This is a genomic window from Halosimplex rarum, from assembly GCF_047715405.1.
Lineage (GTDB): Archaea > Halobacteriota > Halobacteria > Halobacteriales > Haloarculaceae > Halosimplex > Halosimplex rarum.
Genome location: NZ_CP180413.1, coordinates 1 through 54535, shown reverse-complemented (window position 1 = coordinate 54535; position 54535 = coordinate 1). Strand labels below are relative to the sequence as shown.

The window sequence follows — 54535 nt, the reverse complement described above, 5'->3', positions numbered from 1 at the left end:
CGCCGCCTGCGGGATGCCTTACTACGTGAAGGGCGAGGTCGACGAACTCGAGGACCTCGTCGCCGTGACGCCGGAGCGGTTCCGCGAGGAGCGCGACGTCGACCTCCGGACCGGCCACGAAGTCGTCGGCGTCGACCCCGAGCGCGAGACGATCACGGTCGAGGGCGACGGCGAGCGGTTCGAGCAGGGCTACGACCACCTCCTCGTGGGGATCGGGGCGAGCGCGATCCTCCCTCCGTTCGACGGCGTCGACCTCGACGGCGTGTTCACCATCCACGACATGGACGAGGCCGGCGAGATCGAATCGTACGTCACCGAACAGTCGCCGGAGCGAGCCGCCATCGTCGGCGGTGGCTACGTCGGCGTCGAGATGGCCGAGGCGCTGTCGGCCCGCGGCGCCGACGTTGCTCTCTACGAGATGCTGCCGCACGTCCTGCAGCCGTTCGGCGGGCAGGTCGCCGAGGTCGTCGAGGACCACCTCCGCGAGCGGGGCGTCGGCCTACACCTCGACACCGCTGTCTCGGGGTTCGACGGTGACGGCCGCGTCGACCGCGTCGTTCTCGAGGACGGTGAATCCGATCCGGCCGACATCGTCGTCGTGGGCGTCGGCGTCAGCCCGAACGTCGCTCTCGCCGAGGACGCCGGGATCGAACTCGGTTCGACCGGTGCCATCGCGACCGACGAGTACGGCCGCACGAACTACGAAAACGTCTACGCGGCGGGCGACTGCGCGGAGGCGCGCCACGTCGTGACCGGCGAACCCGATCACGTGCCGCTGGCGCTGACCGCCAACCGCGCCGGCCGAGCGATCGGTCAGACGGTGACGGGTTCGCCGACGCCGACCGGTGACACCGCGGGCACGGCCATCGTAAAGGCCTTCGACCTCGGCGCCGCGAGGACTGGCGTCATCGACGAAGAACGGGCTCGCGAGGCCGGCTTCGAACCGGTTCGAGTCACCATTACCGACGAGTCACGCGCCGGCTACTACCCGGGCAGCGAGGAGATTCAGATCACGCTCGTCGCGGACCGGGACTCCGGGCGTCTCCTCGGCGGCAGCGTCGTCGGCGCGGAAGGGGCCAAGCGCATCGACTCCGTCGCGATGGCGTTGCACGCCGGCATGACCGTGACGGAGCTACAGAACGCCGACCTAGCGTACGCGCCGCCGTTCAGCCCCGTGTGGGACCCGGTCCTCACGGCCGCGAAGGTCCTCTCGGGGAAGCTCGAATGACCGCGAGCGCTCCCGTCGACGTCTCCGGGCGACGGTCGGAGTTAGTGGAGTTGACGCTCGACTTACTCGCGGTAGACACGTCGAACCCGCTGGGCGACACGCGCGAAATCGTCGACCTGATCGAGGCGTGGCTGGAGCCGCTGGACGTCGAGACCGAACGGTTCGCAGTCGACCCGGCGAAGCCGAATCTCCTCGCGACAGTCCCCGGCGAACGCGACCGGACGTTGCTGTTCGACGGTCACCTGGACACGGTGCCGTTCGACGCAGACCAGTGGTCGCACGACCCGCTGGGCGAGCGCGCCGGCGAGCGAATATACGGGCGCGGCGCGACCGATATGAAAGGCGCCGTCGCGGCGATGCTGGTCGCACTCCGGGCGTACGCCGAGAGCGGGACGACCCCGCCGGCGACCCTCCTGTTCGCCTTCGTCAGTGACGAAGAAGTCGGCGGTGACGCCGGTCTCCCGGCGCTCCTGGACGCCGGACGCCTCGACGCCGACGCGTGCGTCATCGGCGAGCCGACTTGCGAGGAGGGGCGTCACTCGGTGACGGTCGCCGACCGGGGGAGCATCTGGCTGTCGCTGGAAGCGAGCGGTGAGGCCGCGCACGGGTCACGGCCGGTACTCGGCGAGAACGCCCTCGATCGGCTCTATCGAGCCGTCGAAACGATACGCGAGCGCTTCGGGACGCGCGAGCTCCGCGTCGCGTCCGAGATGGCCCCGATCATCGAGGAGTCCATCGAGTACTACACGCCGACCATGGGCGAGGCGACCGCTCGCGACCTCTTTCGGTACCCGTCGATCAATCTCGGCGTCCTGGAGGGCGGTGAGGCGATCAACACCGTCCCGGAGGCCGCCCGTGCGGAGGTCGACGTCCGGCTGACCGCGGGCGTCGACACGTCGGAGGTCCTCGCGGACCTCCGGGACTGCGTCGCGGACTGCGACGGTGTCACGATCGCGGACGTCTCCTGGAGCGTCGGGACCGCGGAACCGATCGACAGTCCACTGGTCGATGCCGTCGTGTCGACCGCCGCAGACGTGACGGGCGAACGCGTGTACCGCCGGAGCGCGACGGGGGGAGGCGACGCGAAGCGCCTCCGCAACGAGGGGATCCCGACGGTCGAGTTCGCGCTCGGGACCGACACAGTGCACGCCGTCGACGAGTACACGACCGTCGACGCGCTCGTCGGCAACGCCGAGGTGTACGCGCTGTTCCCCGTCGCCTGGGCGGACGCGTCCGCCACCGCGTAGGCCGGTCACCGATGTTCGCCGCGAAAGAGTAATACGTCGGGCAGATAATATTGTTTAGTATGGAGTATACTATGCAACAGCAGGTCGACGGGGAGTTCGACGACGTGGTCGAGCGGACGATCGACGCGCTCGGCGAGGAGGGGTTCGGCGTGCTCTGTGACATCGACGTTCGGGCGACCTTCGAAGAGAAGCTCGACGAGGAGTTCCGCCGGTATCGGATCCTCGGCGCGTGTAACCCGTCGCTGGCGTTCGAGGGGCTCGAAGCGGAGATCGAACTCGGCGCGCTCCTGCCGTGTAACGTCGTCGTCTACGAGCGAAGCGAGACGGGTAGCGACTCGGACTCCGCGAGCGGCGATGAACCGCGAGCCGACGACGGGGAGGTCGTCGTGAGCGCTGTCGACCCGGAACAGCTCGTCGGCATCGCCGGAAACGACGAACTCGACTCGATCGCCACGGAGGTCGGCGACCGGTTCGAACGCGTGCTCGGGTCGCTGTGAGCCCGTCGGCTCCCCCTACCAGACGACGTTCCCTGCAGGCGCTGGCTGGAGCGGGGGCGGGCGGACTCGCCGGTGTCATCCTGCGCAGACCAGCCCTGACACGCGTCTGTCTGGCGTACCGGCCGCTCGGCGTCGACACGGGCGGGTCCCGGTGACGATGGACCGCTTCGAGAACACCGGGCAACCGGACTGGGACTGGTGGGGGCGACTGTGGCCGGCGCCCGGGGAGACGCTGCGGGAACTGGGCGTCGAGTCTGGCGACGCGCTCGCGGAGGTCGGCTGCGGGAACGGCTACTTCGCGCTGCCCGCCGCGCGGATCGTCGACCCGGCTCCGGTGTACGCCTGCGACCTCGACGAATCGCTCCTCGCGGAGTGTTCGACCCTCGCCGACCGAACGGGCGTCGAGAACATCGAGACGGTCCACGGAGACGCCCGCCGGCTGTCCGAACACCTGCCGCAGCGGGTCGACCGCGTCCTGCTGGCCAACGCCTTCCACGGCGTCGACGACAGGGGAGCACTCGTCCGGGAAGTCGAGGCGTCGGTCCGCCCGGGCGGTCGGTTCGTCGTCGTCAACTGGCGGGACCGGCCGCGGGAGGAGACGACCGTCGGGGGCGAACCGCGCGGACCGCCGACCGCCCTCCGGATGTCGGCCGAAGCGACCGAGGCGGCTGTTCACTCGGCGGGCGACTTCTCCATCGAGCGACGGGTCGACCTGCCGCCGCATCACTACGGGCTCGTGTTCGAGCGGTAGGGTTCCGACCGACGGGGACACGACTCGTCGGTCGGCGGCAACCCGCCCCGCACCACGTCGAACGTCTATCCCCCAGTGGTTTTTCAGAATCTTGGAATAGCTATGCAATATTAAGACGCTCCGCCGCCGAGGTTCACCCACAAGGATGACTGACACGGACATCGAGTACGACGAGACGGTCGACGCGCGTGGGGCGGCCTGCCCCGGTCCGCTGATGGACCTCATCGGGAAGATGCGGGACGTCGATGCGGGGGCCGTGGTACGGCTGTTGAGCGACAATGACCAGTCGCTGACGGACATCCCCGAGTGGGCCGACGAGGCCGGCAACGACCTGCTCGCGGTCGAAGAGGGCGACGACCACGACGAGTTCTACGTGGAGAAAGCGTGACCAGGCACATCGTCGTCGTCGGCGGCGGGACCGGTGGGACCGTCCTCGCGAACGACCTGGCCGACCGACTGGGCGCCGAGATCGACGCCGGCGACGTCCGGGTCACCCTGATCGACGACGACCCCGACCACGTGTACAAGCCGGTCTGGCTGTACGTGCCCTTCGGACAGCGCGAACCGGCGGACGGTCGCCGGCCGCTCGGCGACCTCGTCGACGACCGGATCGACCTGCGGACCGACCGCGTGACGGGGATCGACACCGACGCGAAGCGGCTCAGCCTCCGGAGGTCATCCGCGTCGGTGGAGTACGACTACCTCACGCTGGCGACCGGGTCGACGCTCGCACCGGAGGATATCCCCGGCCTGGCGGAGGGCGGGCACGACTTTTACAGCGAGGCGGGCGCCACCGCGCTACGGGAGGAACTGCTCTCGTTCACCGAAGGGACGCTCGTGTTGAGCGTCGTCGGGACGCCCCACATGTGCCCGGCTGCGCCCCTGGAGTTCGTGTTCATGGCCGACAGCTGGTTCCGCGAGCGCGGGCTCCGGGACGACGTCGACGTCGTGTACACTTACCCCATTCAGCGAGTCCACGGCAACCCCCACATCGCGGAGTGGGCGCGGCCGCTGATGGACGAGCGGGACATTCAGGTCGAGACGTTCTTCAACGCGGAGTCGGTCGATCCCGAAGAGCAGACGATCACTTCGATGGAGGGGACCGAACTCGACTACGACCTCCTCGTGGACATCCCGCCCCACAGCGGAGTGGACCTGATCGAGGAAGCGGGGCTGGGCGACGGGTGGGTCGACGTCGACAAGCACACCCTGGAAGCCGAGGCCGCGGAGGACGTCTACGCGCTCGGCGACACGGCCGACACGGGCGTCCCCAACGCCGGCAGCGTGGCTCACTATCAAGCGGGCGTCGTCGGGCAGCGACTCGCCAGCGAGGTCCGCGGGCGGCCGGCCACGGCGACCTACGACGGCAAGACGCTGTGTTTCATCGAGACGGGGATGGACGCCGCGTCGTTCGTCGAGTTCGACTACGAGAACCCGCCGTCGCCGGCGCCGCCCTCGGAGAAGCTCCACTGGTCGAAGTTGGCGTACAACGAGTCCTACTGGCTGACCGCGCGGGGGCTGCTCTGAGATGTCCGAGAGAGCCACCATCGCCGACGGTGAGCTGGCGGCGGCCATCGAGGAGAACCCGGAGGCGGTCGCCGCGTTCGTCCGCCGGCTCGACAGCGTCAACGGCCTGCTGGACGTGCTCGCGCTCGGCGAGAGCGCGCTGACCGACGACATGGTCCGGGAGCTGTCGGGCACGACCGCGACGCTCGCCGAGTCCGCCGACGAGATCGCGACCGACGAGACCGTCGGGCTGGCCGGGACCGTCGGCGACAACGGCGCGGAGCTGCAGGACGCCCTCGAATCGCTGGCGGCGCTCCAGCGGACGGGCACCCTCGACGAGCTGATCGAACTCGCCGAGGTGGTGTCGCTGGCCACCGCCGCGCTGGACGACGAGATGGTCCGGTCGCTGGCCGACACCGGCGGCTCGCTGGGTGAACTCGCACAGGCGGCGGCCGACGACGACGCGCGCGACGGGATCGAGACGCTGCTGGAGGGTGTCGGCGAGACCGAGCGCGCACACCCCGAACAGGTCGGCCCCCTCGGGCTCGTCCGTGCGGTCCGGGACCCCGACGTCCAGTACGGACTCGGCTACCTGCTCGCGCTCGCCGCCGCCCTCGGCCGCGCTCGATCAGCCGACACCGACGAACGCAGCGGGCGTCACAGGCAGTAACCGGCCGCACCGAGTAGCATTTCTTTTTCGTCTCAAGACAATCAGAATTCGTGGTGCAGATTTTCGAACCACGAACCACAGTGAGTTGGTAGCGGCCGCGAACTAGATCGACGAGTTCCTCTGCTCGCGCGAGTACGATTCCCGTGGAGGGCGACTCCTACGGGACGGCCTTCGACGATGTTCGACCGCGCGCGACCGGCTCGCCGGCGGGAACGGAGAAGCTCGGTCGGCGTCGGCGGGCGTAGAAGAGAGCGCGGCCGCTGGCGGCTCAGGTCGGCAGGGGGGACGCCTGCCCCGAAAACTACTGGATGTCCACGTTGCCATCCGCGTGGGCGACGACCTCGGACCCCCGGTACTGGAAGCGGATCGCGACCGCGGCGTCGGGGTCGGATCGGTCCAACAGCGCGTCGAGTGCGTCCGGGTCGACGACGTCAGCGAGCGGCGGGGCCAGTTCGCCGGGATCGACGCCCGCTTCCTCGGCGATTGCCGCGACGATTCGGTGGGAGGGGGCGCGGTTCGTCAGTTCCATCAGACGAGCAGTTGGATGTCCGCATCGGCCATGTCCTGGATCGCCGTTGCGGCGCCGACACCGGTGGTGACGCCGTCGTAGAAGTCGTCTTCGTCGTAATCCATCAGCTCGATCGTCATCTGGCAGGCCTGGAACTCGACGCCCATGTCCAGAGAGGTTTCGATGAGCTCCTCGATGGTGGCGGTGTCGTTGTCGTCGATCTTCTTCTCCATCATCGAGGTCGTGACGCGATCCATCCCGGGGAGCGCGCCGACGACGTTCGGGACCGGCATGTTGGGATTACCGACGGAACTCAGCTTGAGGTCCTTCGACCGTTCCTCGTGGAGGATGTCCAGTCCCCAGAACGTGTGGAAGACCGTCACGTCGTACCCGAACGCGGCCGCCGTGCTCGCGAGGATGAGCGGGGGATACGCCATGTCGAGTGTCCCCTTCGTCGCGATGATGGACATCTTCTGCGTGTCGTCCTCGCTGGTGGCGTCCGCGAGCGCGGTCTCCAACTCTTCGACGCGCGCGGCGAGCTCCGCACGCGAGGGGGCGTCGTCGGCCGGCGCGTCGGGTGTGTCCGTACTCATTCTTACTCCGTCTTGCGCACGTAGTGTCTGTACACGTCGTCGGCCTCGACCTGATCTACCAGTTCGACCCCGTCGGTCCCCTCGGCCCAGCCGTCGATGTCGCTCATGCTACCGGAGTCCGTCGCGAGCACTTCGAGGACGTCGCCCTCGTCGAGCTCGTCCACGGCGGACTTCGTCTTGACTACCGGCATGGGACACGATACACCTTTCACGTCGAGCGTCTCCGTGATGTCGAATTCTGCACTCATGGTTGATCTGCTCCGTTGGTCTGTCTTGGAGCTAATGCACAATACCGTTGCCACGGTTAAAAGAATGTTGGTTCTTGTGTTTATCATAAACACCCCGTGTATCAAGACCGGCTGTATTAGTCCCTTCACGCCCTTACCACTCTATTCTAGATTCCCGCCGCCACAACGCCGCATTGGTATTGTGTAATCTATGGATTTCTATGCAAACGCTTTTGTGTCCCAATCCAGTAGGTAGGGGTGTACGACATGAACGCAGAAGACTTCCCGACGCCGGACGTCGAAGTGGAGAGTACCGATCCGGAAACGCTCAAGCGGCGCATCGACGACGGCGAGGACGTCACGCTCCTCGACGCGCGCATGCAATCGGACTACGAGGAGTGGCGCATCGACGGCGAGACCGTCGAATCGATCAACGTCCCGTACTTCGAGTTCCTCGAAGACGAGATCGACGACGCCGTTCTCGAACAGATCCCCGCCGACCGCGAAGTGACTGTCCTCTGTGCCAAGGGCGGCGCCAGCGAGTTCGTCGCCGGCTCGCTGGCCGAGCGCGGCTACGACGTCGACCACCTCGAAGACGGCATGAACGGCTGGGCGAGCATCTACGAGGCCGTCGAGGTCACCGACTACGACGGCGCCGGCACGCTCCTCCAGTACCAGCGGCCCTCGTCGGGCTGTCTGGGCTACCTGCTCTACGACGACGGCGAAGCCGCGATCATCGACCCCCTGCGTGCGTTCACCGACCGCTACCTCGAAGACGCCGACGACCTCGGTGTCGACATCGAGTACGCGCTCGACACGCACATCCACGCAGACCACATCTCGGGCGTCCGCGACCTCGACGAGGAGGGCGTCGAGGGCGTCATCCCCGCGGCGGCGGTCGACCGCGGCGTCACGTACGCCGCGGAACGAAGTTCCACGAGCCCTGCCTCGCAGGCTCGGCAGGACGCCGACGAACTGACCACCGCCGAGGACGGCGATGTCTTCGAGGTCGGCGACGCCACCATCGAGGCCGTCTACACGCCCGGTCACACGACCGGCATGACCTCCTATCTCGTCGACGACAGCCTGCTCGCGACCGGCGACGGGCTGTTCATCGAGTCGGTCGCCCGTCCCGACCTCGAAGAAGGTGACGACGGCGCGCCCGACGCCGCGCGCATGCTGTACGAATCGCTCCAGGAGCGCGTCCTGAATCTCCCCGACGACACGCTCGTCGGCGGCGCGCACTTCAGCGACGCCGCGGTCCCCGACGACGACGGGACCTACACCGCGCCGATCGGCGACCTGGTCGCAGAGATGGACGCCCTGACGATGGACGAAGACGAGTTCGTCGACCTGATCCTCTCGGACATGCCGCCCCGTCCGGCCAACTACGAGGACATCATCGCAACGAACCTCGGACAGCACGCGGTCGACGACGAGGAAGCGTTCACCCTCGAACTCGGCCCGAACAACTGCGCCGCGAGCCAGGAGTCGCTCGCCGGTGACTAACGAGGACCGTCCGTGATCGAACCAGCACCACTCCAGCTTGCCGCCGACCTGTTCCCGAACGGGATCAGTCGCTACGCTGTCGGCGGGTTCCTCGTCGGACTCGGCGCCGTCGTGATCTACCTCGGGACCGGGATCGCCGCCGGTGCGAGCACGTTCCTCGAGTCGACGCTGTCGTACGTCTCGGACCAGTCGCGGTTCCAGCGGTACGTCGCCTCCCGGGACTGGCGCGTCGTGTTCACGCTCGGGATCGTCCTCGGCGGACTCGCGTTCGCGGCGACGGTCCAGTCCGGGCTGGTGTCGAGTTCGCTCTACCAGTCGGGAACCACCGGACAGCTGTACGACGTCGGCGGCGTGACGCTCTGGTCGACGACCGTCCAGCCGTGGCGGCTGTTCGTCGGCGGCATCCTGGTCGGGATCGGAACCAGGCTCGGCAAGGGCTGCACGTCAGGTCACGGCGTCTGTGGCGTCGGATCGGCTTCGAAGACGTCCATCGCCGGCGTGATAACGTTCCTGACGGTGGCAATCGGGACGGCCCAGGTCGTCTCGGCACTGGGGGTGACACCGTAACCGTGAGCGCGAATCGTCATCCCCTGTTCATGCCGCTGATACTCCTCGGCGGCCTGATCTTCGGGTTCGGACTCGGATTCAGCCACATGGCGCGGCCGGAGGTCGTACTGGATTTCCTCCAGTTCGAGGACTTCGGACTGCTGTTCGTCATGTTCGGCGCGGCCATCGTCTCCGGGATCGCCTTCGCACTGGTGCCCCGGATACGCGACAGTGCCCCGCTGACCGGCGATGCCTACGAGCGACGGTTGAAGTCCTTCGACCGGAACGTCCTCGTCGGCGGCGCCATCTTCGGCGTCGGCTGGGGGCTGTCGGGTATCTGCCCGGGCGCCGCCTACGCCAGCCTCGGGACGGGTAACGTCGCGATCCTCTGGGCGCTCGCCGGGATGTTCCTCGGCGCGTACGTCCAGGGGTACTGGCGGAGTCGTCCCGCGGAGACGGACGCCGCCGCGTCGGCGGCAGACTAACCGCTCTCACTTTCTGAACACTGATGAACGTCTCACTCGTCGCGCTGTTCGTACTCGCCGGACTGGCGAGCCTGTTCATGGCGTGGGTCATCGGTGCGGGTTCGAGCGGCGCGACGCCGTTCGCACCCGCCGTCGGCGCCAACGCCATCTCGACGATGCGAGCGGCGTTCGTCGTGGGACTCCTCGGACTCGCCGGCGCCGTCACGCAGGGAGCGAACGTCTCGGAGGCCGTCGGTCGCGGCCTGATCGGTGGCGTAACGCTGCCGGTCACGGGCGTCATCGCCGTCCTGACGATCGGAGCGGGACTCATGGCGGTCGGCATCAAGACGGGCTACCCCATCGCGACGGCGTTCACGGTCACCGGTTCGGTCGTCGGCGTCGGACTCGCGCTCGGCGGCTCACCCGTCTGGCCGAAGTACGTCGAGATCGGCACCGTCTGGGTACTGACGCCGTTCGTCGGCGGCGGCATCGCGTTCGCGATCGCAAGCCTGCTCCCCCGACCCGACGTTCCAGAACGGTACAGCGTCGCCCTCCTGGCCGGGATCGTCGGCGCGGTCCTCGCGAACGTCGAGTTCGGATTCCTCGGCCCGAACGGGACGCCGGGGTCCCTCGCAGCCGTCGCACGACGACTCCTCGGTCTCGACGGCCTCGGCGCGACAGCGGCCATCTCCCTGTTCGTGGCCGTGGCGGTCGCCGGGCTGGTCTCCTGGGACGTCCGCCGCGACGAGGCCGACGGACTCAGGCGAATGTTACTGGCCCTCGGGTCGCTCGTCGCGTTCTCCGCGGGCGGCAGCCAAGTGGGGCTCGCGGTCGGACCGCTGCTCCCGATCCTCGACGACGTGACGCTGGTCTCGTCGTTCGCCCTCCTCGCCGGGGGCGGCCTCGGCATCCTCGTCGGTTCGTGGACAGGCGCGCCGCGGATGATCAAGTCGCTGGCGCAGGACTACTCCTCGCTCGGCCCGCGACGGTCGATCGCCGCGCTCGTCCCGTCGTTCCTGATCGCCCAGCTCGCCGTCCTGCTCGGCGTCCCCGTGTCGTTCAACGAGATCGTCGTCAGCGCGATCATCGGGAGCGGCGCGGCCGTGGGCGGCGGTGACGCGATCAGCGCGAGAAAGATCCTCGTGACCGTCGGTGCGTGGGTCGCGTCGTTCGGCGTCGCGTTCGTCCTCGGCTACGGTGCGATAGCGCTCCTCCCAGTGGCGTCGTAGCACCCTGTGCGGACCCACGGTTGGGTCTGCTGTATCTGCTGCCGATCAGCGCTCTGGTACCAGAAACCGAGACGACGCGAACCGTCGCGCGCGCAGTCCCCCGACTCGACGGGGGACGGGCCGTGTCTTCAGACCGTGCGGGGCGGCGGGACCAGGTAGACGTTCCCCCTGGCCTGGGCGACCACTTCCTCGGAGACGCTCCCGAGCATCAGCCGTCGAAGTCGGCTCCGCCCGCGCGACCCGACCAGCGTCGTGGTGGGCGTGACCGCCGCTTCGACGTCGAGAATTTCTTCGGCCGGGTCTCCCTGTCGGATCTCGATCTCGGTATCGATGTCCCAGCCTTCGAGCGTTTCGGCGAGGTCCGAAAGCGCCGATTCGGGGTCAGTCTCGCTCTGGTCTTTCGGCGATTCCACGTGGACGAGCGTCGCCTCCTGGGTCGCGTGGCGGAGGTACGAGAACGAGTCGAAGGCCCGCTCGGCGTTGTCCGAGAAGTCCGTCGCGAAGAGGACCCGCTGGAAGAGGTGCTCGCGGAGCACCTGGGGGTCGTCGTCGTCGCGTTCGACCCGGTTCACGAGTAACGGGACGACGGTCGTCCGGGCGAGGTTCCGGGCGGTCGAACCGATCACGCGGTTCGCGAGCGGGCTCTGTCCCCGGGAACCGACGATCGTCAGGTCCGCGCGAACCGTCTCCGCGATGCCGTTGATGCGGCGGTACGGCGTCCCGCGGACGACGTGGGTCTCGACGCCAAACCCGGCCGATTCCATCACGTCCCGGTACCGGTCGAGGCCGCGTCGGCGTCGCGCTTCGAGGTCCATCCCCGGCATCCCGGCGTGCACGTTCGCCGGAACGACCGTGACCAAGTGAATCGTCTCGACGCCGATCCGTTCGAGGCACTCCAGGCAGGTCTCGTTCTCGATGGCCGCTTCGCTCGCCGCCGAGAGGTCGGTCGCGTAGATCGCTCTCATACTCGAGAACACGGTCCCGGCGCATAATATTGTTTGGTATTTCCAATACAATGTGTTAGAGACTGGCCCGAGATCCGGATCCGGGGCGAGGACGTGTTCACGAACTGGTTGGGAACTGGAGCCTCGATCGGCCCGACCGTTCGGGAGCAGTATCCGCGCGCGAACGATTTTCTGGTCGCCTTTCGGCCCGTCACGGATCGACTCGAACAGGCCTATATTTCCGTAACGTACGGATGTATTTCGGTGGGTTAGCTGTGCCATCCGTTGCAGTAATATTGTGCGCTAGTTCCAAAACCGTTATGTGGCGCAGTGGATTACCGGGACGTGAGTAGAAATCCATGAATCACGCAATATCCAGCGGGGGGACGACCGATGTTCGGGCTTGAGAGCGCAACCGGCGTCGGTGGCGCGGCCCTCGTCATCGGAGTCGTCCTGCTCGAAGCGATCGTCCTGTACGTCGGATACGGGCTCCTCGAACGCCTGGTCGGACCGGCGCTCGTCGAAGCGCTACGGGGGGATTCGTGATGGAACTGTTCGGCGTCGCAGTGACGTTGCTCGCACTGTTCGCCGGGTTCGGCGTCCTGATCGGCCTCCTGTTCGGCTTCTTCGGGATGGGGGGTTCGTTCCTCGTCACGCCCGCGCTCATGGTGATGGGGTACGACACCAACGTCGCCGTCGCCTCCGGGCTGGCGTTCGTCTTCGCGACGTCCGTGATCGCGACCCTGAAACACCGGGACCTCGGGCAGGTCGACTACAAGCTCGGCGTCCTCATGATCGCAGGCACGACCGCGGGCATCGAGGTCGGGAAGATCGGTCTCCACTGGCTCCAGGAGATCGGACTCGCCGACACAGTGGTGAGTATCATCTACGTCGGTCTCCTCGGCGGGATCGGGGTGTTCATCACCTACACCGCGACGAGAGGAGACGGCGGCGGCGGCATCAGCCACGACGAGGCCGACGGGGAGATCGACGGCGACGACATCCCCGACATCGCGAAGAGGATCCAGTCCTACCGGATCCCCCCGATGATGAATCTCCGCGGCGGGATCTCGGTGTCCCTGTGGATGATCCTCGTGGTCGCGTTCGCCACCGGGCTGCTGTCGGGCTTCCTCGGCGTAGGAGGCGGGTTCATCCGCATGCCCGCCCTGTTCTACCTCGTCGGCGTCCCGGTCCCAGTCGCGGTCGGGACGGACCTCTTCGAGATCGTCTTCTCGGGCGGTATCGGGAGCTTCCTGTACGCGATGGACGGCGCGGTCGACCTCTCTATCGTCGTCCCGCTGCTCGCCGGCAGCGCGCTGGGGGCCCGCCTCGGCGCCGCGGCGACCAGCCTGGTCGACGAAGACGAGATCAAGGTGTACTTCGGCGTGATGCTCCTGCTCGGCGCGCTCGCCGTCGCAATCCGGAAAGTCGGAGAGTTCGCGGATGTGCCCGTGCTCCAGACCGTCTCGCTGGTCATCATCCTCGGTGCGGCGGCGCTGGTGTCCGGAGCCGTCGTCGTCAGTTCCGTTCGAGCACTCCGTACCGAGTCCGCCACCGCGACGAGTACCGCGGACTAGCGGCGCCCGTCGACCCCACGCCCGTCGGCCGTTCGCCGGTGCAGGACCTGCCGTCCGTGCGCCGGTGCCGGGCCGACAGTTCGTTCGCGGACACCGGGCCCACAGTTCGTCCGTCCGGGTTCCGTGGATACAATTGTGCGGACCGTGCACAAGTCTTATAACCGCGTATTCCGTACGCTCTCCTGATACCGATGCCAGATTCGATGTCTGAACAACTCCGGCAGGACATGGTCTGTGAGGGCCTCCTCGAGTGTTTCCACGGGCTGAAGGAACTCGACAAGGAGTGCTTCCGGGCGCTCGTCACCGCCGAAGAGCCGCTCACCGTCGACGAACTGGCCGAGTCCGTCGACCGCGAGCGCTCGACCGCCTATCGAGCCGTCCAGCGGCTCCTCCAGGCTGGATTCATCCAGAAAGAACAGGTGAACTACGACCAGGGCGGGTACTACCACGTGTACAAGCCGACCGACCCCTCAAAGATCGCCGACGACATGCAGCGGATGCTCAACGACTGGTACGCCAAGATGGGCCAGCTCATCCAGGAGTTCGAGGATAAGTACGACCAGGAAGCCGCGACGGCCCAGTCGATCGAAGGGTAGTCGACCGCTCTCTGTCGAACGAGTTTCTTCGCCGCCCCTGTCGAACGAGCGACCGCTCTGGCGATTTGCTTCGAACGAGCGACCCGTCCGTCGATCCATATAGTATTGTGCAATACAGCCAAAACCCTTAATTACTGGTGGGGCGTAGACGGTAGTGATGACAGCAGATACCGCATCCGAAGCGAGTTCGACGACGCCGACCGACCCCGTCCACATCGACGGACAGGACGAACTCGACGAGTTCGTCGCCGACAACGACGTGGTCCTCACGGACTTCTACGCCGACTGGTGTGGCCCGTGCAAGATGCTGGAGCCGGTCGTCGACTCGCTCGCGACCGAGACCGACGCGGCCGTGGCGAAGGTCGACGTCGACGCCAACCAGCCGCTCGCGGGCGCATACGGCGTCCGCGGCGTGCCGACGCTCGTCCTGTTCGCCGACGGCGAGCAGGTCGAGGAAGTGGTCGGCGTGCAGGGCGAAGACCAGCTGCGGTCGCTGATCGAGAGGTACACCGAATAAATGAGTACGGACACACAGGACCTGGTGATCGCTGGATCGGGTGTCTCCGGCCTCTCGGCCGCCGTGTACGCCGCCCGTGCGGATCTCGACCCCCTCGTCCTCGAGGGCGACGAGCCGGGCGGGCAGCTGACGCTCACCACCGACGTCGAGAACTACCTCGGCTTCCCCGAGGGCGTCGGCGGGATGGAACTCGTCCAGCGCGGGAAAGAGCAGGCCAAGCAGTTCGGCGCGGAGTTCCAGCACGGGGGCATCGAAGCGGCCGACCTCGACGGGCATCCCCTGGAACTCTCGCTCTCGACGGGTGAGACGATCCGGACGCGTGCACTCGTCGTCGCGACGGGCGCCAGCGCCCGCTGGGTCGGTGCCGACGGCGAAGACGAGCTGATGGGATACGGACTGTCGACCTGTGCCACCTGCGACGGCGCGTTCCACAGAGGCGACGACGTCCTGGTCGTCGGAGGCGGCGACAGCGCGATGGAGGAGGCGCTCTTCCTCGCGAAGTTCGCCGATTCGGTGACCGTCCTGCATCGCCGCGAGGAACTTCGAGCATCGGAGATCATGGTCGACCGCGTCCGCGAACACGACGATATCGAGTTCGCCTGGAACACTGAACTGCTCGCGATCGACGGGTCGCCGGACGAGGGCGTCACCGGCGCGCGAATTGCCTCGCATCCCGACGGGTACCCGAAAGAGCGGCACGAGGACGGAACGGACGTCGCCGTCGAGGAAGTCGACGTCAGTGGCGTCTTCTACGCCATCGGTCACGAGCCCAACACGGCGTTCCTCCGCGACACTCCCGTCGAACTCGACGACAGCGGTTACGTGCAGACGGCGCGGGCCGACGACGCCTGGGCGACCACGGAGACGGTCGTCGACGGCGTCTTCGCCGCGGGTGACGTGATGGACCCCGACTACCAGCAGGCGGTCACCGCCGCCGGCATGGGTAGTATGGCCGCGCTAGACGCCGAGGAGTGGATCGAGTCGAGCGCGTCCGTCCCGGCGGAGAGCGCCGAACCGATCCCCACGGAGGCCGGTGACTGATGGGAACGACCCGACGACGGAACGTGAACACGACCGACCCGTCGACCGTCGAGGATCAGGCGGACCGAGTCGTCGTCTCGTTCCGGTCACCGGAGACCGACCCCGACGAAGACGACGAGTGGTGGATCGCCGACAGCGAGTGGCTCCAGGAGAACATGACCGAACACACCTATCGACGGTACCTCCGCTGGGCCCACGCCGGCCCGGTCGAGCTCGGTGACGAGTGGGAGGAGTTCGTCAACTGCGGGTGCGCGAATCCGGAAGACGTGATCCTGCGCGTCGAACGGATCGCGGGCGGGTCTGCTATCGGTTCGGAGACGGCGATCGAGGTCGTCCCGCGGAGCTCGCTGGTCGACGCCGGCGACGGATCGGTGGACAGTTCCGAGTGACGATCTGACGTGACTGCGACCGTCGCGTCGATCGCTGAAAACGCGTTTTCAGCACGTCGACACAGCGAATTGCGCCCTCACTGGATCGGAAATCGCAGAGCCGAACGAGAGGCCGGTGTCCGGTCGGCGACAGCGCCGCAACACCGTCGATCGGCTGGAGACGCCCGGGCGGTGCAACGTGGTCCGCGCGGCGATCGTATCGTGGCGTAGCAGTACGAACGGATCTCTCGGCGAACGGAAGCGGGGTGGGCTCCTCACGAGAATCGATAGACCGGTGCCGGGACCGAGGCGGACGAGCCTCACGTGTGCGACGGTCGTGGTAGATCGTATAGCGATCCGAACAACAGGACGAACCCTGGCGCCACGAGGAACCCCTGCACGAGTAGCGTCCCCTCCGCGTCCAGTCCGAACACGACGGCGCCGAGGGCACCCAGCAGCAGTCCGAGTGTGATCGCAGCGAAGCCGTAGCTGAACAGCCGGAGCGAGCGCGACGCTCTCCGATTCGCGGCCCGGTGTGCGTAATACGAGATGATGCTCCCGAAGATGACCGTCGCCGTCGTCACGGTGACGATCACGGTCGACAGTGGAAGGGTTGGTGGCATGGTCACAGTGGCTGTCGGCTGACGCGGTTCGGAGCCCGGACGGATCGACTCGGTTCGGTACTCGCGAGGTCGCCTTCGACGGCTACCTGTACCTACCGGTGCGAACATCTTCAAACGGCGTCGCAGTTCCCAGTCGTCGAGAACGGCTCTCCGTGCCCGAACCGCCGTTCGCGACTCCGACGAGCGGTCCGTCGCGAGCGGTTCGATCCCAGGCGATGGGAATCACGTCACGGCTTATTGCCCCGGTCGGAGAAGCTAGTACCGTACGGATGGCTACCAGAGAACTCGAATCCAAGGTGTTCGGCTGGGACGTGCAGTTCACGTACTCCGAGACGTGGATCGGCTACGCGCTGTTCTCGCTGCGCGTGATCATGGGCTGGACGTTCTTCTACGCCGGGATCACGAAGGTCCTCGACCCGGAGTGGAGCGTCCGCGGCTTCCTGCTGCACGCGATACCCGAGGGCAACCCGTTTACCGGCATGTGGACCGTCATGGCCAACGACTGGGCGTGGCTACTGACGCCGATGAACCAGGTGGGACTGACGCTCATCGGGCTCGCGCTGATACTCGGCGCGTTCGTCCGCTTCAGCGCTTTCTGGGGCGCCGTGATGATGCTGTTCTACTGGGCGGCAGCGCTGCCGCTCGAGAACGGCCTGGTGATCGACGACCACATCGTCTATGCGCTGTTGCTGTTCGGACTCGGCGCGTTCGGATCCGGTCGGATCCTCGGCCTCGACGACCGGCTCGAGGAACTGGATATCGTCGAAGAGAACCCCCGATTGCGCCTGTTTCTCGGCTGACGGCACCGCCCTCTTTTTTCCGGTGGGCTGTCTCGCACCCATTCTATGGCCGCCAGCGACCGGGCGAGCGGACCGTGGTCCGGCACCGGCGGCTGGAACTCCTCCCGGCCGCGAAGCCGCTCTCGGGGCGCGACGCCACGACGCAGATCTGCGGCGCCGGCGTCGTCCCACGGCGGTCGAGATCTCATTTAACTCTTGCCGTGTCCACCGTCAGCGGACAATCCGGGATGGACGTATTCGCTGGGGGACCGAACTGTCGCACATGGACGACGAGACAGGAGTGTCCGGCAGCCTCAGAGAGACGCTCAAACGTCACCGGAGCGGCAGTGACTCGGACGGGACGCTAGTGCTGAGCGACCAGGAGGGGTACGTCGGCGACACGGTCACGCTCAAGGGCCGGAACTTCCCGGCCGACGAGGAGTACGAGGTGGTCTGGAACTCGACCGAGGGCCGGTGGGGCGTGCTCGAAGCCAACGAGATCGTCGGCCCGCAGTATCAGCCCCGCACCGACACGATCGCCACGGTTCGGACGGACGACTCCGGCGAGTTCGACGAGGAATGGACGGTCCCTGAAGACTACGGCGGCGCACACCGGGTCCAGGTGCAAACCGGCGACGGGAACGTCGTCGCGCGCTCGGAGTTCTCGATCACCCCGTGGTTCGAGATCGACCGCACGGAGGCGCCGCTGGGCGAGGCGTTCACGATCACCGGCTACGGTATCGGCCCGAACGTCGTCACGAACAACTATCAGGTCTCGTGGGACAACGGCAACGTCGGGTTCATGACCGGCGTGATGAACCGCGGGACCGCGACCGCGGAGATCCGGGCGGTCGGCCCGCCGGGCGAGCACGTCGTCCAGGTGTGGCGCAACTACAAGGGCGTCCCCTACCTCCAGAACAACACGCAGTCGCCGTACGGCCCGGTCGCCGGGGGGCGGCAGTCGGTCTGGACGGTCGAGGTGACCGAACCCGACGAGTCGCCGCGGACCGCCTGGGTCGACCCGCTGCTGGACGAGCAGCCAATGAGCGTCCACTACCCGGAACTCGACGACGACGACACCGAGGCCCAGCTGGAGATCTCTCCGACCTCCGGGCAGGCGGGGACGACCGCGTTTCTCACCGGCACCGACTTCCCGCCCGACACCGAGGTCGACCTGATCTGGTACCGCCACGAAGGTCACCGCGTCAAGGGGATCCCGATCACGCCGGAACCGAAACCGGACGTGCTCCCGACCGTAACCACCGACGACGACGGGAGCTTCCAGGTCGAGGTTGCCGTCCCCCGCGAAGAGGGGTCGACCCGTCCGATCACCGCCGCCGTAGACGGTCGGGAGGTCGCGGTGACCGGCTTCATGATGCAGCCCTCGATCGAGACGTTCGCGCCCGTCCGGGGACCCGTCGGCACCGAGATCGAGATCGAACTCTCCGGCATCGGCTGGACCATCTACGAGAACGCGCCCTTCTTCGTCTACGACAACACGCCGCTGGGCTACGTCTGCGGGACCGCCGGCGACGACAAGCAGGGCACCGTCCGCGCGAAGCTGCGGGCCGCCGGCGAACCCGGCTACCACTTCATCGACATCTACCCGAGCCTCTTCGATATGCAGGAGGACCAGCCGGAGTTCGACGTCAGGCCCCACCTGTCGTACCTCGACAACCACCCGGTCCGGCCGCTCCCCGCACTGCACATGGCCTTCGAGGTCACCGAGGGGTGAGCCGATGACGCTCGACCTCAGCCTCGCCTGCCACGACTACGCGTGGACCCAGCCCCTGTGGGACGGCCGCGTCGAACCGGAGGGTGTGCGCCTCTCGACGGTCAACTACCCGAACCCCGTGCGGTTCTCGCGGATGGTTCGCAACCGCGAGTTCGACGCCTGCGAGCTATCGATGGGGACCTATCTCGCCACTCGCCGGAACGGCGACCGATTCCCATTCACGGCGATCCCGGTCTTCCCGTTCCGGAAGTTCAGACACGCGTACATGTACACGCGGCGCGGGTCGGGTATCGCGGACGCGGCGGACCTGGCCGGCAAACGCGTCGGGATCGTCAACTGGCAGACGACGACGGGTATCTGGCAGCGCGGGACCCTCAGCGACCGCTACAACCTCGATATCACCGACGTCGAGTGGGTCGCCGGCGGCTCGGAGATCGTCGACGTCGACGTGCCCGACGCGTACGACCTGACCTACCTCGACCATCAGGGCTCGACGATCGGGCTCCTCGAAGACCTGATCGAGCGCGGGGAGATCGACGCGATCTTCCACCCGGTCGACTCAGGCGTGGCGAACGCGGAGCGACTGTTCGACGACGCGAAAGCCGTCGAGCAGACGTACTACCGGGAGACCGGCATCTTCCCGATCATGCACGCGATAGTCCTCAGAGACGAGATTCTCGACGAGCACCCGTGGGTCGTCCAGCCGCTGTACGACGCCTTCGAGCGGGCGAAAGAGATCGGCCTGACCGCGCTAGACCGCCCGCGCGAGTTACCGCTCGTCTGGGCCGACGTCTACGCCGACGAACAGCGAGAGGTGCTGGGCGATGACCCGTGGGAGTACGGGCTCACCGAGGACAACGTCGCGACGGTCGAGACGCTCGCCGAGTACGCCCACGATCAGGGCGTCGCGGCCGAACGCTACGGCGTCGACGAACTGTTCGCGACCGAGTACCTCGACACCGACTACTACGCGTAGTTCGGTTCCCGGCCCTTCGCGTGACTCGGTTTCGACGCTCTCGGTAGCGTCGGTTCTGCCCGGTCTGCCGTCGCGAGAGGTTCGGGAAGCGACCGTGGGAAAGCGACCGCGGAAATACGACCGTGGAAAAGCGCTCTATCCGGTCAGTTGCGCGGTGCTCGCGGTGAACAGTTCGTCGACGTCGTACGCCCGCGGGATCAGACCCTGGTCGTGAGCGTACTCGACGAACGTGGCGAGGCCGCGGCGGTTGCGGTCGGTGAGGCCGTACTCCCAGGCGTCGTCGCCGAGGATCCGCCGCTGTTCGAGGAGGTGCAGGTGCGCCCACGTCAGCGACGCCTTCGCGCTCGGGCTGGTGTTCCGCTCCAGACAGCGGTCCCTGGCCTCGCAGAACGCGTCGAAGACGTTCGCTGCGACCCATGGATGCTCGTCGAGAATCTCGTCCCTGATAGCGATGGCGTGCATCGGCGGGTGGATGCCGGTCGCCTCGAAATACTCGCGCTCCGCCGCGAGCGGGTCGTCGAAGACGAACTCCGCCCGCTCGGACTCTGCCACGTCCCAGAACAGCGACCCCGCCGGGTCCATCGCCGCCGCCAAGTCTCCCTCGAAGAGCATCTCCCGGAGGTCCTTCGGCTGCTCGACGGCGTCGCCGTCCTGTGCGCCGGGCACCGGCCGGATGTCGAACCGGGCGGGGAGATCGACGGGCACGTCGTCCTCTCGGCGGCGATACCACCGGACCCGTTCCAGGTCGAGCCTGTGGTGCTCCGCGGCGATCCCGCGGACCCACACGTTGGCCGTCGTCTGCCAGGACTGGACCCCGACCTTCTTCCCTTCGAGGTCGGCGGGCTCGTCCACGTCGGCGTCGGCGTGTTTGTAGAAGAACGAGTGCCGGAACCGCTTGTTCGGGAAGACCGGGATCGCCGTGAAGGGGTACTCGTCACGGTGCTCGCGCGAAGAGAGGTACGACGCCAGCGACACCTCGCAGACGTCGAACGCCAGCTGCTCGAACATGCGGCGGTGGCGCTTGGGCGGGTACTCCGAGAGCACCGTCGCGTCGATCCCCTCCGGCTCCACGTCGCCGGTCAACAGCGGTTTGTAGATGTCTCTGTCTCCGAGCGCGACGGACAGTTCGACCGTCATATACCGGTATTTCGGCCGCATCGGGGGTATGCCTTCCCCGGATTCCAGCACAGTGGGAGGCCGAGCGTCGCCGACGTGCGGCCCCGTCACATGAGATTAGAGTCGGTGAAGAGGCGTGCCGCTCGCGGCGGATCACCGACGAAAAACGGACAGCTAGTGGCTGTGTTGTGCTGCCCCGTGGCCGTGCTGTGTCATTCCGTGGCCGTGGTGGCCGTCATCCGCGCCGTGGTGGCCGGTCGAATCGTGGTGGCCGCCGGCCGCGTGACCGGCGTGGGTCCCGTGGTGCGGATGGTCCGTCCAGTGGTCGCCCTGACTGTGGTCACCCCAATCGTTTGCGAGCCCCCACTGGTCGCAGACGTGGCCGACCGTCGACACGGGCGACTCGGTCACGTCCGTCACGTGAGCGCCGGCCGTCGCGGTCATCGCCAGCCCGACGACGACGAGCGCGACGACCGAACCGATCGCGATCCGGCGTGTTGTCGACATTTGAATTCCCTCTGTGTTCGAGTACGCGATCTGGCCTGATAACCGCCGAGGGGGCTTCTCAGTCGCTGAGAACGGGACGGCGTCGCCCGGAACGCGCCGCGCCGCGATCGAGGAACTTCCCACCCGGAACGCGACGACACCGTGAGCGGGTCACGTCCCGTCCGACAGCGCGGCGTTCCCGGCCGGACTACCGCTGCCGGGAGCGGCAACCGCGAGTCACGCGAACCCGTCGACGAACAGTTCCTCGACGTCGTACGGTCGCGGGATCAGACCCTGGTCGTGAGCGTACTCGACGAACGTGGCGAGGCCGCGGCGGTTGCGGTCGGTGAGGCCGTACTCCCAGGCGTCGTCGCCGAGGATCCGCTGCTGTTCGAGGAGGTGCAGGTGTGCCCACGTGAGCGAGCCGTTCGCGCTCGGGCTCGCGTTCCGTTCGAGGCACGCGTCGCGCGACTCGCAGAAGGCGTCGAAGAGTTCGGTCGCGATCCAGGGGTGGTCGTCGACGACCTCGTCTCGGACGGCGACGGCGTGCATCGGCGGGTGGATGCCGGTCTCGGCGAAGTACTCTCGTTCGGCCGCCAGCGGGTCGTCGAAGACGAACTCCGCCCGCTCGGACTCCGCCACGTCCCAGAACAGCGACCCCGCCGGGTCCATCGCCGCCGCCAACTCGCCCTCGAACAGCGCCCGCTTGAGGTCCTCGCGTTCGGCGACGGCGTCCCCGCCGTGTTTTCCGGGCACCGGGCGAATGTCGAACCGGTCGGGGACGTCGATCGGCACGTCGTCGCCCTTCCGGCGGTACCACGTCACCGATTCGAGGTCGAGCCCGTAGAAATCCCCGGCGATCCCCCGCATCCAGACGTTGGCCGTCGTCTGCCAGGAGGAGACGCCGACCTTCTTCCCCGCGAGGTCTGCCGGTCCGTCCACGTCGGCGTCGGCGTGCCTGTAGAAAAACGAGTGGCGGAAGCGCTTGGCCGGAAAGACCGGGATCGCGGTGAACGGATACTCGTCGGGACGGGCGCGCGAGGAAAGGTACGACGCCAGCGACACCTCGCAGGCGTCGAACTCGCGGTCGGCGAAGAAGCGCCGGTGGCGGTTGGACGGGTAGACCGGGGTCGTCGTCGCGTCGACCCCGTCCAGTTGGACGTCGTCGGTCAGGAGCGCGCGGTTCAGGTCTCGGTCGCCGCAGGCGATGGACAGTTCGATTGGCATTGGGCTGTTGGGTGGGTCGTTGTCGGTCGGTTTCAGCTCGCGTTCATGTCGTGGAAGGAGACGCCGAACAGCCGCAGCGAGAGCAAGACGAGGAACGTCATGCCGACGAACAGCGTCGAGATGGCCGAGACGAGTTCAACGTTGGCGGTGTTCATGTAGACGTTGAACACCTTGACGGGGATCACCATCGTGTCCGACGAGTAGACCATCAGCGGGATGGTGATCAGCTGGAAGATGTGGATCAGGAGGTAGAACCAGATGATCGCGGAGGTGTTCTTGAACAGCGGGAGGAACACCTCGCGCATCTGCTGGACCCAGGTGGCGCCGGCGATCCGCGCCGACTCCTCCAGTTCCGTGTGTATCTGGACGATGTTGCCGATAGCGAGCCGCGAGGACATCGGGATGTACGCGATGACGCACCCGATGACGACGATCCAGAGCGTTCCGTAGAGGTCGACGAGCGGGTGGACCTTGCCGACCCACAGGGCGGTGAACAGGACGCTGACGCCCGTGATCACGCCGGGTATCGCGACCGACGACAGCGAGAGGAAGTCGACGACGCCCCGGAACGGGTAGGTCGTCCGCTCGGTGTAGTACGAGAGGCCGACGACGAGCACCGTCCCGATGGTCGCCCCGGCGAGGCTGACGAGGACGCTGTTGACGAACGCGTCGCGCAACCGCGGGTTCGCCAGCGCCTCCGCGTAGTGGGAGAGCGTGAGACTCGAGACGTCGACGTGGCCGAACCAGACCGAGTGGACCGACACGAGGACCATCACAGCGACTGGCAGTACCCAGACGAGGAGCATGAACGCCCAGAGCGCGCCGGCGACCGGCCATCGCCACTTCCCGAGGTCCCAGGTGTGGGGCTGGTAGCCCTGCCCGGTCACCGTCATGTAGTCCTCTTTGCGACTGGTCACCTTGCGGTGGTACCACACCAGCACGGCCGCGACCAGCAACAGGCTGATCGACAGCGCGGCGGCCTGGCCGTACTCCGGCGGCGCTCGCAGTCGGACGGCCTTCCAGATGGCGGTCGCGTACACCTCGTACTGCTCGCGCGCGCCGAGGATCGCCACGACCGAGAACTCGCCGAGCCCCAGCAGGAATCGGATGATGAGCGCCGTGAGGATCGCCGGGAGGATCACCGGGAACGTGACCGACCGGACGGTCTGGCGGATGTTCGCGCCGTGGATCCGCGCGACCTCTTCGAGGGACGCGTCCATGTTCTGGAGCGCCGGCGCGGTGAGCAGGTACACCGACGTCACGGCGTCGACACCGGCGACGACGACGATCCCGGTCGGGCTGAAGATGTCGAACGGCGGGGCGTCGAGCCCGAGCGCGCCGACGAGCGTCGTGGTCACGAGCCCGTGGTCGGGACCGTACGTCGTGATGTACATGATCGCGTAGATGTACCCCGGGACGGCGTACGGCGAGATCAGCACGAGCTCCATCGCGTCCTTCGTCGGGACGTTCGTCCGGACGAGCAGCCACGCGAACCCGAGTCCGATCGACATCGAGACGAGCGTCGTCCCGCCGGCGACGAACAGCGAGTTCGTCACGAGCCCGGTCACGTCGAACGCGTCGGCCACGTACACCGCGAGGAAGTTCCCGACGGTGAACGACCCGGAGAACTGCCCGGGGTAGCCGTCCCAGAGGCTCGTCCAGAGCAGGAAGACGAGCGGGACCAGCGTCAGGAGGACGGTCGCGACGGCGAACCCGCCGAGCGCGACCCGCCTCGTCAGTCCGTCGGTCCCGGTCGTCGCCGAGACCACGCGGACCGTGGAATCGCGGGCGGTCCGTGCGGTCTCGGTGAGCCGCGTTCGAACGCTCACGGCGCCCCTCCGGGCGTCCCGTCACGCATCCGTGATCGGGTAGACCTGTATCGACTCCGGCCGGACGTGGAGCCGTATCTCGTCGCCCCTGGCGCGGTCGCGAACGGTCTCGGAGTGGACGACGAGGTCCGTCCCCGCGCCGTCGAACGCGACCGTCATCTCGTAGGCGTCGCCGAGGATGCCTTCCGCGACGACGGTCCCGGTCAGTTCGAGTCGCCCGTCCGGGCGGCCGGCGAACCCGCCGATCTCGACGTCCGCCGGCCGGAGGAAACACGAGACCGAACCGGTCGTGACCCCGTCCGAGACGAAGTCGACGTTGTCGAGCGGGAACTCCACCAAGTCCGTCCGGACGACGCGGTCACCGTCGGCATCCACGTCGACGGTGCCCTCGAATCGGTTGTGGACGCCGACGAACCGACGGGTGAACGGCGACGACGGCCGCCGGTGGAGCTCGCCCGGACGCCCGCGCTCGACCGTCTCGCCGTCTCGCATCAGCACGACTCTGTCGGCCAGGTAGAACGCCTCCTCCTGGTCGTGGGTCACGTAGAGGACGCTGACCCCGAGTTCGTGCTGGAGCCGCTGGAGTTCGTCGCGCATCTCCTTGCGCAGCTCCCGGTCGAGGTTGCTCAGCGGCTCGTCCATCAACAGCAGGTCCGGGTCGTGGACGAGCGAGCGCGCGAGCGAGGTCCGCTGCTGCTGGCCGCCGCTCAGGTCCGTCGCCGGCGCGTCTTTCAGCTCGCGGATCTGTACCAGGTCCAGGATCTCCTCGACGCGGTCCTCGTACTCCGACGACGGCACGGGGTTGTCGGCGTACTTGAGCGGGAACACCACGTTCTCGTAGACCGTCTTGTGCGGCCAGATCGCGTAGTTCTGGAAGACCATCCCGAGGTCACGGTCCTCCGGCGGCCGGGAGACGGTGGCGCTCTGAACGGTCTCGCCGCCGATCCGTACCTCGCCGCTGTCGGGGACCTCGACGCCGGCGATACACCGCAGGAGCGTCGTCTTGCCGCACCCGCTGGGACCGAGGAGCGCGACGATCTCGTCGCGGTCGACCGTCAGGTCGACGTCCCGGTGGGCGTACTCGGACCCGAACCGCTTGTCGAGCCCACTCACGGTCAACTGTGGCTGAGTCGTCATGGTCTGGTCCTGTCCGGGTTCGGTGGTTCGGTTCGCGCGCGGAAGGCGAGGGCGAGGCGAGAGCGCGACCGGCCCCGCCGCTCGGTGGTTCCAGCGGTCAGAAGTCGATCGCTTCCTCGACCGCCCGCTGACCGATCTCGGTGTACTCCTGTCCCTCCCAGAAACCGACGGGCGTGGTCTCGGTCGTGAGCCGCTCGCGCGCGTAGTCGCTCATCTCCACGTCGGAGAGGTCCAGTTCGGTGCGCGCCGCCGTCACGTTCGGGACCTCGTCGATCATCCGCCGCTGGACCGGCGCTTCCAGCGTCGCGCTGAGGACGAGCCGCGCGGCCCACGGATGGGGCGCCTCGCTGTTGATCGAGAACAGCCCCTCGAAGGTGTTCCACTTCACCGGCTCGACGAAGTTACCCACCAGCGGGAACTCCTCGACGAGTTCGGCGATCGTCCACGGGAAGTTGTAGAACATGATCGGGACCTTCCCCTGGCCCACGGCGCGCCCACCGTCGGAGTGGGAGTTGTAGCCGGTGACGTCGAAGTGGTCGACGATGGCCCGCATCCACTCCATGTCGTCCATGTCGGTCTGATCGGCGTGATACCCGATGATCCACCCGATCTGGCTGGTGACGGGGCCCGTGGGGATGATCATCTCCATGCCCTCGTACTGGTCGTCGAAGAGGTCGTTGTAGCTCGTCGGCACGTCGAGCCCGCGCTCTTCGAATATCTCCGCGTTGATCGGCATGACCGACGACGCGCCGCCGTTGAACGCCGCGGCGCCCCACGGCAGGGTCATGGAGTCCTCCAGGTCCTCGCTGAACCAGAAGTTCCCGTCGACGTCCCACTCGTAGTAGCGCTCGGCCACCGAGTCGCCCTCCTCGTAGATCTGGTTCCTGATGTCGGTCGCACTGGCGACCAGGTCGGCCTGGTCCTCGTCGGCCTGGCGCTCCTGGATGATCCGCTGGGAGATCTGCGATCCGCCGGCCGACACGACGTCGGCCTCCAGCCCCGCGTCGAACTCGTCGTTGATCACGTCGACGAGAGTGTTCCAGGTCGGCTGCTCGCCCGACCCGGCGTAGATCGTCACCGTCGTCCCGTCCTCGACGTAGTCGACCAGCTCCGCGGTCGTCCACGGCGTCTCGGGCTCGCTCCCGGTCGTCGCCGTCCCCGCCGACCCCGCGCTAGAGCCGCCGAGACAGCCGACGAGCGAGCCCGCCGAGACGACCGCGCCGGTCGCAAGAAACGCTCGACGAGAGGTCTTCGTCCCCACTCCGCGACGCCGTCGACCGGTCGTTCCGTCCCCGTCTGCCCTCGAAACGCCGGTCGATTCGTCTGGGCTCATACACGGATCGCTACCGGACGTGCGGATAAACTGATTCCGTACATTTTTACGCGATGGGAAGACGTCGCTCGAACGTCGACGTGGATCGGCGCCACGCCGGATCGGACCGATGACGCGATCCGTCGATCGAGAGGCGGCGTGACGGCTTTCCCGGCGCCGCCCCCTGGGAGGAGGTGTTCGAGGACCGCCCCCCGGGACGAGGTGTTCGAGTGCCGGCCGAGAAGGAGCTGGATCCGGCCGTCTCTCTGCTGTCCGTCGCCGCCGTCCGCGAGGAGGTGCGGGCCTACGCGGGGGATCGAGCCGACGAGCCGCGAAGGTGCAGGTTCGTCAGTGAACGGGTGGCGGCGCTCTTCAGATGGTCCTGTTCTCGACGGTCGCCGAGACGTTCTGAAAGTACGTGTCGATGTCCCGGCTGACGATCGGGCGGAGCACGGACGGGTTGAGCGTCGCGACGCCGCCGCTGTAGGTCACTTCCGCCCGGTAGGCCAGCCGCGACTGCGTCCGATCGCCGTCCTGGATCTCCATGGCGGCGAGCACGTCGAAGGTGCTCCCCGTCTTCGAGTCGAAGGCGGTCGCGCTCGTGACGACGTGGTCCGGCGGGTCGAGTTCGACGAACTCCGCCTCGCCGGTCAGCGAGACGGTGAGGTGGCTCACGCCCCGCGTGATCTCCAGCGCGTACGTCCGGTCGCCGACCCGCTCGATCGATTCCGCGCCCGGGACGCACTCGGTCAGTATCTCCGGGTTCGACAGACACGCCCACAGCTCCTCGGGGGCCGCGTCGATGTAGACCGCGTCGGAGAACTCCAGGCGCTCGACGTCCTCGTCGTCCGGGGCGAGGTCGGCGGTCCCGGACTGGTCGTCGGGCACCGCCTCGTCCGGCTCTCGCGTGTTGTCTGAGTGGCTCATTGGTAGATGGAACCCGCGGGCGGCCCCGCGGCGGTCGCGCCGCTACACTTCGATGATCGTGAACTGGTTCGATGCGATGCCGACGTCGTAGAAGCTCGCGTCCCCGTTGGTGACGACGACCTCGTACCCGTAACTGCCGGCCTCGAGCGACTCGGTCTCGAGCGTCCCGGTCCACTGGGCGGTCGACTCCTCGCCGCCCGCCTGCCACTCGAGTTCGACGGGGTCGAACGCGCCGTCGGTCGACTCGACGGTCACCGAATCGAGCGTGTCGCCGCCGACGAGGTCGCCGCTCGACCCGTCGTAGACGCCGATGGCGAACGTCACGTCCATCTCCCGGCTGAACTGGCGCTCGGGGACGCACCCGCCGACGAAGCCGTTCGCGGCCTCCTGGGGAGAGCCGTTCCAGAACGTCTCGGTCGTCACGACGTAGTTGGTCGGGTTCGAGTATTCGATGACCTCGATGGCGTCCTCGAGGATGCCGACGGTGTGGAAGTCGGCGTCTCCGTCGGTGACCTCGACAGTGTAGGGGACCGTGCCCGGGTCCATGTCCTCGGGGACCGTCCACGTTCCGCCCCACTCGTCGGCCGGGTTCTCCTCGTCGTCGCCGGCCCAGGCGAGTTCGACCTCGGGACCGCCCTCGACGGTGACGACGACGCTGTCGAGGTCCTCGTCGGTGAGCTGGTCGCCCGTCTCGGGGTCGTAGATCCCGACGTAGAAGACGACCATCATCCCCGGGACGAACCGCCGCGTCGCGGAACACGCCGAGGCGAACGCGGCGCCCTCCGGGACTTCGCCGGTCCCCGTCTCGGCCGTCACGACGTAGTTCTCGGGTTCGGGCTCCGGGGTCGCCGTCGGGGCGTCCGTCGGCGTGTCCGTGGGCGTATCCGTGGCCGCCGGCTGGGGCGTGTCCGTCTCGGTGTCACCCCCGGGACAGCCGGCCAGCGCGACCGTCGCCCAGCTGGCGGCGCCGCCGGCGAGTACGCGACGACGCGTCGCTCCGTCGCTGTCGGCTGTCTCGTCGGCGGCGTCGTTCTGTTCGGCGAGCGATTCGGCGTCCATCCGGTGGGTACTGTCGCGGCTCATTGCACATACGCAACTCGCGGAGGAACTGACAAAGCCCTCCCCGTAGTTCCAGATTTTTGGGAACTACGTCCGGCGCTTTACTGTCGAGCTCCCGAAGCTGCAAGCGAGATGGCTGAAGACACCCCCGGAGTCGACGCTGGTCGCGACAGCGAACCGAACAGTGAGTCGGATCCGGCCGACGACGGCAGGTCAGTCACGCGGCGGCGGCTCCTCGCCTCCGGCGCGGCGGCGTGGGCGACCACGAGCGTCTCCGGCTGTCAGTACATCACCGACCCCGGGACCGGCGACTCCGAGGACACTACCACCCCGACCGTGACCACCGAGACGACGACGACCGACGAACCGGTCGCCCAGCCGACGCCGACCCCGTCCGACGGCACGGACGACACGGCGGATTCGACCCCCGGCGAGGGAACTGACACGCCCACGGACACGCCGACGCCCACCGAGACGCCGCCGCCCACGACCACCGCGTGCTCGCTCGCCGGCCAGTTCGCCGCCGGGATGGAGGTCGGCCTCCACGTCAGCATCTACGACCCCGAGACCGGCGAGGCGCTGGGTGACGAGTCGCTCGACCGCGTGACCGTCGAGTTCCCCGACGCCGACTACGGCCCGCTGGAGCTGAACTGGGCCGGCGACCACGAGGCCTACGCGGGGGACACGTGGGGCTCGAAGATCGCCACCGACACCGACACCGAATCGGGCACCTACCGGTACGAGGTCTCCGTCGAGAGCGACGACGTCGACGTCGAGACGACCGTCTCTGACCGATTCACCGTCGTTTGACCGTTCGCCGTCGTCTGGCGGGTCACTCGACCGCTCTCCCGTGATATCCCGAATCGCGTGTACTCCGGTCGCAGAGCGACGGTCGAGAACTCCGCACCACTGCGGCCGTGAAGAAAATCGAGCGCGGGGCTCCGCCGCGCTCACCCGTTCTTCGGACGTTACTCGCGGACGTCGATCCGCTGTCCCGGTGGGTCGTCGCTCGCTTCGGACGGGAGTTCGACGTCGAGCACGCCGTCCCGATACGTCGCGGTGATGTCCTCCGCGCGGACCTCCCGGGGAACGCTCACCTGCTTGTGGACCATGCGTGACCTCCCGCCCGCACCGGTCCGGTCGGCCGAGATCGACAGCCGATTGTCGAGCCACGTCACCTCGATGTCCTCGCGGTCGAATCCGGGCAGGTCGACGAACACCCGGTAGGTCCCGTCGTCGTTGTACAGTTCGACTTCGTGGTCTGGGTGATGGGTCATCTGTGGCCTCCTAGTGAGAGATACCCGACACCGGCGCACCTGCCTTTCGGTGATTGTCTCTCAGTGGGAACGTCTCACCGGGTTCCCGGCCGCGACCCGGCAGTTCGAGACCGCGGCGGCGGACGGGGATGGGGCACGCTTTTGCGGGTTCGAACCGTACTGTCGGGATTGTGAAAGAGGAACAGTCGCGGTCGAGCCCCGAACTGTCGGAGACAGACGACCGTGAACTCCCGGTTGACTCCGGGACCCTCGACGCCGCACTCGGGGCGACCGCGGCCGGTATCCTCGTCGTCGATTCGGGGACGGTCTCGTTCGCGAACGACGCCGTCGAGCGGTACCTCGACACCGACCCCGACGAGGTGACGGGGAAGCCCGCCGGACACGTCTTCCCCGACTCCGTCGCGGCGGCCGTCGAGACCGTCAGCGAGACGGGCGACGAACGGACCGCCGAGTGGACGGTTGAATCGACCGTTCCCGAAGGGGACCGGGCGGTGACCGCTACGCTCGTTCCCGAGGCGGAGCGCGGACGTGTCGTCCTGACGCTCGGGTTCGGCGCGGCAGCGTCGCAGCCGTCGCCGTCGCAGGAGTCCGCCGACGCGCACTCGGACGGTACGCAGTCGCAGTCGTCCGGGACGCAGTCGCAGTCGGGCAGTACGCAGTCGGACGGCACGTTGTCGCCCGACTCGCCGGTGACCGACGACGGCGTCGCCCTCCTCACCCTCGACACCGCGGGCGAGATCACGGGGGTGAACGAACGAGGCGAAGCCCTCACCGGGTGGACCGCGACGGAGGTCGTCGGCCGGCACGTCTCGGTGCTGTATCCGACCGACGCAGCCGACGACGCCCCGGATCGAGCGCTGGAACGCGCCCGGGACCGGGGGCAGATCGAGGACGAGGGGTGGCGCCAGCGGTCGGACGGGTCGAAGTTCTGGGCGGCGACGACGGTCACTCCCCGACGGCGGTCTGACGGCGGGATCGACGGGTTCAGGTTGATACTGCGGGACCGAACCGATCGCAAGCGGGTCGAAGACGAGCGGGCGTTGCTCGCGGCGGTCAATCACGCGGTGGCGGACGCCGACACGTTCGGCGACGGCGTCGAGACGGCCCTCGAAGCCATCTGCAGTCACACGGAGTGGGCCTACGGCGAGGCGTGGGTGCCCGCGGATGACGGCGACTACCTGCAGCACCTCGTCGCCCACACGGAAGACGAGGGTCTCGAACCGTTCCTGCTGGCCAGCAGGGACGTCACGTTCCCCTTCGAGGAGGGGTTGCCCGGCCGGGTCTGGGTCTCGGGGTCAGCCGAGTGGATCCCCGACGCGTCCGCCGAGTCCGAGGACGTCTTCTACCGGCGCGCAGCGGCCGAAGGCGTCGGGCTCCAGGCGGCGCTCGGCGTCCCCATCGTGACCGAGGACCGCGTCGTCGCCGTGTTGACGTTCTTCCTCCGCGAGCGGCGGGCCGACGACGAGGAACTCGTCGACGCGGTCACCGACGTCGCCGCAGACCTGGGCGTCCTGATGGCGCGCAGACGGGCCGAGGACCGACTCGAACGCGAGCGGTCGCTACTGAGCCGGATCTTCGAGACGAGCCCGATCGGGCTCCTCGTCACCGACGCCGGCGAGCGGGTCGTCCGAGCGAACGCGCAGGCGAGCGACATCTTCGGTCGGCCCAGCGACGCGCTCGTCGGCACCGCGTTCGGCCGGCTCGCCGACTCGTTCGGCGATGTGAACGGCGACCCCGTGCCGGTCGACGAGTTGCCCGTCGCCAGCGCGCTCGCGAACGAGCGCGTCGTCACCGACGTCGAACTCGAACTGGACGCGGAAGGCGACCACGCCGAGTGGATCTCGGTCAGCGCCGCCCCCTTCGGGAGCGCGGACGGCCCGGTCGAACGCGTCGTCGTCGTCGTCGAAGACGTCACCGAGCGCCGGGCGCGCGAGCAGTCGCTCCGCACCTTCCGAGAGGCGGTCGAGCAGGCCGGCCACTCCGTGTACGTCACCGACACGGACGGGATCATCGAGTACGTCAACCCGACGTTCGAGCGAGTCACGGGGTACAGCGCCGACCGGGCCATCGGGGCGGATCCCTCGATCCTGAACTCCGGCGAGCACGACGACGCGTTCTTCGAGGACCTGTGGGAGACGATCTACGCCGGCGATATCTGGACCGGCGAAGTGGTGAACCGGCGCAAGTCGGGCGAGACCTACGTCGTCAACCAGACGATCGCACCGATCGTCGACGAGTCGGGGGCCATCGAACGCTTCGTCGCCATCAACGACGAGATCACCGAGCAGAAACGCCGCGAACGGGAACTTCGCCGGCAGCGGAACTCCCTCGAACGGATCAAACAGATCATCGAGAGCCTGCGACCGATAAATCGAGCACTCTCGCGCGCGGACACCCGCGAGGCTATCGACCGGCGGCTCTGCGAGCAACTGGCCGGTTCGGAGGCGTATCTGTTCGCCTGGATCGGCGACTACAACTCGGCGGTCGGCGCGATCTCACCCCGCGAACGGGCCGGCGTCGAGGACGAGTTCCTCGCGGAGATCGACCTGTCCCTGTCGGCCGACGGGGACGCCGACGATCTGTTCCTCAAAGCCGTCGCAGACGGGACCGTCCAGGTCCGCCGGGAGATTCCGACCTCGCTCGCGTCCGACGAACGGCAAAACCGGGCGCTCGCGTACGGGTTCCAGTCCCAGGCCGCGATCCCGGTCGTGTACGGCGACACCGTCCTCGGCGTTCTGGGGGTCTACTCGGCCCGGCCCGACGCCTTCGACGAGTACGAGCAGGGCCTGTTGCGCGAACTCGGCGAGCGCGTCGGCCACGCCATCAACGCCGCGGAGAATCGGCAGCTACTCCACACCGACACCGTCGTCGAACTGGAGTTCGAGGTCGGCGAGCCCGACTCGGCCGTCGTGGGCGTCGCCGACGAACGCGGCTGTCGACTGTCGCTAAACAGCGTCACAGCCGCCTCCGACGACGCCTACGCCTGCTATCTCGAGGTAGACGGTGCGGCGCCCGCCGCGGTCGCCGAGGCGTTCGATAGCCGATCGAGCGTCAACCGGGCGCGCGTCGTCAACGCCCACGGACAGACTGGCATCGTGGAACTGACCGGGCGGCTGGACCCGATCGCGACGCTCGTCGAATACGGCGCGACGGTTCGCGCGTTCGAGACGGCCGGCGACACCGCGACGCTCCGGTGTGAGATCGCGCCGCGATCGGACGTCGAGGCGCTCATCACCGACGTCGAGGACGCCGGCGTTGGGACCGTGTTCGTGGCGAAGCGGACCCGTGACCGGGACATGCGGACGCTCGAACTGACGAAGACGGCCGTCGAGGAGCGGCTGACCGACCGGCAGCGCGAAGCGCTCGCGCTCGCCTTCCACGCGGGGTACTTCGCCTCCCCCCGGCACTCGACCGGCGAGGAACTCGCCGACGTCCTCGGAATCGCCTCGCCGACGTTCTACCAGCACGTCCGGGAGGGCACTCGGAAGATACTCGAACTGGTGGTGGGCGACGACGAGCCCGACTCCGCGACGCCGACGCGGTCTCGGGAAGACTCATAATTGTATTCTAACACTAGTCAGCTAGGTTTCCCGAATAGCTGGGAGCCCGCTATCACTAGTCAGCTAGCTCCCGGCGCTATGGGACGGGAGAAGCTACGTGTAGACACCGATGAGCGAGACCAACAGACGGGCGTTCCTGGACGTCGTGGGCGACGAGGACTGCGCCGCGATCCTGGACGCGATCCGCGAAGAGTGCAAGACGATCCCGGAGCTTTCGGACGGGTGTGACATCCCGCTGTCGACGGCCTATCGGAAACTGACGCTGTTGCAAGAGGCGGACCTCGTCGAGGAGAAAAACCGGCTCCCGAAGGACTGCCGCCCGAAGAACGTCTACGAGCTGAGCTTCGACGCCGCCGTCGTGACGATGAGCGACGACGGTGGCTTCGAGGTCGAGTACGTCGATTCGCCGCCCGAACAGGCTTCCTACGGACAGGTCAGGGATACGCCGCTCTCGCTGGCCAGCGGCGACTGAGCGATGGGCCACGCGTCGCCACCGGCCCCTACCAGCGAACGTACGCGGCCGGTCAACCGTCGGTGTGCGGTCGAATGACACCCGAGACGATGGCGCGATACAGGATCACCTGCGAGAGTTGCTCGTTCGGCGCGGAGGCGGCGTCGATCGCCGAGGCGCTAACGAAAGAGCGGGCGCACAAGAGCCAGGTCAGCGTCGAGCACAGAGTGGCGATCGAACGGTGCGCGGACGCGTGAAGAGACGACCGACAGCACACAGAGACCTATGATAGACGACCCAACGATCGTCGTCGGCGTCAAGCAGGTGCCCGACGACGACGAAGTACGGATCGACCCGGACACGGGCCACCTCGACAGGGCGAGTGCGCCGGCGGTGATGAACCCGCCGGACAGGCACGCACTCGAAGCAGCGCTGCAGTTGCGCGACGACGGGGGCGGGTCCGTCGTCGCGGTCACGATGGGACCGCCCACGGCGACAGACATCCTCGAGGCGGCGGTCGCGATGGGCTGTGACGACGCCGCGTTGGTCACCGACCGCGCGTTCGCGGGCAGCGACACGTGGCCGACGAGCCTGACGCTCGCGGCCGCCGCCGAATCGCTCGGCGCCGACGTGGTCGTCTGCGGCGAAGAGACGACCGACTCCTCGACCGGACAGGTGCCGCCCGGCATCGCCGCCCACCTCGGGTGGGCACAGCTGACCTACGCGGAGGAACTCGACCCCGAGTTCGACGACGAGACCCTCGTCGCTCGCCGGGACGTGGAAGGCGGGTACGAAATCGTGGCCGCCGAGTTGCCCGTCGTCGTCGCCGTGGCCTACGGCGAGTTCGACCCGCGCCCGGCCGGCCTCCACCGCAAGCTCTACGCCGAGTCCGAGTTCGAACCGATCGAACTGTCCGCCGGGGACATCGGGCTCGACGACGAGGAGGTCGGCATCGACGCCTCGCCGACGGAGGTCGGCGGCATGGAGACCGTCGAGCCCGTCGAACGCGAGCGAGTGGTGGTCGAGGGCGTCGGCGAACTGGCCGACGAACTGGCCGAGACGGAGGTGTTCGGATGAGTCCCGACGACGCGGACGGGGCGGCCGAGACGGACGCGTCGGAGGACGAACCGGTCGACGACGGCACCGTCGACACCGACGCGTACAGCGACGTGTGGGTGTTCGTCGAGGAACACGACGGCGACGTGATGACCGTCTCGTGGGAGCTGCTCGCCGAGGCGCGCGGACTGGCCGACGACCTCGGCGAGGACCTCGTCGCGCTCGTGATCGGCGAAGGCGTCGACGACGTGGCCGCGGAGGCCGTCGAACGCGGCGCCGACAGGGCGCTGGTCGCCGACGATCCGGTGTTCGAACCCTATCGAGCGGATCCGTACGGCGAACAGTTCCGCGCCCTCGTCGAGGACCGCGAGCCAGCGATCGTCCTCATCGGCGGGACCCACACCGGTCGCGACTTCGCCGGGCGGGTCGCCGTCCCGGCCCACGCCGGACTGACCGCCGACTGCACCGAACTGGGCGTCGGCGAGGACGGCCTCCTGGAGGCGCGCCGGCCGGCCTTCGGGGGCAACGTCCTCGCGACCATCGTCTGCGAGGACCACCGCCCACAGATGGCGACGGTCAGGCCGGGCGTCTTCGCGGCGGCGGCGCCGAACCCGGACAGGGACGGCGAGGTCGAAGCCGTTGACGTCGTCGTCGACGAATCTGACACAGTAACGGAGGTCCGCGAGCGGGTCGTCGGCGACACCGCGGACATCACCGAGGCCGACCGAATCGTGGCCGCCGGAGGGGGCTGTAACGGCGACCTCGCGCCGATCGAGGCGCTCGCCGACGCGCTGGACGCCGACCTCGCCGCGAGCCGGAAGGCCGTCGACGAGGGCTGGATCGACGGTTCGCGGCAGGTCGGCCAGACGGGCAAGACCGTTCGTCCGGATCTGTACGTCGCGGTCGGCATCTCCGGCGCCGTCCAGCACGTCGAGGGGATGAACGACAGCGCCGTCGTCGTCGCGATCAACGACGACCCGAACGCCCCGATCTTCGACCACGCCGACTACGGCATCGTCGGCGACCTCTTCGAGGTCTGTCCCGCCCTCGCCGAGCGGATTCGGGACGGAGCGCCCGTCACTGAACCGGAGGCACAGCCATGACCGAGACGGAATCCGAGACCGACGCGGCCGGGAGCACCGAACGGATCGACCTGTCCGACCGGGACACCGCGACGCCGGACTACGACGACGCCTTCGACGCGGTCGTCGTCGGCGCGGGGCTCGCGGGGAGCACCGCCGCGCTCACGATGGCCGAATCGGGGCTTGACGTGCTGCTGGTCGAGCGCGGTCGGTACCCCGGCGCGAAGAACGTCTTCGGCGGCGTGCTCTACACGCCGACGCTCCGCGAGTTGGTCGATGTCGACGCGGCGCCGCTGGAGCGGTACATCGCCGAACGCCGGTTCGGGATGCTCACCGACGAGGACGAGACCGCCGTCTCCATCAGCCCGGGCGAGTGGCACGACCCGCCGCACAACGACTCCTACACCGTCCTCCGCGGCGAGTTCGACGAGTGGCTCGCCGAGCAGGCCGTCGAGGCCGGCGCGACGCTGGTCACCCGCACGACCGTCACGGGCCTGCTCCGCGAGGGCGACCGGATCGTCGGCATCGAGACCGACCGGCCGGACGGGACGATCCGTGCCCCCTACGTCGTCCTCGCGGAGGGGGGCAACTCCCTGGTGAGCGAGGGCGCCGATCTCAAGGAGACCGAGCGCCGCGAGAACGTCGCGGTCGGGGTCAAGGAGGTGCTGGAGTTCCCCGAGCGCGAGCACGCCATCGAGGACCGCTTCCGGCTCACCGGCGACGCCGGCGCCTCCTACCACTACTTCGGTGAGGGGGCCGTCGGCGACGCGTTCGGCGGCGGGTTCGTCTACACCAACGAAGACACCGTCAGCGTCGGGCTGGCCTACCGGCTCTCGGACGCTGCAACGTCCCAGCCCGACCCGGAGGGGACGCTCAACGCCTTCAAGACCCATCCGGCAGTCGCGCCGCTGCTGCGCGGTGCCCGCACCGTCGAGTACACGGCCAAGACGATCCCCGAAGGCGGCGCCGACGAGATCCCAGAACTCGTCCACGACGGCGCGGTGATCGTCGGCGACGCGGCGGGACTCGTCCTCAACAACGGGCTCCACCTCGAAGGCACCAACATGGCCGTCGAGAGCGGCTATCACGCCGCCAACGCCGTGGCATCGGCCGCCAAACGGGGCCGGGTCGACGCGGACGCGCTCGCCGGCTACCGCGAGGCCCTCGAATCGTCGTTCGTCGTCGAGAACCTCGAACGGTACGAGTGGTTGATCGAGCGGGTCCAGGAGGACCGACAGCTCCTCTTCGAGGAGCTCCCGCGGGCGGTCGCAGACGCCGGCAGCGAGTACTTCAGGATGGACAGAGCGCCGAAAGACCAGCACGCCCAGACGGCCAAGCGGCAGCTCCTGCAGGCCGTCGGCGGCTACACCGGGGCTGCGAAACTCGCAGTCCGCTACCGTAAACTCATCAAATGAGCGTCGAACCAGGCATCCCGACCGTCGATAACGAATCGCTCGAAGACCGCCTCTACACCGTCAAGTACGAGGACCCCGGCGACTCCCACCTCGACGTGACGATCCCCGGGATCTGCGCCGAGAAGTGCGTCACCGACGACTGCATCAAGGTCTGTCCCGCGGACGTGTGGCGCGAGGGCGAGGACGGCGTCCCGCACATCGCCTACGAGAACTGCCTCGAATGCGGCAGCTGTCGGTGGGCCTGCCCCCACGGCAACGTCGAGTGGGAGTACCCCGAGACCGGAGCCGGCGTCACGTACAAGAACGGGTGACGGTACGACGGACAACGGTCACAGAGACGATGACAGACGCCTACGACCGGGGACGGATCGAGGACTTCGGCCGGTGGCGCGAATTCAGCGCCGGCATGTGGCCCTGGATCCTCCACACGTTCACCGGCTGGCTACTCGTCGGCTACCTGTTCACCCACATTGCGGTGTTGAGTACCGCGACGGCCGCCGACCCGACGGTCTACACGGCGACGTTGCAGGGCCTCGAAGCGCTGTTGATCGTCCGAGTCCTGGAGATCGGCCTGCTCGCGGTGGCCGTCTTCCACGCGCTCAACGGCGTCCGACTCCTGTTCGTCGACCTCGGTCTCGGGCTCGACAGACAGGCGACGACGTTCTACGTGACGCTCGTCGTGACCGCCGTCATTACCGTCGCGAGCGTGCCGACGTACCTCGCGGGGGTGTGACCGATGTGCGACTACGACGGCCTCGTCGGCGGCGCCGTCGGTCTCGACGCCGCCAACACCGCGAATCCGACTTCCCCACCACCACACCAATGACTTCGAACTGGTACTGCCTCGACTGCGAGACGGGTATCGATCCCCGAGAAGTCGGGCGACACGCGAACGCCGGCCACCACATCCGCGGGATGCTGGTGCCGACCGCGTCGCGGCCGACGGAACTGCGACGGCGCAGCGACCGCGAGACGGCGATCCGGCCGGTCCATGGACCCGGAGACTGAGACCGTCACACTGCGGGCGACTCGCCGTCGAGCACTCCGTCTCGGTGGCCCCGTCGGACGGCTCGGCGTCGCGGGCTGCGCCTGCTGCAAGCAGTATACATTGTACTACAGTGAAAACATCCGCGTGACGGCCCCTCACGATCGACGCCATCGTCGGTAGTGGCTCGGGGAGTGTGTACACACACGTGTGATTCGGTTCCGGGAGAGCGCCGCACTGTGCCTCCTCTCAGAGTGTCTGGCGGATCGACTCCGACAGCGCTTCGGGGTCAGTTCCGTCGATCGGCTCTCGCGACAGCGACAGCTGGATGTCGTCGTCGACGTATCGGGGGAGGAGGTGGAGGTGCGCGTGCTCGACCTGCCCGACCAGCCCGCCGGTCGTGTGAAAGACACTGAATCCGTCGGGCTCGAGTGCCCGATCCATCGCGAGCGCGAGCGCCCGCGCCGTTTCGAAGACCGCCATCGAGGTCGCCTGGTCCGCCACCAGGAGGTCTTCCACGTGCGCTCTCGGGAAGACTAGCGCATGGCCCGCAGTCGCTGGGTTCTCGTCGAGGAAGGCGACGGTCCGTTCGCCCTCGAACAGCGTGTACACGTCTTTCCGGCCGTCGGCGACACGACAGAACGCGCAGTCGTCCATACCCGACGATTGCGAGCATCGCTGAAAGTACTGCCGCCGCTGTCCGCTCGGGAATACGGGCAGAACCGAGAACGCTGGACGCGTGCGGTTGACAAAAAACAGAGCGGTCAGCCGAGGACGTACTCGAGTCTGGGGTAGCGCTCGATGAGCGCCTGGCCGCCGACGTCGAGGGTCTCGATGTACTGGTCGAGTCCCAGGATCCGGCCGGCGCCGAAGGCGGCGACCGCGAGGAACACGAGCATGTACGCGAAGTCCCCGTTGATGAGGCCGTGGGCGATGTCCCAGTTCCCGAAGTAGAACATGAGCATCATCAGCGCGCCGAAGAACGCCGCGAGGCGGACCAGCGCACCGACGAGTAGCCCGAGCCCGATGAACAGCTCGCCCCACGGGACCGCGACGTTCGCGAACTCGACGAACCACGGCGTCGACCCCATCCAGGCGAACAGCCCGGCCAGCGGGTTGCCGTTCGTCGCCGCGCTGTGGGCCAGGTACCCGCCCGCGCCGAACGGTTCCGCCGCGGTGATCTTCGAGACCCCCGAGTACAGGAACGCGTAGCCCATCATCAGTCGCAGCGCCAGCACGAACCACGCGCTCAGGCTGTGTGCGCGACCCGAGACGGTCAGGTCGCCGATCTTGCTCTCGAAGACGTTCGAGCCGCCGGTGTTTTGTTTGGTAGCCATTTTGCTCACATCTATAGAGACGCTCCCTCCGACGATATACCCCCCAGCGGATTCTTCGAAACCGAGAATTCCGGTGGTTCGGGTCACACCGGTCGCGAAGTCGATCGTGGGAGTCTCAGACCGGACGGTCGGCCCCTGCTGCTGCGCTCGATCGTAAGTAACCAACAAACGCGACGGTTCACCGCTGTTGTTGGTTAACACTCTGCAACGGGTCGGATCCGGACCGTTGTCACGGGAGTTCGCCGGTCACATCGACGAGGTCCTCCTCCGTTCGCCAGCGAAATAGCCGCCCTTCCCGGTGGAACGGTTCGAAGACGCCGCCCAGCATCCAGCCGAATGGGTCGTCTTCGTCCTCTTTCTCCCGTTCGAACACGAACCCCTTCAGCGTCGGTAGGTATGGTTTATGAAGGGTATCACCGACTCAGTCGAGTGGGATTTACTCCAGAGTAGTTTACTCAAGGGTGAGCTACTTGCCGCCGGGACGTGTATCGCGTCGTACGAGCACCGACCTGGGGACTGCTGAGGGGATGGAATCCCGGGAACTCGTCCACTTCGTCACTCAGCAGACGCGGTTCGCGCTGATCAACAACATCCTCCAGCACCCCGAGCAGCTGCCCTCGATGTACGAACTCGAGGAGCTCAATCCCAGCGTGAGCGACGCGACCGTCTACAAGCACATCCAGAAGCTCATCGAGGCCGGCATCGTCAGCGAGGTCGCCCTCGACGACGACCAGCGCCGGCAGGGCTACCCATGGAAGTTCTACGGCCTCACGGACGAGGGCCGAGCCTTCCTCGAAGCACACAACCTGCTCGCCGCCGAGGAGACGTTTCAACAGATCTACGAGACCATCACCGACAAACCCGAGAAGATGGTCAAATACGAGAACGCGGCCCGCCCCGGCGACGCGTAACTGTGCAGTAGCCGCCCTCCCCTATCGGTTCGACCGTTAGAAACGGGCAGGACGCACGGACGGGGCAGACCGAGACCGGAAGTTCCTCGATCGGTTCGCCGGCTGCTCTACGCCTGCTGTCGGCATCCGTGATCGGGCCAGGGGGAGAGGTAGCCCCCATCCTTAACCCTGCCGCTGCCGATAATTCCTCCAATGAGTCCGCTTCGTCGCGTCACGCTCGACGTCCTGAAACCGCACGATCCGTCACTACTCGAGTTTACGGAGCGTATCGCTGACGTCGAATGTGTCGACGGCGTTTCGTCGTCGCTGATCGAACTCGATCAGGAAGTACAGAACGTCAAGCTCACGATCGAGGGGGACGGCCTCGACTACGCGGCCATCGAGCAGGCTGTCGGCGAACTCGGTGGGACCGTTCACTCGGTCGATCAGGTCTCCTACGGGGAGTACGTCGTCGAGGAGCGACGGACCCCGCAGGACGGCTGAACAGTCGTGTCCTCGAAAATTCGCCTCCTGCGGTCGCTCCTCGGGCGGGAGGACGTCCAGTCGATCTCCCGTCGGTATTTCGTCTCGAACGGGTTCGACGGCACGCTGACGAGCGTCGGCGTCATCATCGGTGCGGTCCTGTCGGGGGTCCCCGACGGGTTCACGGTCATCAAGATCGGCCTCGGTGCCGCCGTCGGGCTCGGCACGTCCGCGGTCTGGAGCGTCTGGGAGATCGAGCGCGCCGAGACGAAAGCCGAAATCCTCCGGATGGAACGGGCGATGCTGACCGACCTCGACGACACGCGCGTCGAGCGAGAGCAGCGGGGAGCACGCGTGATCCACGCGACGGCCAGCGGGCTCGGGCCGCTCATCGGCATCCTCATCCCGCTCGTCCCGTTCCTGTTCGAGGGGTCCGTCTTCACGCTCGCCGAGGCGGGCGTCGTCGGGGTCGGGCTCGGTATCGGCGTGCTCGCCGTCTTCGGCGCGTACATGGGCTCGATCTCGGGACAGAAGTGGTACGTGTCAGCGGTCCGGATGGGGCTGGCCGGCCTGGTCGTCGCCCTGATCAGCCTCGCTCTCCCCGGATAGCGGTGACGCGACCGGCGTATCCGGCCCCCGGTCTTCAATCGGTGTGCACCTCCGGTGCGTCGTCGGGTCGCGTCGTGGCGCCGCCTGCGTGGCCGTCGGTTCCGTGATGCTTGACGAGCCAGCCGACCAGCACGAGCGCAGGCGTGCCGAGGACGAGCACCAGCCCGAGGAGCGCCCAGTCGCTGACGCCGAGGGGGACGGTCCCGAAGTACCCGTTCAGCGGCGTGTAGAGGACGGCGAGCTGGAGCGTCAACGACGCCACCACGGCGGCGGCGAGCCAGGGGTTCGTCAGCGCGGGCGTCCTCCTCGTCCACCGGACGACGTACAGCTTGACGAACTCGAAGACGACGAGTCCGGTGAACACCATCGTCATGACGTAGGGCGTGACCGACGGCGCGCCGTCGAGGAGATAGAACATCAACCCGAGCAACAGGACCGTCGTGGTCAATCCGGCTCCCCCGACGAATCCGAGCATCTCTCGGTCGATGATCCCGGCGGCCCGGTCGCGGGGGTGTCGGTCCATCACGTCTCCACCGGGGTCGGTTCCGAGGGCGAGCGCCGGCAGGCCGTCGGTGAGCAGATTGATCCACAGGAGCTGGACCGCCGGGAGGATGAGATAGCCGAACAGCGACGCGACGAACACGATCGCCACTTCGGCCACGTTCGCGCTGAGCAGGTAGGCGACGAACTTCCAGATGTTGTCGAAGATGGTCCGTCCGCGCCTGATAGCGGCGCGGATCGACGCGTAGTTATCGTCGAGGAGGACGATGTCGCTGGCCTGCTTGGCGACGTTCGTCCCCCGGACGCCCATCGCGATACCGACGTCGGCGTTTTTCAGCGCCGGCGCGTCGTTCACCCCGTCGCCAGTCATCGCGACGGCGGCGCCGTTCGCCTGTAGCGCCTCGAGGATCCGTACCTTGTGGGTCGGTTCGGCCCGCGCGAACACGTCGATCTCGGCTACCCGCTCGCGGAGCGTCTCGTCGTCCATGGCCTCGACGTCCCGGCCGGTCAACACGTCCGATTCGATCCCGACTTCGCGAGCGATGGCGCCGGCCGTCACCGCGTTGTCACCGGTGATCATCTTCACGCCGATGCCCGCGCGGTGCGTGTCCGCGATCGCGTCACGAACCTCTGGGCGCGGCGGGTCGAGCAACCCCTGCAGGCCGACGAACACGAGGTTCTCCTCGGGGCCGCCCTCGTCGCCCCGGTCCTTGTACGCGAACCCGAGCACTCGAAGCGCGTCCCCGGCGAACTCGTCGACGCGCGACTCGATACGGGAGCGCGTCTCCGCGTCCAGGTCGATCGGTCCATCGGGCCCGAGCACCCGCGTCGACCGGTCGAGGAGCACAGTCGGAGCGCCCTTCACGTAGACGACGTCGTCGTGGATCGTCGCCATGCGCTTGCGCTCGGAGGAGAACGGCACTTCGTCACGCCGCGGTCGGTCTTCCCGGCAGGTCTCGACGTCGAAGCCGCGGTCGGCCGCGGCGGTGACGAGCGCTCGTTCGGTCGGGTCGCCCTCGTCGGCGGTCGCGTCGTTGCAGACCGCACCGATCTCGAACAGCCGGTCCAGGCGGTCGTCGTCGCCGGCCTCGTCGACCGGGGCGGCCCGGTCGTGCACCCACACCCGCTGGACGCGCATCTCCCCCTCGGTTAGCGTCCCCGTCTTGTCCGTGCAGACGACGTCCACCGCGCCGAGCGCCTCGACCGCCGGTAGCGTCCGAACGAGAGCGTTCTCCTCGGCCATGCTGCGGACGCCCAGGGCGAGCGTCAACGTGACGACCGCGGGGAGCCCCTCGGGCACGGCCGCCACTGCAAGCGAGACGGCGGTCAGGCCGGCCTGGACGAGCCCCCGGCCGTCGACGAGGAGCAGTCCCACGACGAGCACCGAGAGCGCCACGACGCCGATACCGAGGCGACGGCCGAGCCGGTCCAGATCGCGCTGGAGCGGCGTCAGGGGGTCATCGGCGCCGATCAGCGCCGTCGCGATCTCGCCGACCTCCGTGTCCATACCCGTCTCCACGACGACGGCGACGGCACGGCCGCGGGTGACGTTCGTCCCCTTGTAGACCATGTTCGCCCGCTCGGCGAGCGGCGTCTCCGGGTCGGCCGCCCCAGCGTCCTTCTCGACCGGGACGCTCTCGCCGGTCAGCGCCGCCTCGTCGACTTCGAGCGAGTCCGCCTCGACGAGTCTGGCGTCGGCGGGCACGACGTCGCCCTGCCCCAGCACGACGACGTCGCCGGGAACCAGGGCCGTCGATTCGATCTCCCGCTCCTCTCCGTCTCGTCGGACGGTGACCTCCGGCGTCGCCATCTCGCGGAGCGCTTCGAGGCTCTGTTCGGCCCGGTACTCCTGGACGAACCCGAACACCCCGTTCAGGAGCAGGATGATTCCGATGAGGACAGCGTCGACGACGTGACCGATCGCGAACGACAGGGCGGCGGCGAGTAGCAGCACCCAGATGAGCGCGCTCGAGAACTGCGCGACGAAGATGGCGAGCGGCCCCCGTCCGCGGTCGCCCGTGAGTTCGTTCGGCCCCACTTCTTCGCGGCGCTCGTCGGCCGTCGACGCGGCTAATCCCGACGCCGACGTGTCCAGTTCCTCGTATATCGTCTCAATGGGACGCGTGTACCAGTCCATCGTAAATCGAGTCGAATCGCCCTCGGTCACCGACCCGGGAGCGGCGTCTACACCAGCGTACCCGGGCGAGCCATACAGTCGTTTTCCCGGCATCAACCGGTGCCGCCGGACGCGGCCCGTCAGCGCCACGGGTCTCGGGATCCGGTGCTATTGAGTACCGTCGAAGCCTTCGGCAGCCCGCCGTGCCGAGTCTCTCAGGAGCGGAACGTCGTCCGTGAACACCTCGACGGCGACGGTACCGTCGAATCCGGCGAGAGCGTCGGAGACGAGCCCGAAATCGATCTCGCCGGCGCCCAGTGGGAGGTGCGTGTCGCCACGGCCCCTTGCGTCGTGGACGTGCAGATGTGAGACGAGGTCGCGGTAGTCGTCGAGAAACCGCTCGATCCCGTCGTCTCCGTCCTCCATGTAGGCGTGACCGACGTCGAAGCAGACCGCTGTTCCCGTGTCTCGCGCGATATCGCCGAGGACCGAGAGCGGGAGCCCGCGGGCCTGATGCCCGACGTTCTCGACGACGACCTCGACCCCGACGTCGTCGCCGGCGGCCGCGATCGCCGACAACTGGCTCGCGAAGACCGGGCGCTGGTCGGTGTCGTGTGGGTTCCGCATCGTCCCATGCAGAACCGCCTTCCGCGCACCGACCCCGCTCGCCCACTCGAGTAGCTCCGACTGGTAGTCGACGATCGCGTCGTTGAGTTGCGAGACCGGCGTCGACACGACCTGATCGAAGGGGAGGTGAACGCAGAGGTCCGCGCCCAGTCCATCGAGGACCTCCCGCAGTCGCTCGTCGTCCGCTTCCGCCGGACGGAGCGACGACTCGCCGATAGAGAGTTCGACGAAATCGAATCCCTCGGCCGTCGCTTCCAGTCGTTCGAGCGAGTCGCCCACTGTGAGACCGAGATCCATGGCTCACTCACCACGCGCCACGTCGTGTTCGTCGTCCGGCGTCGCCAGGAGGTCGTCTTCGTAGGCGACGATAGCCTGTATCACCGCATCAGCGTCTTCCTCGGGGATACCGGCGGCGTCCAGGCTCTCGGACAGGTGTCCGACCGCTCGCTGGATGTCCTGCGGGGTGAACGGGACGGAGAGGTGTGCTTCCCGTACCGGCGCCGCATCGTACGATTCAGGGCCGCCAGCGGCTTCACAGAGGAAATCAGTTTGCGTCCGACGCAGCATCCCGGCGTCTGCACCGTCGAAATACGGGGCGATATCATCGTCCGCGAGTAATCGGTCGTAGAAGTCGTCGACGACGGCCCGGATACCGTCCCGCTCTCCGAGTCGCTCGTACAGCGTCGTTTCGGTCATGGTAGAGCCAGCGGGAGAGGGAATAATGTATCTACCGCTAGTTACCACTTGACGGGAGTACGACCAACGTGTGCCAGCACTGGTTCGGTTCCTTGTGACCGCTCGGGGCGTCGAGATCTGCAACTAACTTGCGAGCACCGGTTTTGTCTCCAGGAGTGGTCAGAGGCTAGTGGAGAGGTTTTTTCGCCGCTCAAGACGGCAACGCCGGGCTCTCAATTAACCAACAAAGATATACGATGAGCGTTCCGTTGGTTAAGACGAACCAGGCATGTCTGGGGAACCGCCGACACTGCCAGCCGAACTTCCGAGCGAACTCGTCGACACGCTCGACGAATCCTCTCCCGACGAACTCCGTCGCGTTGCCAGGTACGCCGAGGAACTGGCTGAGTACCGTGAACGTGAATCTCGCCTCGCCGAAGAAGACAGCGAAGTCGAGGCCGAACAACGGCCGGAGGAGCTCCCGGACGATGTTCCATCGAAGGCGTCGATCACGACCAAGGAGATCAACGGCAACCGCTACGACTACTGGCAGTGGCGAGACGGAGCGCAGGTCAAATCAAAGTACAAAGGTCCCGCCAGCCCTGACAGATAGCGTCGACAGCATCGGACGGATAGCGGCGACAGCATCGGACGGATAGCGGCGACAGCATCGGACGGATAGCGGCGACAGCATCGGACGGATAGCGGCGACAGCATCGGACGGATAGCGTCGACAGCATCGGACGGATAGCGTCGACAGCATCGGACGGATAGCGTCGACAGCATCGGACGGATAGCGTCGACAGCATCGGACGGATAGCGTCGACAGCATCGGACGGATAGCGTCGACAGCATCGGACAGCCGTTACTTGAGAATAGACCTCTGCCGCCAGCGTGATCGTGGATATCGACGAGCAATCCGCTGAGAGCAACGAACACCAGTAGTTTACTCCGCGAAAACGGGGGGAAGGTGACGGTGTAGACCAAGGCGAGAGACGGACCCTGACCCCCCATTGTCGAGATGTAAATCGGCGAATTTCGGCCGTTAGTAGTTATTTATCCCTAAATCACGATTCTACTACGTCTTCACAGAAATTGCGACTCGCCTCCTGACTGTGTCGTGGAGACCCCCCGTTGTCGAGTTGTAAGTCCACCCCCCATTGTCGTGCTGTAAGTCTCTCACCCCCCGTTGTCGTGCTGTAAGCCTCCCACCCCCCGTTGTCGAGTTGTAACCCCGGTGGGAGCAAGCGGTCAATCGAAGAACGAATTGAGTTTCGTCCGAACGACGCTTCTGAGCATCTCGTGATCGGACTCGATGTCGCCGATTCGCGAGTCGGTCTCGATCGTCCGGACGATGTTCTCAGCGCCCTCTTCGAGCGTGAAGAACATGTGGACGCCGCGGCCTCGGCCGCGACCGCGTCGTTCTGACGAGAGGATTCCGTACGTCTCCTGCTCCGTGACGTTGTTGACGTAGGTCTCGCGGCTGTACTGATCGGCATCGATCCGATCGGCGACGAATTTGTAGACCTCCCACCCGACGCCGGCCGGGATCCGGGTGAGGTCTTGCTGTGCGTAGTACTCGACCGCCGCGGTCGCGTAGAGGGAGAGTTTCTTCTGCGTCGCAAGCCCGGAGATGTGCCGGAGCGTCCGGTTCTCGTCGTATTTATCCTGCGCCGCTCGGACGTCACGTTCCTCGACGTTCTCCGAGCCGCGACGTTCGGCGAACTCACCAGCCCAGCGGAACAGATCGATCGCCTTGCGAGCGTCGCCGTGCGTCTGGGACCCGAATGCCGCGACGAGCGGAATGACGTCGCCCGTGAGCGAACCGTCTTTGAACGCGTCCTTGCGGTTGTCGAGTATCGCTCGAAGCTGGTTCGCGTCGTAGTCGTCGAAGAAGATGTCGTCCGGGTTGAACGAGCTCTCCGCTCGGCTGTTCAGATCCTGCATGAAATGGGTGTAGTTCGTCAGCGCAGTGACCGACACACTGCCTTCGATGTTTCCGAGGGTTTCAGCTCGGGAGAGTTGATAGAGTAGCGACGAGTACGCCGTATCTTCGTACGGCCCTTCGAGAAGGTCGATCTCGTCGAGGATGAAGATGACGGCATCGTAGTTCTCGTTGATCAGTTCGAATAGCCGCTCGAACTTCCGATCGGTGGAGACGCCGCTCTCGGGAACCCCGACCTCTGCGCCGACGTCTTCCGCAACGCACCGGACTAATCGATAGACCGCTCTGTCGAGCGACTTTGGGGCCTCGCAGTTGAGCGAAACGACGCCGAATCTGACGCCCTGGGACTGACAGAGGTCCACGACTTGCTTACAGACCGCGTTGATGATGAGCGACTTCCCGGTTCCGGACGGGCCGTTGAGCAACATGTTGGGAAGGCCGCCCCCCTCGAGTGCGGGTCGGAGGTTGTCGATTACTCGCTCTAGCTGCTGGTCACGACCGACGATCCGGTCCTCGTCGATGATCGTGTCCGGGCGGACGAGGTCTTTGTCGACGAAGATGGAGCTCGTCGAAGATTCCTGGAATCGCTCACGGATCGAGATAGACGTGTTCGCCTGGTCGGCTGAACCAGTCGATTCGGAAGTCTCCGGGGACGCGGATTCCTCACTAATTTCCTCCTCACTCCTGGAGCCCGCCGGCGTACTCCCACCTCCCGAATCTCGAAGGGGTTCCCGAGAACTCCCATCAGTAGTCGTGGACTCCGGTGACCCGTCTCCGGTATCACTTTCCTGGGAGTCGTCTGCCATGCTAGTGACCCTGCACGGCCATGTATAAAAAACCACACCCCTAGAGAAATGTAAGCCCCTGATATTGCGAGTGTACTGGATTCTCGCCGCAGTATCTATTTTTTCTACAGATACCGTCATCGTCCTCTAATGGAACGATCATCTCGAATTCCTGCCGGATCTCTCTAAACGGGAGACACCCCCCTTTGTCGAGTTGTAAGGAAACGACTGGCCACCGAGTGAGATGCATCTGGCAGCAAGATAAGGTCGAGATCACTGGAAGTCAGGTGACGATATCGAAACGAGTACTCGCGCTGAGCGCGTCTCCGTATTGGCTGTGAGCGGACGAGCAAAGTCCCTTCTCCTCGGTCAGTGTCGAGAGATCGGGAGAAACGACTGAACTCAAGAGCCCACTCATCACACCCACCCCCCTTTGTCGAGTTGTAAGCGAGATCGCTTCGAAGGGACGTGAGAGTAATCGAAGAAAGTGGAAGAATAAGATCTCCTCGGAAAACGGATGAGATCCCTGATTAGACGGTTTCATCCACTACTGCGTAAACCGACAGTATCAAATCTATCATTAATGATCTACGTGTTCCTTTCCGCTCGTAAAGTTGGAATAAGGGTATCTTTTCATCTCCAATTAGATAAACGTTTCTGTATTTAAACACAGATCCTTTTCTATGGTTATCAGTGCTTCTACCTTCAAAATTCGTAGTAATGGGCGATGTAGGACAATCTCCACTGATTTCTCGACTCCCCCTCTCACCCGTTTACAACTCGACAAAGGGGGGAGGGGGTTCGGCAAACTCCCCCGGTGCGAGCGGCGACAGGGAGACGGCCGTCGACTTCGACGACCTGGTCGTCGTCCGTCTCCACTGGGCGGGTTTCCCCGTCGTCATTCCTCAGGTGCGGAGCCCGTCCGTCGTACGCCGCGCTGTCGCGTTCGGGTCGGTTACCTACGAGGGCAGAAACGGGATAGAAGGCGTTACAGGCAGAGCAGCCGACGACGTCGACGAGGAGCTGGCCGTCCTGACCGATGGGTAGGTGCCGGTCATCGACGACCTGACGTGGCTGTCGCGACGAACTCGACGTGGCCGTCCTCGCGGACTCGATCATGGCGAAGGGCCGCTTCGACACCGACACGTAGCGGGACGACGCGGAGGTGGTCGTGATCCTTGGCTCTGAATTCGAGACCAACCGGTGGTCACGAACTCGCCGCGACCGCCCGGTCGAGTCCAGCAAAGCCGGGCTCGTCCGGGGTCTCGTCCACGGCGGACTGGCCGTCGACTCCGGCGCCGGACTCTGGAAAACAGTCAGTATCCCTGGGGCTGAACACGTGAGTATGACCGAGGTTCGGGACGCACGAGTCGGGGGCGTCGTCCTCGCGGCGGGCGAGAGCTCGCGGTTCGAAGCCGGAAACAAACTCCTCGAACCGGTCGACGGGACACCGATGGTCGTTCGAGTTGCCACGACCGTTCTCGAGTCGTCGCTCGACGATGTCGTGGCGGTCGTCGGACACGAGGGGGAGGCCGTTGCCGATGCGCTCGGTGACTTGCCGCTCTCGATCCGCCACAACGACGAGTACACGGATGGACAGAGCGCATCGGTCCGCAGGGGCGTCGAATACGCCCGCGAGGCCGACTGTGACGCGGCGATTTTCCTGCTCGGTGATATGCCATTCGTTCGGTCGAACACCGTCGACCGGCTCGTCGAGGCGTATCGCACGGGCGACGGGAGCATCGTCGCGCCGCGCTACGAGGGGACGCGCGGGAATCCGGTACTGTTCGACGCTCGCCACTTCGACGCACTTGCCGGCGTCACGGGTGACAGAGGCGGGCGCGAACTCGTCGCGACTCACGACGGGACGCGGTTTCTCGAAACCGATGACCCCGGCGTAGTGCGAGATATCGACTCTAGGGACGACCTCCGGAAACAGACGGGCGCCACAGAATCGCGGCGACGGTAGGCCGTGCGGAAGGGAGACGGGGACGAGTCGGAGTGACGGCGGTTCCGGTCCAGCCGAGTGCGGGCGTTTCCCGCACGTCGAGCGGTCCGCTGTGACGTCGTAATCGATTTGTCAGACGGTAGGAAGCGTTCGCGTATACCATTTACCGACGGTACACACAGACACCGAATCAGTAGCGCCGGGGGTGCCTCTGGCTGAGTCCCGTCCGAAACCGGTCTCGCTGTCTCGTAGTTACTCGTCTACCCGCGCAGGAAAGGGACTGGCTGGTGGTTCACGAGAGTTCGGTTCCCGCGCTCGCCGGACAGGATACTGTCGCGGCCGGGAGTCCGAGCGCACCTCTCAACACGCGTGGCCGAAACCACGGGCGCGCCACCTTGGTGCAAGAACTGAGTCAGGAACGTTCGGCCCGCAAATGTAGTACTGATCGCAAATTCAATATGATTCCGGAACGATTGTTCAGAGAATGGGTGCTCATTCGATCGATCTACGCGAAGTTCAGCGACAACTTTTGACAACACTCGTCAACCAATATCAACAACAGGAGTCTCCCGTGAAAGCGGACGCACTCGCGGAGTTGCTGAACCGGGACACCGGAACGATCAGGAACAAGATGCCCCAGCTGACGTCGCTCGGACTGGTCGAGGGAGTTCCAGGGCCGGGTGGCGGATACGAACCGACTGAGAAAGGGTTTGAGGCACTGGACCGGGACCCGGACGCCGAGCGGGAAGCGACCAGGGTCACACACGAGTTCGAACGCGTCGACGCCACAGTCGAAAACATCTCGTTCACGAACGTGAACCATCCGACGGACTGCCGGGCGTGGATCGAATTTCAGACGGCGTTACCGCATGTCGATGTCGGCGACCCGATTATAATCGGTCCGACAGCCGATACGCAACTGGTCATCGCCGGCGAGATTCACAGTCTCCACGACAGGGGGAGCCGGATCTCGCTCGATATCCGCAAGCTGGAAGCCCCCTTTGCTGAGGACTGATCCTGCCTCGATATCCCGCCAAGCGAGAGGTCGTCAGCGTTCCTGCCCGAGGGAGTCGCCTCGAAACGGTTCAAACAGGATCGGGTGCAATAGCGTACGCCCGTTCACACCCTCCAGATGATGTCCTCGGTGGACGTGACCGTCGCGAACTCGTCAGAAAACTGGACGAGCGGTCCGATTGGCCGCCTGTAGCTCCCGTCTGTATTAACAATCTGTGTCGTATGCCTGTTACAGACGTCTGTAACATTATGTCGTCCGAGATCTCTGTTCCTCCGGGGGGTCGCCCCCGTGACGGAGTCTTTCTGCGCCTACTCCGGGACTCTGAATTCCTATGACCTGGGGACCGGATCTAGAGATTCAACTAGATTCTCCGACACTCTCGACTCTCGGCTCCATCGATATCATCTGCGGCTGGGCGGATAGACCGATGGATATTCGCGAGACACTCGCCGAGAGAAGTCTGACAGCGGAATGCAGCCCGAAGAGTAGAGGGGTGTTACGGCGATGGAAGCGAACAATAATCGTAGTGGGGACGGATTCGATTGGTTGGGCGCCTCGGTAGCCGGGCGGGTATCGCAACACCGTTACGTTTCTGAGAAGACGGGGCGCGATCCCATAAACTGTATCTCGCTGTATGAATATTCGAGGGCATCGATGAGGAAGCAGTGCGAGAGCGCGATAGTCGCTTCTCAGTCGAGTTCGCCGAACCCCTCGTCTCGCATGAGTTCAGCCACGCGCTCGGGGTGGTGAAACGCCGCCAGCAAGGCGAACTCCCGAGCGTCGGTTTTCGAGACTTCGCTCGTGTCGAGTTGCTCGGCGAGGTCGCTGCGAAACTCGGCTTCCTGGTCAGCGACCCGATCACGGACGTGGATCTCGAGACGCGTATCGCGTTCGTCACCGACGTTACTCCGTCGGACGAAGTACGGGTACTCCTGGGTCGGGCTACTTGATCTCGCGGATTCGGCCTCAGATGTCCGGTCCGACGTCCGCTCACTGGCGGGCCGTTCCGGCTGAGTAGATCCCTGGTTCGACGAGTCGGAGGTAGTTTGGCCGCGTGAACTGGATTCCGATTGGTCTCGCTCGCTTCGTGAGTCGGCCTCCTCGTCCGCCGTTTCACCCTCGTCGGATTCGTCATCGTCCCCTCCGAAGTCGAGGTTCCCGGAGCCCGATTTGAAGTTACTCATGCCGAGGTCGCCTCCACGGTTTCGTCTTCACGTAGGTCGATGGTCCGATTCTCGTGGTCCTGGATGTCGAGTTCCATCACCGGGTCTACCGCTGTATCGAACGTCTCCGTCGCGATGAATCGGGCGAGCACGTACAGCCTCCGTAGGGTTTCGATTTCTCGATCGCGAACGCGACGCTGTCCAGATTCGCTCACCATCTCTCCGCCTCTCTCGAATGTTTTCCACCGCTCCTCGACAACTTTGAACGCCGACCCTCTGGCCTCCCACATGGCGTCCATGAGGCTCTCTCGGTTCCCGATGGTGACGGGTGTGTCGAACGCTTCGGTGTCTTCGAACTGTTGTTGGTACTGCTGGTGGGCGTTCGTCTGGCCAACACCCGATGGAACGACACACGAGAGACCGATCTCTATCTCTAGTTCGTTCTCCATGTTCCCGACCAGCTCTTCCAGTCCGTCCAGGCTCAGGTTCCCCTTCCCGGCCGGTTTCACCGGGGCGACCAGTGTCCGGAGCGCGAAGATCGCGTTGTAGAGAAGGTCCTCAGCGCGCGCGTTCGGGTCGATGAGGACGGCGTCGTATTCCTCGTGGAGTTCTTGGTTCTCCCACAACAGCTCGTATAGGAGTTCGAACCGCGGGTACTCTTCGCGGCTCATGTTCTGCATCCCGGTCTCGTAGGAGATTTTCTGCTCCAGATTGGAGGTGAAGTCACCGAGCATATCGTGGCTCGGGATGATATCGACGCCCTCGTCGGACGTCTCGATCAGGTCGTCGAAGTCACCGTCCGGCATGTCGAGGACGTGCTTGACGAGATTGTCTGCGTCTGGGTCGCTTCGCTGGGTGCCCACGTCGAAGAGACTCGTGAGATTACCCTCTTGTGGGTCGAGATCGATCACGAGCGTCTTCTGGCCCATCCGCTGGAGCGCGACTGCGACGTTGGCCGTCATCGTCGTCTTGAACGTCCCACCTGATTCCGAGTAGACTACGGCCGTTATCATACGTCCCCGTCTTCTGGGTAGCCCAACATAAATCTGTGTCAGACGTTTGGGTTTGATATCTGTAACAGCTGTCTGTAATGGATACCTGTGGCGCCAGTCTGTATGTTGGTCTGTCTTGCGGTTCTAATCATTTCACCTATGTTTGGGCCAATATCTATAACAGATGTCTATAACAGACATCTACAACAGATATCTGAACTATATGTCTGTAACAATAAGTTATAACGAGCTATTTGGGCGACCAGCGGTGGTATCTGTATCTACTTTCTGTAACAGACGTCTGTTTCTGAGCATTTGGGGGGCGAGTGGCAGGGGCTATCCACAATCGTCTGTCACGGGCGTTTGTAACAGACGTATGGGGTGGAGATCTGGGGCGGG

The 54535-nt window shown here is 66.3% G+C and carries 60 protein-coding genes (1 of these 60 cut by a window edge); 37 read left to right on the top strand and 23 right to left on the bottom strand.

Annotation, left to right across the window (positions count from 1 at the left end; all coding sequences use genetic code 11):
* The 7 genes from ACMGFH_RS22045 to ACMGFH_RS22015 all read left to right on the top strand — a co-directional run.
* Positions 1 to 1228: the 3' portion of an FAD-dependent oxidoreductase gene (locus tag ACMGFH_RS22045; RefSeq protein WP_415383434.1), read on the top strand. The gene continues 122 nt to the left of window position 1, outside the view; only the last 1228 of its 1350 coding nucleotides appear in the window; the start codon falls outside the window, past its left edge; its stop codon occupies positions 1226 to 1228.
* Positions 1225 to 2475 (top strand): M20 family metallopeptidase, encoded by a 1251-nt coding sequence (locus ACMGFH_RS22040; protein ID WP_415383433.1) that lies wholly within the window; start codon positions 1225 to 1227, stop codon positions 2473 to 2475. Before ACMGFH_RS22045 ends, ACMGFH_RS22040 begins: the two co-directional genes overlap by 4 nt.
* A 59-nt stretch (positions 2476 to 2534) precedes the next feature.
* Positions 2535 to 2972, top strand: coding sequence for a DUF302 domain-containing protein (locus ACMGFH_RS22035; RefSeq protein ID WP_415383432.1), 438 nt, complete (start codon positions 2535 to 2537; stop codon positions 2970 to 2972).
* 157 nt (positions 2973 to 3129) lie between these two features.
* The gene (locus tag ACMGFH_RS22030) at positions 3130 to 3723 is read left to right on the top strand and encodes a class I SAM-dependent methyltransferase (RefSeq protein WP_415383431.1); all 594 of its coding nucleotides are present in this window, start codon (positions 3130 to 3132) and stop codon (positions 3721 to 3723) included.
* A 145-nt stretch (positions 3724 to 3868) separates the two neighbouring features.
* Positions 3869 to 4111: a sulfurtransferase TusA family protein gene (locus tag ACMGFH_RS22025; RefSeq protein ID WP_415383430.1), complete on the top strand. Its 243-nt coding sequence runs from the start codon at positions 3869 to 3871 to the stop codon at positions 4109 to 4111.
* Positions 4108 to 5250 carry an NAD(P)/FAD-dependent oxidoreductase gene (locus tag ACMGFH_RS22020; protein WP_415383429.1) on the top strand — a complete coding sequence of 381 codons (1143 nt, stop codon included), beginning with the start codon at positions 4108 to 4110 and terminating at the stop codon, positions 5248 to 5250. Before ACMGFH_RS22025 ends, ACMGFH_RS22020 begins: the two co-directional genes overlap by 4 nt.
* Before the next feature lies 1 nt (position 5251).
* Entirely contained in the window at positions 5252 to 5899 is a 648-nt protein-coding gene (locus ACMGFH_RS22015) for a DUF1641 domain-containing protein (protein WP_415383428.1), read from the top strand.
* 301 nt (positions 5900 to 6200) lie between these two features.
* Here the strand turns inward: ACMGFH_RS22015 and ACMGFH_RS22010 are convergent, their stop codons facing one another.
* Genes ACMGFH_RS22010 through ACMGFH_RS22000 form a run of 3 tightly spaced genes read right to left on the bottom strand, consistent with a single transcriptional unit; the run spans position 6201 to position 7248 of the window.
* On the bottom strand, positions 6201 to 6428 hold the full coding sequence (locus tag ACMGFH_RS22010; RefSeq protein WP_415383427.1) for a HalOD1 output domain-containing protein: 228 nt from the start codon (positions 6426 to 6428) through the stop codon (positions 6201 to 6203).
* The gene (locus ACMGFH_RS22005) at positions 6428 to 7000 is read right to left on the bottom strand and encodes a DsrE/DsrF/DrsH-like family protein (RefSeq protein WP_415383426.1); all 573 of its coding nucleotides are present in this window, start codon (positions 6998 to 7000) and stop codon (positions 6428 to 6430) included. The genes ACMGFH_RS22010 and ACMGFH_RS22005 overlap by 1 nt, the downstream gene beginning before the upstream one ends.
* A 2-nt stretch (positions 7001 to 7002) precedes the next feature.
* The gene (locus ACMGFH_RS22000) at positions 7003 to 7248 is read right to left on the bottom strand and encodes a sulfurtransferase TusA family protein (protein ID WP_415383425.1); all 246 of its coding nucleotides are present in this window, start codon (positions 7246 to 7248) and stop codon (positions 7003 to 7005) included.
* Between the two features lie 246 nt (positions 7249 to 7494).
* Between ACMGFH_RS22000 and ACMGFH_RS21995 the strand changes: the two genes are divergently transcribed.
* The 4 genes from ACMGFH_RS21995 to ACMGFH_RS21980 are packed head-to-tail and all read left to right on the top strand — an operon-like array spanning position 7495 to position 10975.
* Positions 7495 to 8736, top strand: coding sequence for an MBL fold metallo-hydrolase (locus tag ACMGFH_RS21995; RefSeq protein ID WP_415383423.1), 1242 nt, complete (start codon positions 7495 to 7497; stop codon positions 8734 to 8736).
* A 12-nt stretch (positions 8737 to 8748) separates the two neighbouring features.
* A complete protein-coding gene (locus ACMGFH_RS21990; protein WP_415383422.1) occupies positions 8749 to 9303 on the top strand; it encodes a YeeE/YedE family protein in 555 nt (184 codons plus the stop codon).
* Positions 9304 to 9305: 2 nt separating this feature from the next.
* The gene (locus tag ACMGFH_RS21985) at positions 9306 to 9767 is read left to right on the top strand and encodes a YeeE/YedE family protein (protein WP_415383421.1); all 462 of its coding nucleotides are present in this window, start codon (positions 9306 to 9308) and stop codon (positions 9765 to 9767) included.
* A 23-nt stretch (positions 9768 to 9790) separates the two neighbouring features.
* Entirely contained in the window at positions 9791 to 10975 is a 1185-nt protein-coding gene (locus ACMGFH_RS21980; RefSeq protein ID WP_415383420.1) for an inorganic phosphate transporter, read from the top strand.
* A 128-nt stretch (positions 10976 to 11103) separates the two neighbouring features.
* Here ACMGFH_RS21980 and ACMGFH_RS21975 read toward each other — a convergent pair whose 3' ends face one another.
* A complete protein-coding gene (locus ACMGFH_RS21975) occupies positions 11104 to 11940 on the bottom strand; it encodes a universal stress protein (protein WP_415383419.1) in 837 nt (278 codons plus the stop codon).
* Between the two features lie 372 nt (positions 11941 to 12312).
* On the opposite strand from ACMGFH_RS21975, the gene ACMGFH_RS21970 reads away from it, so the two are divergent.
* The 6 genes from ACMGFH_RS21970 to ACMGFH_RS21945 all read left to right on the top strand — a co-directional run bounded on the left by ACMGFH_RS21970 (position 12313) and on the right by ACMGFH_RS21945 (position 16039).
* Entirely contained in the window at positions 12313 to 12465 is a 153-nt protein-coding gene (locus tag ACMGFH_RS21970) for a hypothetical protein (RefSeq protein WP_415383418.1), read from the top strand.
* A complete protein-coding gene (locus ACMGFH_RS21965) occupies positions 12465 to 13496 on the top strand; it encodes a sulfite exporter TauE/SafE family protein (RefSeq protein ID WP_415383417.1) in 1032 nt (343 codons plus the stop codon). The genes ACMGFH_RS21970 and ACMGFH_RS21965 overlap by 1 nt, the downstream gene beginning before the upstream one ends.
* A 191-nt stretch (positions 13497 to 13687) precedes the next feature.
* Complete coding sequence (locus ACMGFH_RS21960) at positions 13688 to 14092, top strand: helix-turn-helix domain-containing protein (protein ID WP_415383416.1); 405 nt, start codon at positions 13688 to 13690, stop codon at positions 14090 to 14092.
* A gap of 157 nt (positions 14093 to 14249) precedes the next feature.
* Positions 14250 to 14609 (top strand): thioredoxin, encoded by a 360-nt coding sequence (trxA, locus tag ACMGFH_RS21955; RefSeq protein ID WP_415383415.1) that lies wholly within the window; start codon positions 14250 to 14252, stop codon positions 14607 to 14609.
* A complete protein-coding gene (locus ACMGFH_RS21950) occupies positions 14610 to 15650 on the top strand; it encodes an NAD(P)/FAD-dependent oxidoreductase (RefSeq protein WP_415383414.1) in 1041 nt (346 codons plus the stop codon). It abuts the gene before it with no gap.
* Positions 15650 to 16039 (top strand): hypothetical protein, encoded by a 390-nt coding sequence (locus ACMGFH_RS21945; protein ID WP_415383413.1) that lies wholly within the window; start codon positions 15650 to 15652, stop codon positions 16037 to 16039. Before ACMGFH_RS21950 ends, ACMGFH_RS21945 begins: the two co-directional genes overlap by 1 nt.
* A gap of 299 nt (positions 16040 to 16338) precedes the next feature.
* Here the strand turns inward: ACMGFH_RS21945 and ACMGFH_RS21940 are convergent, their stop codons facing one another.
* A complete protein-coding gene (locus ACMGFH_RS21940; RefSeq protein ID WP_415383412.1) occupies positions 16339 to 16641 on the bottom strand; it encodes an oxidoreductase in 303 nt (100 codons plus the stop codon).
* Positions 16642 to 16910: 269 nt separating this feature from the next.
* On the opposite strand from ACMGFH_RS21940, the gene ACMGFH_RS21935 reads away from it, so the two are divergent.
* The 3 genes from ACMGFH_RS21935 to ACMGFH_RS21925 all read left to right on the top strand — a co-directional run bounded on the left by ACMGFH_RS21935 (position 16911) and on the right by ACMGFH_RS21925 (position 20131).
* Complete coding sequence (locus tag ACMGFH_RS21935; protein ID WP_415383411.1) at positions 16911 to 17441, top strand: DoxX family protein; 531 nt, start codon at positions 16911 to 16913, stop codon at positions 17439 to 17441.
* Between the two features lie 262 nt (positions 17442 to 17703).
* Positions 17704 to 19155 carry a hypothetical protein gene (locus ACMGFH_RS21930; protein ID WP_415383410.1) on the top strand — a complete coding sequence of 484 codons (1452 nt, stop codon included), beginning with the start codon at positions 17704 to 17706 and terminating at the stop codon, positions 19153 to 19155.
* A 4-nt stretch (positions 19156 to 19159) separates the two neighbouring features.
* Positions 19160 to 20131, top strand: coding sequence for a 4,5-dihydroxyphthalate decarboxylase (locus ACMGFH_RS21925; RefSeq protein WP_415383409.1), 972 nt, complete (start codon positions 19160 to 19162; stop codon positions 20129 to 20131).
* A gap of 135 nt (positions 20132 to 20266) precedes the next feature.
* Here the strand turns inward: ACMGFH_RS21925 and ACMGFH_RS21920 are convergent, their stop codons facing one another.
* The 8 genes from ACMGFH_RS21920 to ACMGFH_RS21885 all read right to left on the bottom strand — a co-directional run bounded on the left by ACMGFH_RS21920 (position 20267) and on the right by ACMGFH_RS21885 (position 29248).
* Positions 20267 to 21268, bottom strand: a complete 1002-nt coding sequence (locus tag ACMGFH_RS21920) for an ABC transporter substrate-binding protein (protein WP_415383408.1) — start codon at positions 21266 to 21268, stop codon at positions 20267 to 20269.
* Positions 21269 to 21421: 153 nt separating this feature from the next.
* On the bottom strand, positions 21422 to 21754 hold the full coding sequence (locus tag ACMGFH_RS21915) for a hypothetical protein (RefSeq protein WP_415383406.1): 333 nt from the start codon (positions 21752 to 21754) through the stop codon (positions 21422 to 21424).
* 216 nt (positions 21755 to 21970) lie between these two features.
* Positions 21971 to 22960, bottom strand: a complete 990-nt coding sequence (locus ACMGFH_RS21910; RefSeq protein WP_415383405.1) for an ABC transporter substrate-binding protein — start codon at positions 22958 to 22960, stop codon at positions 21971 to 21973.
* A 32-nt stretch (positions 22961 to 22992) separates the two neighbouring features.
* Complete coding sequence (locus ACMGFH_RS21905) at positions 22993 to 24789, bottom strand: ABC transporter permease (RefSeq protein ID WP_415383404.1); 1797 nt, start codon at positions 24787 to 24789, stop codon at positions 22993 to 22995.
* Between the two features lie 21 nt (positions 24790 to 24810).
* Entirely contained in the window at positions 24811 to 25926 is a 1116-nt protein-coding gene (locus ACMGFH_RS21900; protein WP_415383402.1) for an ABC transporter ATP-binding protein, read from the bottom strand.
* A gap of 97 nt (positions 25927 to 26023) precedes the next feature.
* Complete coding sequence (locus ACMGFH_RS21895) at positions 26024 to 27259, bottom strand: transporter (protein WP_415383401.1); 1236 nt, start codon at positions 27257 to 27259, stop codon at positions 26024 to 26026.
* 351 nt (positions 27260 to 27610) lie between these two features.
* The gene (locus ACMGFH_RS21890) at positions 27611 to 28165 is read right to left on the bottom strand and encodes a CoxG family protein (RefSeq protein WP_415383400.1); all 555 of its coding nucleotides are present in this window, start codon (positions 28163 to 28165) and stop codon (positions 27611 to 27613) included.
* A 42-nt stretch (positions 28166 to 28207) separates the two neighbouring features.
* Positions 28208 to 29248 (bottom strand): hypothetical protein, encoded by a 1041-nt coding sequence (locus ACMGFH_RS21885; protein ID WP_415383399.1) that lies wholly within the window; start codon positions 29246 to 29248, stop codon positions 28208 to 28210.
* Between the two features lie 108 nt (positions 29249 to 29356).
* Here ACMGFH_RS21885 and ACMGFH_RS21880 point away from each other — a divergent pair, with 108 nt between their 5' ends.
* Positions 29357 to 30034: a hypothetical protein gene (locus ACMGFH_RS21880; RefSeq protein ID WP_415383398.1), complete on the top strand. Its 678-nt coding sequence runs from the start codon at positions 29357 to 29359 to the stop codon at positions 30032 to 30034.
* 158 nt (positions 30035 to 30192) lie between these two features.
* Here ACMGFH_RS21880 and ACMGFH_RS21875 read toward each other — a convergent pair whose 3' ends face one another.
* A complete protein-coding gene (locus tag ACMGFH_RS21875) occupies positions 30193 to 30501 on the bottom strand; it encodes an Hsp20/alpha crystallin family protein (protein WP_415383396.1) in 309 nt (102 codons plus the stop codon).
* Between the two features lie 170 nt (positions 30502 to 30671).
* On the opposite strand from ACMGFH_RS21875, the gene ACMGFH_RS21870 reads away from it, so the two are divergent.
* The 9 genes from ACMGFH_RS21870 (at position 30672) to ACMGFH_RS21830 (ending at position 39073) form a co-directional block, all read left to right on the top strand.
* Entirely contained in the window at positions 30672 to 34061 is a 3390-nt protein-coding gene (locus ACMGFH_RS21870; protein ID WP_415383395.1) for a PAS domain S-box protein, read from the top strand.
* A gap of 109 nt (positions 34062 to 34170) precedes the next feature.
* The gene (locus ACMGFH_RS21865) at positions 34171 to 34533 is read left to right on the top strand and encodes an ArsR/SmtB family transcription factor (protein ID WP_415383394.1); all 363 of its coding nucleotides are present in this window, start codon (positions 34171 to 34173) and stop codon (positions 34531 to 34533) included.
* 74 nt (positions 34534 to 34607) lie between these two features.
* A complete protein-coding gene (locus ACMGFH_RS21860) occupies positions 34608 to 34769 on the top strand; it encodes a hypothetical protein (protein ID WP_415383393.1) in 162 nt (53 codons plus the stop codon).
* Positions 34770 to 34797: 28 nt separating this feature from the next.
* The gene (locus tag ACMGFH_RS21855; RefSeq protein ID WP_415383392.1) at positions 34798 to 35589 is read left to right on the top strand and encodes an electron transfer flavoprotein subunit beta/FixA family protein; all 792 of its coding nucleotides are present in this window, start codon (positions 34798 to 34800) and stop codon (positions 35587 to 35589) included.
* Positions 35586 to 36671 carry an electron transfer flavoprotein subunit alpha/FixB family protein gene (locus tag ACMGFH_RS21850; protein WP_415383390.1) on the top strand — a complete coding sequence of 362 codons (1086 nt, stop codon included), beginning with the start codon at positions 35586 to 35588 and terminating at the stop codon, positions 36669 to 36671. Before ACMGFH_RS21855 ends, ACMGFH_RS21850 begins: the two co-directional genes overlap by 4 nt.
* Positions 36668 to 38065, top strand: coding sequence for an FAD-dependent oxidoreductase (locus ACMGFH_RS21845; protein ID WP_415383389.1), 1398 nt, complete (start codon positions 36668 to 36670; stop codon positions 38063 to 38065). Before ACMGFH_RS21850 ends, ACMGFH_RS21845 begins: the two co-directional genes overlap by 4 nt.
* Positions 38062 to 38376, top strand: coding sequence for a ferredoxin family protein (locus tag ACMGFH_RS21840; RefSeq protein ID WP_415383388.1), 315 nt, complete (start codon positions 38062 to 38064; stop codon positions 38374 to 38376). Before ACMGFH_RS21845 ends, ACMGFH_RS21840 begins: the two co-directional genes overlap by 4 nt.
* A 29-nt stretch (positions 38377 to 38405) precedes the next feature.
* Entirely contained in the window at positions 38406 to 38798 is a 393-nt protein-coding gene (sdhC, locus tag ACMGFH_RS21835; RefSeq protein ID WP_415383387.1) for a succinate dehydrogenase, cytochrome b556 subunit, read from the top strand.
* Between the two features lie 89 nt (positions 38799 to 38887).
* Positions 38888 to 39073, top strand: coding sequence for a hypothetical protein (locus tag ACMGFH_RS21830; protein WP_415383386.1), 186 nt, complete (start codon positions 38888 to 38890; stop codon positions 39071 to 39073).
* Positions 39074 to 39299: 226 nt separating this feature from the next.
* Here the strand turns inward: ACMGFH_RS21830 and ACMGFH_RS21825 are convergent, their stop codons facing one another.
* The 3 genes from ACMGFH_RS21825 to ACMGFH_RS21815 form a co-directional block, all read right to left on the bottom strand.
* On the bottom strand, positions 39300 to 39707 hold the full coding sequence (locus ACMGFH_RS21825) for an HIT family protein (RefSeq protein ID WP_415383385.1): 408 nt from the start codon (positions 39705 to 39707) through the stop codon (positions 39300 to 39302).
* A gap of 107 nt (positions 39708 to 39814) precedes the next feature.
* Positions 39815 to 40387, bottom strand: a complete 573-nt coding sequence (locus tag ACMGFH_RS21820) for a DoxX family protein (RefSeq protein ID WP_415383468.1) — start codon at positions 40385 to 40387, stop codon at positions 39815 to 39817.
* Positions 40388 to 40616: 229 nt separating this feature from the next.
* A complete protein-coding gene (locus ACMGFH_RS21815) occupies positions 40617 to 40760 on the bottom strand; it encodes a hypothetical protein (RefSeq protein ID WP_415383384.1) in 144 nt (47 codons plus the stop codon).
* 154 nt (positions 40761 to 40914) lie between these two features.
* Here ACMGFH_RS21815 and ACMGFH_RS21810 point away from each other — a divergent pair, with 154 nt between their 5' ends.
* The 3 genes from ACMGFH_RS21810 (at position 40915) to ACMGFH_RS21800 (ending at position 42369) form a co-directional block, all read left to right on the top strand.
* A complete protein-coding gene (locus ACMGFH_RS21810; RefSeq protein WP_415383383.1) occupies positions 40915 to 41298 on the top strand; it encodes a PadR family transcriptional regulator in 384 nt (127 codons plus the stop codon).
* 192 nt (positions 41299 to 41490) lie between these two features.
* Entirely contained in the window at positions 41491 to 41781 is a 291-nt protein-coding gene (locus ACMGFH_RS21805; protein WP_415383382.1) for a DUF211 domain-containing protein, read from the top strand.
* 6 nt (positions 41782 to 41787) lie between these two features.
* The gene (locus ACMGFH_RS21800) at positions 41788 to 42369 is read left to right on the top strand and encodes a VIT1/CCC1 transporter family protein (RefSeq protein ID WP_415383381.1); all 582 of its coding nucleotides are present in this window, start codon (positions 41788 to 41790) and stop codon (positions 42367 to 42369) included.
* A gap of 34 nt (positions 42370 to 42403) precedes the next feature.
* Here the strand turns inward: ACMGFH_RS21800 and ACMGFH_RS21795 are convergent, their stop codons facing one another.
* From ACMGFH_RS21795 to ACMGFH_RS21785, 3 genes are all read right to left on the bottom strand, one after another.
* Complete coding sequence (locus ACMGFH_RS21795) at positions 42404 to 45007, bottom strand: cation-translocating P-type ATPase (protein WP_415383380.1); 2604 nt, start codon at positions 45005 to 45007, stop codon at positions 42404 to 42406.
* Positions 45008 to 45154: 147 nt separating this feature from the next.
* A complete protein-coding gene (locus ACMGFH_RS21790; protein WP_415383379.1) occupies positions 45155 to 45910 on the bottom strand; it encodes a sugar phosphate isomerase/epimerase family protein in 756 nt (251 codons plus the stop codon).
* A gap of 3 nt (positions 45911 to 45913) precedes the next feature.
* The gene (locus ACMGFH_RS21785) at positions 45914 to 46309 is read right to left on the bottom strand and encodes a truncated hemoglobin (protein WP_415383377.1); all 396 of its coding nucleotides are present in this window, start codon (positions 46307 to 46309) and stop codon (positions 45914 to 45916) included.
* A 268-nt stretch (positions 46310 to 46577) separates the two neighbouring features.
* Between ACMGFH_RS21785 and ACMGFH_RS21780 the strand changes: the two genes are divergently transcribed.
* Entirely contained in the window at positions 46578 to 46901 is a 324-nt protein-coding gene (locus ACMGFH_RS21780; RefSeq protein ID WP_415383376.1) for a hypothetical protein, read from the top strand.
* 638 nt (positions 46902 to 47539) lie between these two features.
* Here ACMGFH_RS21780 and ACMGFH_RS21775 read toward each other — a convergent pair.
* Complete coding sequence (locus tag ACMGFH_RS21775) at positions 47540 to 49159, bottom strand: orc1/cdc6 family replication initiation protein (protein ID WP_415383375.1); 1620 nt, start codon at positions 49157 to 49159, stop codon at positions 47540 to 47542.
* A 579-nt stretch (positions 49160 to 49738) separates the two neighbouring features.
* On the opposite strand from ACMGFH_RS21775, the gene ACMGFH_RS21770 reads away from it, so the two are divergent.
* The 3 genes from ACMGFH_RS21770 to ACMGFH_RS21760 all read left to right on the top strand — a co-directional run bounded on the left by ACMGFH_RS21770 (position 49739) and on the right by ACMGFH_RS21760 (position 51981).
* On the top strand, positions 49739 to 50065 hold the full coding sequence (locus ACMGFH_RS21770) for a hypothetical protein (RefSeq protein ID WP_415383374.1): 327 nt from the start codon (positions 49739 to 49741) through the stop codon (positions 50063 to 50065).
* A gap of 298 nt (positions 50066 to 50363) precedes the next feature.
* Positions 50364 to 50987 carry a nucleotidyltransferase family protein gene (locus ACMGFH_RS21765; protein ID WP_415383373.1) on the top strand — a complete coding sequence of 208 codons (624 nt, stop codon included), beginning with the start codon at positions 50364 to 50366 and terminating at the stop codon, positions 50985 to 50987.
* Between the two features lie 463 nt (positions 50988 to 51450).
* Entirely contained in the window at positions 51451 to 51981 is a 531-nt protein-coding gene (locus tag ACMGFH_RS21760; RefSeq protein WP_415383372.1) for an HTH domain-containing protein, read from the top strand.
* Between the two features lie 689 nt (positions 51982 to 52670).
* Here the strand turns inward: ACMGFH_RS21760 and ACMGFH_RS21755 are convergent.
* Together ACMGFH_RS21755 and ACMGFH_RS21750 are read right to left on the bottom strand one after the other, a co-directional pair.
* Complete coding sequence (locus ACMGFH_RS21755; RefSeq protein ID WP_415383371.1) at positions 52671 to 53165, bottom strand: acyl-CoA dehydrogenase; 495 nt, start codon at positions 53163 to 53165, stop codon at positions 52671 to 52673.
* Positions 53162 to 54157 (bottom strand): ParA family protein, encoded by a 996-nt coding sequence (locus ACMGFH_RS21750; RefSeq protein WP_415383370.1) that lies wholly within the window; start codon positions 54155 to 54157, stop codon positions 53162 to 53164. The genes ACMGFH_RS21755 and ACMGFH_RS21750 overlap by 4 nt, the downstream gene beginning before the upstream one ends.
* Positions 54158 to 54535: the final 378 nt, after the last annotated feature.

Coding starts and splice junctions, on each gene's coding strand:
- ACMGFH_RS21915 (WP_415383406.1), bottom strand. CDS start 21,754: ATGTCGACAACACGCCGGATCGCGATCGGTTCGGTCGTCGCGCTCGTC.
- ACMGFH_RS21925 (WP_415383409.1), top strand. CDS start 19,160: ATGACGCTCGACCTCAGCCTCGCCTGCCACGACTACGCGTGGACCCAG.
- ACMGFH_RS21885 (WP_415383399.1), bottom strand. CDS start 29,248: ATGAGCCGCGACAGTACCCACCGGATGGACGCCGAATCGCTCGCCGAA.
- ACMGFH_RS21965 (WP_415383417.1), top strand. CDS start 12,465: ATGGAACTGTTCGGCGTCGCAGTGACGTTGCTCGCACTGTTCGCCGGG.
- ACMGFH_RS22030 (WP_415383431.1), top strand. CDS start 3,130: ATGGACCGCTTCGAGAACACCGGGCAACCGGACTGGGACTGGTGGGGG.
- ACMGFH_RS21945 (WP_415383413.1), top strand. CDS start 15,650: ATGGGAACGACCCGACGACGGAACGTGAACACGACCGACCCGTCGACC.
- ACMGFH_RS21850 (WP_415383390.1), top strand. CDS start 35,586: ATGAGTCCCGACGACGCGGACGGGGCGGCCGAGACGGACGCGTCGGAG.
- ACMGFH_RS21765 (WP_415383373.1), top strand. CDS start 50,364: ATGACCGAGGTTCGGGACGCACGAGTCGGGGGCGTCGTCCTCGCGGCG.
- ACMGFH_RS21890 (WP_415383400.1), bottom strand. CDS start 28,165: ATGAGCCACTCAGACAACACGCGAGAGCCGGACGAGGCGGTGCCCGAC.
- ACMGFH_RS21960 (WP_415383416.1), top strand. CDS start 13,688: ATGCCAGATTCGATGTCTGAACAACTCCGGCAGGACATGGTCTGTGAG.
- ACMGFH_RS21970 (WP_415383418.1), top strand. CDS start 12,313: ATGTTCGGGCTTGAGAGCGCAACCGGCGTCGGTGGCGCGGCCCTCGTC.
- ACMGFH_RS21895 (WP_415383401.1), bottom strand. CDS start 27,259: ATGAGCCCAGACGAATCGACCGGCGTTTCGAGGGCAGACGGGGACGGA.
- ACMGFH_RS22010 (WP_415383427.1), bottom strand. CDS start 6,428: ATGGAACTGACGAACCGCGCCCCCTCCCACCGAATCGTCGCGGCAATC.
- ACMGFH_RS21980 (WP_415383420.1), top strand. CDS start 9,791: ATGAACGTCTCACTCGTCGCGCTGTTCGTACTCGCCGGACTGGCGAGC.
- ACMGFH_RS21820 (WP_415383468.1), bottom strand. CDS start 40,387: ATGGCTACCAAACAAAACACCGGCGGCTCGAACGTCTTCGAGAGCAAG.
- ACMGFH_RS21920 (WP_415383408.1), bottom strand. CDS start 21,268: ATGACGGTCGAACTGTCCGTCGCGCTCGGAGACAGAGACATCTACAAA.
- ACMGFH_RS21750 (WP_415383370.1), bottom strand. CDS start 54,157: ATGATAACGGCCGTAGTCTACTCGGAATCAGGTGGGACGTTCAAGACG.
- ACMGFH_RS21795 (WP_415383380.1), bottom strand. CDS start 45,007: ATGGACTGGTACACGCGTCCCATTGAGACGATATACGAGGAACTGGAC.
- ACMGFH_RS21805 (WP_415383382.1), top strand. CDS start 41,491: ATGAGTCCGCTTCGTCGCGTCACGCTCGACGTCCTGAAACCGCACGAT.
- ACMGFH_RS21840 (WP_415383388.1), top strand. CDS start 38,062: ATGAGCGTCGAACCAGGCATCCCGACCGTCGATAACGAATCGCTCGAA.
- ACMGFH_RS22005 (WP_415383426.1), bottom strand. CDS start 7,000: ATGAGTACGGACACACCCGACGCGCCGGCCGACGACGCCCCCTCGCGT.
- ACMGFH_RS21770 (WP_415383374.1), top strand. CDS start 49,739: ATGGGCGATGTAGGACAATCTCCACTGATTTCTCGACTCCCCCTCTCA.
- ACMGFH_RS21865 (WP_415383394.1), top strand. CDS start 34,171: ATGAGCGAGACCAACAGACGGGCGTTCCTGGACGTCGTGGGCGACGAG.
- ACMGFH_RS21775 (WP_415383375.1), bottom strand. CDS start 49,159: ATGACGGTATCTGTAGAAAAAATAGATACTGCGGCGAGAATCCAGTAC.
- ACMGFH_RS22015 (WP_415383428.1), top strand. CDS start 5,252: ATGTCCGAGAGAGCCACCATCGCCGACGGTGAGCTGGCGGCGGCCATC.
- ACMGFH_RS21940 (WP_415383412.1), bottom strand. CDS start 16,641: ATGCCACCAACCCTTCCACTGTCGACCGTGATCGTCACCGTGACGACG.
- sdhC (WP_415383387.1), top strand. CDS start 38,406: ATGACAGACGCCTACGACCGGGGACGGATCGAGGACTTCGGCCGGTGG.
- ACMGFH_RS21780 (WP_415383376.1), top strand. CDS start 46,578: ATGTCTGGGGAACCGCCGACACTGCCAGCCGAACTTCCGAGCGAACTC.
- ACMGFH_RS21855 (WP_415383392.1), top strand. CDS start 34,798: ATGATAGACGACCCAACGATCGTCGTCGGCGTCAAGCAGGTGCCCGAC.
- ACMGFH_RS21755 (WP_415383371.1), bottom strand. CDS start 53,165: ATGAGTAACTTCAAATCGGGCTCCGGGAACCTCGACTTCGGAGGGGAC.
- ACMGFH_RS21935 (WP_415383411.1), top strand. CDS start 16,911: ATGGCTACCAGAGAACTCGAATCCAAGGTGTTCGGCTGGGACGTGCAG.
- ACMGFH_RS21975 (WP_415383419.1), bottom strand. CDS start 11,940: ATGAGAGCGATCTACGCGACCGACCTCTCGGCGGCGAGCGAAGCGGCC.
- ACMGFH_RS21825 (WP_415383385.1), bottom strand. CDS start 39,707: ATGGACGACTGCGCGTTCTGTCGTGTCGCCGACGGCCGGAAAGACGTG.
- ACMGFH_RS21930 (WP_415383410.1), top strand. CDS start 17,704: ATGGACGACGAGACAGGAGTGTCCGGCAGCCTCAGAGAGACGCTCAAA.
- ACMGFH_RS21995 (WP_415383423.1), top strand. CDS start 7,495: ATGAACGCAGAAGACTTCCCGACGCCGGACGTCGAAGTGGAGAGTACC.
- ACMGFH_RS21830 (WP_415383386.1), top strand. CDS start 38,888: ATGACTTCGAACTGGTACTGCCTCGACTGCGAGACGGGTATCGATCCC.
- ACMGFH_RS21860 (WP_415383393.1), top strand. CDS start 34,608: ATGACACCCGAGACGATGGCGCGATACAGGATCACCTGCGAGAGTTGC.
- ACMGFH_RS21845 (WP_415383389.1), top strand. CDS start 36,668: ATGACCGAGACGGAATCCGAGACCGACGCGGCCGGGAGCACCGAACGG.
- ACMGFH_RS22040 (WP_415383433.1), top strand. CDS start 1,225: ATGACCGCGAGCGCTCCCGTCGACGTCTCCGGGCGACGGTCGGAGTTA.
- ACMGFH_RS21910 (WP_415383405.1), bottom strand. CDS start 22,960: ATGCCAATCGAACTGTCCATCGCCTGCGGCGACCGAGACCTGAACCGC.
- ACMGFH_RS21760 (WP_415383372.1), top strand. CDS start 51,451: ATGGGTGCTCATTCGATCGATCTACGCGAAGTTCAGCGACAACTTTTG.
- ACMGFH_RS21880 (WP_415383398.1), top strand. CDS start 29,357: ATGGCTGAAGACACCCCCGGAGTCGACGCTGGTCGCGACAGCGAACCG.
- ACMGFH_RS21875 (WP_415383396.1), bottom strand. CDS start 30,501: ATGACCCATCACCCAGACCACGAAGTCGAACTGTACAACGACGACGGG.
- trxA (WP_415383415.1), top strand. CDS start 14,250: ATGACAGCAGATACCGCATCCGAAGCGAGTTCGACGACGCCGACCGAC.
- ACMGFH_RS22025 (WP_415383430.1), top strand. CDS start 3,869: ATGACTGACACGGACATCGAGTACGACGAGACGGTCGACGCGCGTGGG.
- ACMGFH_RS22035 (WP_415383432.1), top strand. CDS start 2,535: ATGGAGTATACTATGCAACAGCAGGTCGACGGGGAGTTCGACGACGTG.
- ACMGFH_RS21950 (WP_415383414.1), top strand. CDS start 14,610: ATGAGTACGGACACACAGGACCTGGTGATCGCTGGATCGGGTGTCTCC.
- ACMGFH_RS21900 (WP_415383402.1), bottom strand. CDS start 25,926: ATGACGACTCAGCCACAGTTGACCGTGAGTGGGCTCGACAAGCGGTTC.
- ACMGFH_RS21810 (WP_415383383.1), top strand. CDS start 40,915: ATGGAATCCCGGGAACTCGTCCACTTCGTCACTCAGCAGACGCGGTTC.
- ACMGFH_RS22000 (WP_415383425.1), bottom strand. CDS start 7,248: ATGAGTGCAGAATTCGACATCACGGAGACGCTCGACGTGAAAGGTGTA.
- ACMGFH_RS21790 (WP_415383379.1), bottom strand. CDS start 45,910: ATGGATCTCGGTCTCACAGTGGGCGACTCGCTCGAACGACTGGAAGCG.
- ACMGFH_RS21785 (WP_415383377.1), bottom strand. CDS start 46,309: ATGACCGAAACGACGCTGTACGAGCGACTCGGAGAGCGGGACGGTATC.